The organism is Achromobacter sp. GD03932, from assembly GCF_029839485.1.
In the GTDB taxonomy this organism is placed as follows: Bacteria; Pseudomonadota; Gammaproteobacteria; order Burkholderiales; family Burkholderiaceae_B; genus Achromobacter; species Achromobacter bronchisepticus_A.
In genome coordinates this window covers 1-48,985 of the sequence record NZ_JAOCAT010000043.1, presented here as the reverse complement: position 1 = coordinate 48,985, position 48,985 = coordinate 1, and the positions used below count along the sequence as shown (strand labels likewise).

The 48,985-nt window shown below is 63.8% G+C and carries 42 protein-coding genes; 11 read left to right on the top strand and 31 right to left on the bottom strand.

Features of this window, described 5'->3' with window-relative positions:
* From N5C88_RS28665 to flgB, 12 genes are all read right to left on the bottom strand, one after another.
* A partial coding sequence (locus N5C88_RS28665) for a Tar ligand binding domain-containing protein (RefSeq protein ID WP_280016705.1) occupies window positions 1-880 on the bottom strand: 880 nt, incomplete at its 3' end.
* Window positions 881-1,021: 141 nt separating this feature from the next.
* Complete coding sequence (flgL, locus tag N5C88_RS28660) at window positions 1,022-2,281, bottom strand: flagellar hook-associated protein FlgL (RefSeq protein WP_118934111.1); 1,260 nt, start codon at window positions 2,279-2,281, stop codon at window positions 1,022-1,024.
* Window positions 2,282-2,328: 47 nt separating this feature from the next.
* A complete protein-coding gene (flgK, locus tag N5C88_RS28655; RefSeq protein ID WP_118934109.1) occupies window positions 2,329-4,002 on the bottom strand; it encodes a flagellar hook-associated protein FlgK in 1,674 nt (557 codons plus the stop codon).
* Window positions 4,003-4,072: 70 nt separating this feature from the next.
* Complete coding sequence (flgJ, locus tag N5C88_RS28650; protein ID WP_280016704.1) at window positions 4,073-5,050, bottom strand: flagellar assembly peptidoglycan hydrolase FlgJ; 978 nt, start codon at window positions 5,048-5,050, stop codon at window positions 4,073-4,075.
* A gap of 5 nt (window positions 5,051-5,055) precedes the next feature.
* Complete coding sequence (locus N5C88_RS28645; RefSeq protein WP_059374452.1) at window positions 5,056-6,192, bottom strand: flagellar basal body P-ring protein FlgI; 1,137 nt, start codon at window positions 6,190-6,192, stop codon at window positions 5,056-5,058.
* 2 nt (window positions 6,193-6,194) lie between these two features.
* Complete coding sequence (locus N5C88_RS28640) at window positions 6,195-6,884, bottom strand: flagellar basal body L-ring protein FlgH (RefSeq protein WP_280016703.1); 690 nt, start codon at window positions 6,882-6,884, stop codon at window positions 6,195-6,197.
* Entirely contained in the window at window positions 6,884-7,669 is a 786-nt protein-coding gene (gene flgG, locus N5C88_RS28635) for a flagellar basal-body rod protein FlgG (RefSeq protein ID WP_054456673.1), read from the bottom strand. The genes N5C88_RS28640 and flgG overlap by 1 nt, the downstream gene beginning before the upstream one ends.
* A gap of 65 nt (window positions 7,670-7,734) precedes the next feature.
* Window positions 7,735-8,499: a flagellar basal body rod protein FlgF gene (locus N5C88_RS28630; RefSeq protein WP_059374449.1), complete on the bottom strand. Its 765-nt coding sequence runs from the start codon at window positions 8,497-8,499 to the stop codon at window positions 7,735-7,737.
* 37 nt (window positions 8,500-8,536) lie between these two features.
* Window positions 8,537-10,030, bottom strand: coding sequence for a flagellar hook-basal body complex protein (locus N5C88_RS28625; protein WP_280016702.1), 1,494 nt, complete (start codon window positions 10,028-10,030; stop codon window positions 8,537-8,539).
* 71 nt (window positions 10,031-10,101) lie between these two features.
* Entirely contained in the window at window positions 10,102-10,800 is a 699-nt protein-coding gene (locus N5C88_RS28620) for a flagellar hook capping FlgD N-terminal domain-containing protein (RefSeq protein ID WP_118934101.1), read from the bottom strand.
* Between the two features lie 20 nt (window positions 10,801-10,820).
* Window positions 10,821-11,240: a flagellar basal body rod protein FlgC gene (gene flgC / locus N5C88_RS28615; RefSeq protein WP_054456669.1), complete on the bottom strand. Its 420-nt coding sequence runs from the start codon at window positions 11,238-11,240 to the stop codon at window positions 10,821-10,823.
* A 23-nt stretch (window positions 11,241-11,263) separates the two neighbouring features.
* On the bottom strand, window positions 11,264-11,671 hold the full coding sequence (flgB, locus tag N5C88_RS28610) for a flagellar basal body rod protein FlgB (protein ID WP_118934099.1): 408 nt from the start codon (window positions 11,669-11,671) through the stop codon (window positions 11,264-11,266).
* 175 nt (window positions 11,672-11,846) lie between these two features.
* On the opposite strand from flgB, the gene flgA reads away from it, so the two are divergent.
* The 3 genes from flgA to N5C88_RS28595 all read left to right on the top strand — a co-directional run bounded on the left by flgA (window position 11,847) and on the right by N5C88_RS28595 (window position 13,494).
* A complete protein-coding gene (gene flgA, locus N5C88_RS28605) occupies window positions 11,847-12,560 on the top strand; it encodes a flagellar basal body P-ring formation chaperone FlgA (RefSeq protein WP_118934117.1) in 714 nt (237 codons plus the stop codon).
* Between the two features lie 129 nt (window positions 12,561-12,689).
* A complete protein-coding gene (gene flgM / locus N5C88_RS28600; protein ID WP_280016701.1) occupies window positions 12,690-12,983 on the top strand; it encodes a flagellar biosynthesis anti-sigma factor FlgM in 294 nt (97 codons plus the stop codon).
* A 31-nt stretch (window positions 12,984-13,014) separates the two neighbouring features.
* On the top strand, window positions 13,015-13,494 hold the full coding sequence (locus N5C88_RS28595; RefSeq protein WP_165867943.1) for a flagellar protein FlgN: 480 nt from the start codon (window positions 13,015-13,017) through the stop codon (window positions 13,492-13,494).
* A gap of 123 nt (window positions 13,495-13,617) precedes the next feature.
* On the opposite strand, the gene flhF is transcribed toward N5C88_RS28595, so the two are convergent.
* The 16 genes from flhF to flhD all read right to left on the bottom strand — a co-directional run bounded on the left by flhF (window position 13,618) and on the right by flhD (window position 32,529).
* The gene (gene flhF, locus N5C88_RS28590; protein WP_280016700.1) at window positions 13,618-16,479 is read right to left on the bottom strand and encodes a flagellar biosynthesis protein FlhF; all 2,862 of its coding nucleotides are present in this window, start codon (window positions 16,477-16,479) and stop codon (window positions 13,618-13,620) included.
* A complete protein-coding gene (gene flhA / locus N5C88_RS28585) occupies window positions 16,476-18,596 on the bottom strand; it encodes a flagellar biosynthesis protein FlhA (protein WP_280016699.1) in 2,121 nt (706 codons plus the stop codon). Before flhA ends, flhF begins: the two co-directional genes overlap by 4 nt.
* 3 nt (window positions 18,597-18,599) lie before the next feature.
* Complete coding sequence (gene flhB, locus N5C88_RS28580) at window positions 18,600-19,754, bottom strand: flagellar biosynthesis protein FlhB (RefSeq protein WP_059374432.1); 1,155 nt, start codon at window positions 19,752-19,754, stop codon at window positions 18,600-18,602.
* 186 nt (window positions 19,755-19,940) lie between these two features.
* Window positions 19,941-21,488 carry a methyl-accepting chemotaxis protein gene (locus tag N5C88_RS28575; RefSeq protein WP_223283474.1) on the bottom strand — a complete coding sequence of 516 codons (1,548 nt, stop codon included), beginning with the start codon at window positions 21,486-21,488 and terminating at the stop codon, window positions 19,941-19,943.
* A gap of 234 nt (window positions 21,489-21,722) precedes the next feature.
* Window positions 21,723-22,355 carry a protein phosphatase CheZ gene (cheZ, locus tag N5C88_RS28570; RefSeq protein ID WP_054456663.1) on the bottom strand — a complete coding sequence of 211 codons (633 nt, stop codon included), beginning with the start codon at window positions 22,353-22,355 and terminating at the stop codon, window positions 21,723-21,725.
* A gap of 8 nt (window positions 22,356-22,363) precedes the next feature.
* Window positions 22,364-22,753: a chemotaxis response regulator CheY gene (gene cheY / locus N5C88_RS28565; protein ID WP_013393379.1), complete on the bottom strand. Its 390-nt coding sequence runs from the start codon at window positions 22,751-22,753 to the stop codon at window positions 22,364-22,366.
* A 50-nt stretch (window positions 22,754-22,803) separates the two neighbouring features.
* Window positions 22,804-23,862 (bottom strand): chemotaxis response regulator protein-glutamate methylesterase, encoded by a 1,059-nt coding sequence (locus N5C88_RS28560; RefSeq protein ID WP_059374430.1) that lies wholly within the window; start codon window positions 23,860-23,862, stop codon window positions 22,804-22,806.
* 20 nt (window positions 23,863-23,882) lie between these two features.
* Entirely contained in the window at window positions 23,883-24,740 is an 858-nt protein-coding gene (locus tag N5C88_RS28555; protein WP_118934090.1) for a CheR family methyltransferase, read from the bottom strand.
* Between the two features lie 8 nt (window positions 24,741-24,748).
* Window positions 24,749-26,452, bottom strand: a complete 1,704-nt coding sequence (locus tag N5C88_RS28550) for a methyl-accepting chemotaxis protein (protein WP_118934113.1) — start codon at window positions 26,450-26,452, stop codon at window positions 24,749-24,751.
* 91 nt (window positions 26,453-26,543) lie between these two features.
* Window positions 26,544-27,044 (bottom strand): chemotaxis protein CheW, encoded by a 501-nt coding sequence (gene cheW / locus N5C88_RS28545; protein ID WP_059374423.1) that lies wholly within the window; start codon window positions 27,042-27,044, stop codon window positions 26,544-26,546.
* Window positions 27,045-27,060: 16 nt separating this feature from the next.
* Window positions 27,061-29,181, bottom strand: coding sequence for a chemotaxis protein CheA (gene cheA, locus N5C88_RS28540; protein ID WP_280016697.1), 2,121 nt, complete (start codon window positions 29,179-29,181; stop codon window positions 27,061-27,063).
* A gap of 29 nt (window positions 29,182-29,210) precedes the next feature.
* Complete coding sequence (locus N5C88_RS28535; protein WP_054456659.1) at window positions 29,211-29,591, bottom strand: response regulator; 381 nt, start codon at window positions 29,589-29,591, stop codon at window positions 29,211-29,213.
* A gap of 2 nt (window positions 29,592-29,593) precedes the next feature.
* A complete protein-coding gene (motB, locus tag N5C88_RS28530) occupies window positions 29,594-30,586 on the bottom strand; it encodes a flagellar motor protein MotB (protein ID WP_059374417.1) in 993 nt (330 codons plus the stop codon).
* An 11-nt stretch (window positions 30,587-30,597) separates the two neighbouring features.
* The gene (gene motA, locus N5C88_RS28525; RefSeq protein WP_059374415.1) at window positions 30,598-31,473 is read right to left on the bottom strand and encodes a flagellar motor stator protein MotA; all 876 of its coding nucleotides are present in this window, start codon (window positions 31,471-31,473) and stop codon (window positions 30,598-30,600) included.
* A gap of 118 nt (window positions 31,474-31,591) precedes the next feature.
* The gene (flhC, locus tag N5C88_RS28520) at window positions 31,592-32,173 is read right to left on the bottom strand and encodes a flagellar transcriptional regulator FlhC (RefSeq protein ID WP_118934083.1); all 582 of its coding nucleotides are present in this window, start codon (window positions 32,171-32,173) and stop codon (window positions 31,592-31,594) included.
* A gap of 32 nt (window positions 32,174-32,205) precedes the next feature.
* On the bottom strand, window positions 32,206-32,529 hold the full coding sequence (gene flhD, locus N5C88_RS28515) for a flagellar transcriptional regulator FlhD (protein ID WP_013393369.1): 324 nt from the start codon (window positions 32,527-32,529) through the stop codon (window positions 32,206-32,208).
* Window positions 32,530-32,960: 431 nt separating this feature from the next.
* Here flhD and N5C88_RS28510 point away from each other — a divergent pair, with 431 nt between their 5' ends.
* The 5 genes from N5C88_RS28510 to N5C88_RS28490 all read left to right on the top strand — a co-directional run bounded on the left by N5C88_RS28510 (window position 32,961) and on the right by N5C88_RS28490 (window position 39,114).
* A complete protein-coding gene (locus N5C88_RS28510; RefSeq protein WP_280016696.1) occupies window positions 32,961-33,716 on the top strand; it encodes an RNA polymerase sigma factor FliA in 756 nt (251 codons plus the stop codon).
* A gap of 168 nt (window positions 33,717-33,884) precedes the next feature.
* On the top strand, window positions 33,885-35,489 hold the full coding sequence (locus N5C88_RS28505; RefSeq protein ID WP_280016695.1) for a class I SAM-dependent methyltransferase: 1,605 nt from the start codon (window positions 33,885-33,887) through the stop codon (window positions 35,487-35,489).
* Window positions 35,490-35,742: 253 nt separating this feature from the next.
* Entirely contained in the window at window positions 35,743-37,485 is a 1,743-nt protein-coding gene (locus N5C88_RS28500) for a FliC/FljB family flagellin (RefSeq protein ID WP_280016694.1), read from the top strand.
* Between the two features lie 338 nt (window positions 37,486-37,823).
* On the top strand, window positions 37,824-38,699 hold the full coding sequence (locus tag N5C88_RS28495) for a hypothetical protein (protein ID WP_280016693.1): 876 nt from the start codon (window positions 37,824-37,826) through the stop codon (window positions 38,697-38,699).
* Window positions 38,700-38,919: 220 nt separating this feature from the next.
* On the top strand, window positions 38,920-39,114 hold the full coding sequence (locus N5C88_RS28490; protein WP_118934073.1) for a YjfB family protein: 195 nt from the start codon (window positions 38,920-38,922) through the stop codon (window positions 39,112-39,114).
* Window positions 39,115-39,204: 90 nt separating this feature from the next.
* Here the strand turns inward: N5C88_RS28490 and lpdA are convergent, their stop codons facing one another.
* Genes lpdA through aceE form a run of 3 tightly spaced genes read right to left on the bottom strand, consistent with a single transcriptional unit; the run spans window position 39,205 to window position 45,369 of the window.
* Entirely contained in the window at window positions 39,205-40,980 is a 1,776-nt protein-coding gene (lpdA, locus tag N5C88_RS28485) for a dihydrolipoyl dehydrogenase (protein WP_280016692.1), read from the bottom strand.
* A gap of 12 nt (window positions 40,981-40,992) precedes the next feature.
* The gene (gene aceF, locus N5C88_RS28480; RefSeq protein ID WP_059374400.1) at window positions 40,993-42,648 is read right to left on the bottom strand and encodes a dihydrolipoyllysine-residue acetyltransferase; all 1,656 of its coding nucleotides are present in this window, start codon (window positions 42,646-42,648) and stop codon (window positions 40,993-40,995) included.
* 12 nt (window positions 42,649-42,660) lie between these two features.
* Complete coding sequence (aceE, locus tag N5C88_RS28475) at window positions 42,661-45,369, bottom strand: pyruvate dehydrogenase (acetyl-transferring), homodimeric type (protein ID WP_059374398.1); 2,709 nt, start codon at window positions 45,367-45,369, stop codon at window positions 42,661-42,663.
* A 350-nt stretch (window positions 45,370-45,719) separates the two neighbouring features.
* Between aceE and N5C88_RS28470 the strand changes: the two genes are divergently transcribed.
* From N5C88_RS28470 to folD, 3 genes are all read left to right on the top strand, one after another.
* Window positions 45,720-47,474, top strand: coding sequence for a PAS domain S-box protein (locus N5C88_RS28470; RefSeq protein ID WP_059374396.1), 1,755 nt, complete (start codon window positions 45,720-45,722; stop codon window positions 47,472-47,474).
* The gene (locus N5C88_RS28465; RefSeq protein ID WP_054456641.1) at window positions 47,471-48,097 is read left to right on the top strand and encodes a response regulator transcription factor; all 627 of its coding nucleotides are present in this window, start codon (window positions 47,471-47,473) and stop codon (window positions 48,095-48,097) included. The genes N5C88_RS28470 and N5C88_RS28465 overlap by 4 nt, the downstream gene beginning before the upstream one ends.
* A gap of 55 nt (window positions 48,098-48,152) precedes the next feature.
* Window positions 48,153-48,985 (top strand): bifunctional methylenetetrahydrofolate dehydrogenase/methenyltetrahydrofolate cyclohydrolase FolD (folD, locus tag N5C88_RS28460; protein WP_280016691.1); only part of this gene is annotated, 833 nt, incomplete at its 3' end.

Here is a 48,985-nt window from a genome sequence, read left to right as displayed (position 1 = left end):
GCTCAGTGCGGCTGGAGAGGTCCGTGTTGCCCGCCGAGATCTCGCGCGAGCCCACGTTGATCTCGTCCACGCCACGGCGCACCAGCGCCACGGTGCGGGTCAGGCTTTCCTGCATACGCTTGATCGCGCCAAACAACTGGCCGATCTCGTTGGTGCTGCGCACATCGATGCGACCGGTGAAATCGCCGGCCGAAATCTTTTCAAAATGATCCCCTGCTTCACGCAGCGGGCGCAGCACGGTCCGGCTGATGAACAGCCAGCACCCAACTGCCAGGGCCAGAGCGATCGCCAGCATCACGATCGTGACCGTGCGCGACACGCCGTGGGCCGTCTCGGCCTGCACCACCAGCTCGTCGGTGGTGGAGTCGATATGCGCCAGCACACCGCCCACCGCTTCCCTCAGCGCGGTGTTCGCTGCGCTGCCGGCATCGTTCAGATCCAGGTAATCCTGCACGGCCATGGTCGACAACGCGGCCGCCTGACGCTTGACCACGCCGTCGAACTGTTTGTAGGCGCTTTCCAGCTTTTGATTCAGAGCATCCGAGCCTTCCAGACGCGGTGCCTTGCGGTACGCATCCAGCGCCTGGGCGCCCTCCTGCATCAAGCCTTCCGCACGCTTGGCCTGCGAGATTGCCTGTTCGGTCTTTCCTTGCTGCAGATCCATCAGGGAAGTCGCCAGCAACAAGCGCCCGCGCAGGAACAGGATGTAAGCACGGTTCAGTTGCGAGGCTTGCGTGGAGTAGGCGTCGTTGACCCGCTCCAGCTTCTCATTGCTCGAGTTCAGCCCCATCCACGCCACGCCATTGGATATGAACATGGCGCCCGTGAAGAGCAGCAACACCAGAACGAGACAGGTGCGGACTTTCAAGTTGACAAGCATGGAATATCCGAGCGTTAAGCAATGTGAGACGACAATTTCCTACCCTGCACGCACACACGGACGCCCCGGCCCCTGGCCAGTAGCGTCCGCAAAGGCGCAACTCTACGCACCCGAGGGCGCGCTTTTGGACCTACCGCATTGCTACTTGCGGCTGAACAGGCTCGATCCCTGGATGGTCATGAACGCAGCCGAGGCCGCTTGCAACGCCACCTGGCGCAGCGCAAGCTGGCTAGCGCCCGCGTAGTAATCCAGGTCTTCGAGATCGGACAGCGATTTGCTATAGGACAGGCCCTTGTTCGTGCCGGTCGCGTCCAGCGCTTCAATTTCATTCACGCGGGCGCCGACAGACGCCGCCACGGTCTGCACATTGTCGAAATTGCTCGCCAGTTTCTTATTGGCGGTCGCCAATTCGTTGTTCAGCCTCGCAAGCGCAACCTCGTCGCCCGCGATGGGGGAATCGAGCACCTTGATCAGGCTGTCAAGCGTATTGAACAGGTCCACGTCGGCCGACTGGATGCTCTCCACGTTGATCACGTCACCGTTCTGGGGAGCCCCCTTGATTACCACCGAGATTCCGCCAAGATCGATCGCGGAGCCCTCGGTATAAGCCGTGGGAGCTGCAGGCGGCATCGGCGTGATCACAGGCGGAACCGGCGGATTCGCGTTCGGATCCGTCGTCGTCACCCGATAGCCCATGGTGCCCGTGGCCGGGTCCGCTTCAAACTGCAAGCTGAAATTCTTGCCGATGTTGGCGCTGCCGGGCGTCACCGATACGGTGCTGAACTGGGCGGTGCCGGTGTTCGCCGCCGCAGCGGTGCTGACGTAGGCTTGCGAACCAGGGTTAGCCCGGCTGAACACGTCGCTGCCAATGTCGCTGGAGGAAACCTGGCGCGACTGGTCGATCTGCACGGTGCGTTCGCCGGTGGCTCCGCTATACACGATCTTGCCCGTGGCGTCTTGCGCGTAAGGAATCTGTCCGCCCTGGTAGCCTGAGAACAGGTACTGACCGTTGCCGTCCGTACTGTTCGCCAGGCCGAGCAAGGCGTCGCGCGCACTCTTCAGGGCCGTCGACAGGGATTGACGGTCGCTGTCCGCGAACGTGCCGTTGCCTGCATTGATCACCCGGGTGCGCACATCAGTCAGCGCGGTCGTGACCGAATCCAGGATGTTGTTTTCCTGGGACAGGTTGGTCTTGGCAGTATTGCGGTTCAGCTGGTAGGTGGAGTTCATTGCCTGCGTCTGGGCGACGTTGATCGCCAGCGACGCCGACAGCGGATCATCCGCCGGACTCAGGAACTTGCGGCCGCTGCCCACCTGTTCGACCAGGCGGTTCATGTCGGATTCCTGAGAGAGAACGCCCTTCAGGCCATTCGAGTACATCATCGAGGTGCTCAGGCGCATGGTGAAGCTCCGGATTTATCTTTATTGGTCACGAGTCAATGATTCGATCAGCCGCGCAGACCCAGCAACGTGTCGAACATGGTGCTGGCCACATCAATGATGCGGGCGCTGGCTTGATACTGTTCCTGGTACAGCGACAGGCTGACGTATTCTTCGTTCAAGTTGACACCCGACACGGCCTGCTGCGCTGCGGTCTTCTGCGCGATCAGATTCCCCTGCGCGATGGCAGCAGTCTTGATTTGCGCGGTCTGCACGCCAACGGTATTGACCACCTGGGAGAACATCTCGGTAATGTTCATCGTGCCGCGGCCCAACACCTTTGCAGTTTGCAGTTGCGCCAGCTTCAGGGCGTTCTTGCCGTTGCTGTCGCCGCCGGCGGCGTCAGCCGCGGCAATCTTGTCGGGATCCGTGATCAGCACTTGCAGGTCGCGGGCCGCGTCGCGCGTGGGGGACAAGGACCACTTGTCACCCGCCTGAGGCGGTGCATCGATCGTCAAGGTCACGCCCATTTCGGACCGCAGGTCGAGCGTCGCCGAGGGCGGCGTGCCGGTGGCCGGGCCGTTGTAGACTTGCGTGCCTTCCGGCATGCGCAACACCCGGTAAGAACTGCCATCGAACGAGATTTCGTAGTCTTTGGCGTTGATGTTGTTCAGATCGGTGAACTGACCGGAAATCTGCGCGTTGCCCTTGTTGTTCGCGTTCGGCACGCCCTGCGGGTTGCTGATGCCGAAGAAGTCCGTGCCGGGCTTGCCGCTTTGGTCGAGCCCTTGCTTATGCTGTTCGTTGAAGGACAAAGCCAGGCCTACCGCCATCTGGCCCAATTGGCTCTGCATGACGTCCAGGGACGATGCCCGGAACTGGAGCAGGCCGCCGAGCTTGCCGCCGGTCACTTCCGCATCATTCAATTCCACCGCAACCGTCTTGCCGGCGCCAGCAGGCAAGGTGTAGGCGATGACAGTACGGCTAGTATCCTGGGACGAAGACACCGCCTGCAAGGGGTAGATCGTATTGCCCGACAGCAGCGCCTGGCCACCGTTGGCCAGCGAAATGCTGATCTTGTCGCCTTGTTCGTAGGTGGTGACGCCCACCAACTGGTTCAGTTCCATCACCGCCTGGTCGCGCTGATCCAGGAGATCGTTCGGGGGGCTGCCGCCAGCCTTGCCCGTCGCCAGCGAAATCTGCTGATTCAAGTCGTCGATACGCGACAGATAGCTGTTGACCTGGTCGACCGTGGTCGTGATCTGCGCATTCAAACCCATGCGCTGGTTCTGCATTTCCGAATAAGCCGAACGGATCTGCGTGGCCAGGCTATTGGCTTTTCCCAACAGATCCTGGCGTGCGGCCGGGTCAGCCGGCTTGCTGGCGACCGTGTTCATGCTGGTAAAGAAATTGGTCAGGCCGGGAGCGATGCCCACCGTGCGGTCGGCAAACAGATTATTGATCTGCGAGACCTGGTCGAACTGGGTCTGAAGCTGGGCGCCGCTACCCTGCGCGCCGACCAGTTGCTTGTACAGGAAACTGTCGTAGCTGCGCACGACGGTGTCGACCTGCACGCCACGGCCGATGAAGCCGTTGCTGGTGGCCTGAGCGCCGGCGGTCGAAACCATGACGCGCTGGCGGTTGTACCCGGCCGTGGTGGCATTGTTGATATTGTGGCTGGTGGTGGCCAAGCCTGCCTGAGCGGCGTTCAGCCCGCCCAGTGCCAATTTATACATGTTCATGCTGACAATGCCCCGTATTTAACCGCTGATATGCCTGGATATCCAATTAACGGCAGGAGGTGATCGGAATTTAGAGTCCTTCCAGCATCTGGCGAGAAATTTCCACCTTGGATGCCGCGCCTCGCAGCTGGCTCATCACGCCGATCAATTTTTGCGCGTACTGCGGATCCGTCGCATAGCCCGCATCCTGGATCCGGCGCGCCGCCTCGATCTCGTTTCGCGCCTGCGTGACGCCCTCGTAGCGCGGGCTGTTGCCGATCAGCCGGGCGTAATCCGCGAACGATTCCTCGTAGGACGCGTAGGCGCGGAAAGGTTGCGTCACCTTTTTCGCGACGCCATCTTCGTATTCGGTGGTCAGCACGTTGACGACCTGACCCTTCCAGCTGGAACCCGCCTTGATGCCGAACAGGTTGTAGCTGGTGCTGCCGTCCTGGTGCTTAATCTCGCGCTTGCCCCAGCCCGACTCCAGCGCCGCCTGGCCCATGATCAGGCGGGCCGGCACGCCGCTTTGCTGGGAAGCGAGATTGGCGGCGCGCGACATTTTGGACACGAAAGCGACCACGTGGTCGGGCGCGCCTTCCGCGGCGGCCAGCGCCCGGTTCTGCGCGCTGTTGTTGCGCATCACATTCAACAGGGCCGAGACTTCGCGCGAGCCGGCCGAGCGGAAATCGAGATCCGAACCCTCTCCCAGGCGCTTGACGGCATCCGCGCCCAGCTCGCCAGGCGTGCCCTGCTGCATCTGCGCCAAGATGGCACCAGACAATCCGATGCCGGGCGACGCCAGATGCAAGGCCAGTTGCTCGTCCGCCATGGACTGCAGCATCTGCGTCTGCTGCGAGTCGAACAGCCCCTCCTTGGGCGTCGCCTCGCGCATGCGCTTGACCATCATCTGCAGGAACAGGGCCTCGAACTGCTTGGCGACCTGCTTCTGCTGCTCGGTCCCCTCAGGATCTTTCTTGACGTCGCGCTTCAAGTCCGACAGGCGGCCCATGTCGAAGACCGAATCCTGCCGGCTGGCGCCGCGCGCCGCATCATTGGTGTAGGCCATGGCCGTCAGATGATTTCCAGTTCGGCGCGCAAGGCGCCGGCGGTCTTCATGGCCTGCAGAATCGCCAGCAGGTCCTGCGGCGTGGCGCCCAAGGCGTTCAAGCCCTTGACCACGTCCGCCAGATTGGCGCTGGTGCTCACGCGCTGCAGGGAGCCGTTTTCCTGGCGCACCTCGATCTGGGTATTGGGCACCACTACGGTCTGCCCTTCCGTGAACGGCGTGTCAGGCTGAGACACCTGGTTCTGGCGATTGATGATGACCGACAGATTGCCGTGAGCCACGGCGGCCTCTTCGATCATGACGGTACGATTCATGACGACCGAACCCGTCCGGGCGTTGATGATGACCTTGGCCACGGTGGGCGCGCGCGTCACCTGCAAATCTTCGAGCTGCGACAGGAAACGCGCCTGCGACGCCTGGTCCATCGGCGTACGGACCTGCACCACGCGCCCGTCCAGGGCGGTGGCGGTGCCTTGGCCGAACTTGCGGTTCAACGCCATGGACACATTCTGCGCCGTGCCGAAATCGGTGTTGTTCAGTTCCACGTAAACGTAGCCGTCGCGCGAGAACGTGGTGGGCACGCCGCGCTCGACAATGGCGCCGGCGCTGATGCGTCCGCCGTTCAACTGGTTGATCTGCACGCTGGAACCGCCGGCGGAGGCGCCCGCGCCGCCCACCAGGATATTGCCCTGGGCGATGGCGTAGACCTGGCTGTCGGCGCCTTTGAGCGGAGTCATCAGCAACGTGCCGCCGCGCAGGCTCTTGGCGTTACCCATGGACGACACCACCACGTCCAGCGTCTGCCCCGGGCGGGCGAAAGCCGGCAGCGTGGTCGTGACCATGACCGCGGCCACGTTCTTCAACTGCATATTGCTGCCGGGCGGAACGGTGATGCCCAGCTGCGACAGCATATTGGTCAGACTTTGCTGCGTGAACGGCGTCTGCCGCACTTGGTCACCGCTGCCGTCCAGGCCCACGACCAGGCCATAGCCGATCAGCTGGTTGCCCCGCACGCCCTGGATTGAAGCCAGATCCTTGAGCCGTTCGGCGTGCGCCGCGCCCGCGCCGGCCACCAGCCCGACCGAAATGCAGACGCGCGCCAACAAGGACACCAAGGCGGATATCGGATTCGGTTGTTTCATGTTCAGAACGGCGAAGCGATCAGGAAGAAGCGTTGCAGCCAGCCCATGGTCTGGACTTCGTCCATGACGCCTTTGCTGCGGTACTCGATGCGGGCGTCGGCCACCTGCGTGGACGACACGGTGTTGGTGCCGGTGATGGAGCGCGGATCGACCACGCCGGAGAAGCGCACGAATTCGCTGCCCCGGTTGATGGCGATCTGCTTTTCGCCCGCGACCTGCAGGTTGCCATTGGACATCACCCCCACCACCGTGGTGGTGATGGTGCCGGTAAAGGCATTGTTCGCCGTGCTGTCACCCTTGCCCTGCGACACATTGCCGCCCTTGGCGTCGGTGTTCAAGTTGGCGTTGGCCCAACTGTCCATGAAGGACGGCGCAGCCGCGATGCCCAGGGAGGCGCTGCCGCTACGGTTGGTGTTGGTGGCGACGTTCTTGGAAGCGTTGGTCTTCTCGTTCAGGACGATGGTGACGATGTCGCCCACGTTGCGCGGCCGGCGGTCCTCGAACAAGGGATAGTTGCCGTATGTCGTAGGCTGATAGATCGAGCCCGTGGGCTGCGCCATGGCCGTAGGCGGAGGCGGCGGCGCCGCCGTCGTCGGCCCGGTCACGATGGGCTCGGGCGGGATCATGGCGCAACCGGCCACCAGCATAGCCAGGGCCGCACTCGATACCAGGCGCAGAACAGACATAAGCATCACAGTTGAGTCAAGCGAGCCAGCATTTCGTCCGAGGTCTTGACGGCCTTGCTGTTCATTTCGTACGCGCGCTGCGTGGTGATCATGTTGACCAGTTCTTCGGCGACGTTGACGTTGGAGGTTTCAACGTACTTCTGCATGATCGAACCGGCGCCATCCACGCCAGGCTGCAACAGGTTGGCGGGTCCCGAAGCGTCGGTTTCCAGATACAGGTTTTCACCTACGCTCTGCAACCCGGTGGGGTTGATGAACGTGGCGATCTGCAGCTGGCCGATCTGTACGTTGATGCCAGCGGCGCCGGGCTGCGTAACCGAAACGATGCCGTCGTTGCCGATGGAGATCGACAGCGCATTGTCGGGGATGTTCATCGGCGGCTGGATCACGTAGCCGCTGACGGTCGTCAATTGGCCGTTCTGGTCGCGTTGCAACGCGCCGTCACGGGTGTAGGCCTGGGTGCCGTCAGGCAGTTCGACCTGCAGGAAACCACGCCCATTGATGGCGATGTCCATCTCGCTGCCGGTGTTGTTCAGGTTGCCCGCAGTGTGGATGCGCTCGGTCGCGGCAACGCGCGCACCAGTACCCAGTTGCAGGCCCGACGGCAGCTGGGTGGCGTCGCCGACCTGGGCGCCGGGCTGACGCAGCGTCTGGTACATCAGGTCCTGGAACACGGCGCGGCCGCGCTTGAAGCCATTGGTCGAAACGTTGGCCAAGTTGTTCGAAATCACGTCCATGGAGGTCTGCTGACCTTCCAGACCCGTCTTGGCGATCCACAACGAACGCATCATGATGAAGTACTCCTGGTGTCGCGGCCCGGCCGCGCGCAAAAATTGTTTCTAGTTCAGTTGCCGTATCAGGCGCTTACCGACAGGATGCCGTTGGCGCGTTCGGCGTTGCGGTCGGACTGCTGGATCACCTGCATCTGCTGCTCGAAGCGGCGGGCGTTGGCGATCATGCCCACCATCGCCGCCATCGGATTGGTATTGCTGCCTTCCAGCACGCCCGACAACAGCCGCAGGCTGGGGTCGGCGGGTACCGGAGGCGCAGGCTGGCCATTGACGGGCGCCATGCGGAACACGCCGTCGTCGCCGTGCACCAGCTGCTCGTTCTGCGGGTTGGCCAGTTTGATCCGGCCCAGGTTCAGAATGTTGTTCGGCGCGTCACCGGCGCCGATGGCGGTAATGGTGCCGTCCGCGGTGATCGTCAGCGCAGCCTGGTCGGGTACGTCGATGGGACCGCCCTGGTCCGACAGCACGGGTTGACCGAGAGAGGTCTGCAACAGGCCATTGATGCCGACCTGCAGGCTGCCGGCGCGGGTGTAGGCCTCGCCTTGCGGCGTCTGCACGGCGATCCAGCCGCGCTCGCTGGACAACGCCACGTCCAGATCCCGGCCCGTGGTCTGCATATTGCCCATCTGGAAGCTGTTGCGCGGCGTGGACGCCACCGTCGAAACACGCGTGGGCAGACTCGTCCCGTCCGTGACGGGCACGGAACGGTACAGCGCGATCTGCTCGCGGAAGCCCGCCGTGTTCACGTTGGCCATATTGTTGGAAAGCGCGGCCTGATGCTCGGTGATGCGCGCCGCGCCATTCATGGCGGTGTAGATGATACGGTCCATTGCCTATTCCGTCGGTGTCGTCTCGTGCCTGCCGGGCTTACTTCAGGTTCATCAGGACTTGCATGATTTCGTCCTGGGTCTTGATGGTCTGCGAGTTGGCCTGGTAGGTGCGCTGGGCAATGATCATGTTGACCAGTTCCTTGCTCATGTCGACGTTGGACGCTTCGGTAGCCTGGCCCACGACCCGGGACAGGCCGTTGGTGCCGGGCTGGCCCAGGATGGGCTGACCCGAAGCGGCCGTCTCAGTCCAGGCGTTGTTGCCCACAGGCTGCAGGCCCTGCAGGTTGGAAAAGTCCGCCAGCACGATAGTGCCAACGACCTGGGTCTCGCCGTTGGTGTAGCTGGCTACCAGGCTGCCGTCGGCACCGATGTTGATGCCGCTGAATTCACCCGAGGTGTAGCCGTCAGGTTTGGCCACCAGCTTGTAGGCGCTGCCGTATTGGGTGGTGCCTGCGTAGTTCATCGCGATGTTGATCGGATCGGCGGGCGTGGCGCCGCCCCCCGGGGCGGCGAACGACAGGTTCACCACCGGCGCGCTGGTCATCACGCCGGCTTTGTTGAACGTGAACTTCTGGGGATTGCCCCAAACGCCCGCTGCTTCAGTGGTAGGCGCCATGGCCTGGCCGTCCATTGTGTAATAGACGTCGTAGATGCTGTTGCCCGCCGCGTCCGCCGGACGCTTCACGAAGTACTGCATGACCTGGTGGGAATTGCCCAACGAGTCGAACACGGTCATCGGCGACGCGTTCGTGTAGGTGCTGGACAGCTTGGGGTCGAACGGCTTGCCGGTTTCGACCACGGCCGCCACGTACTCGGTGAACGATGCCATTTTCGACAGATCGCCGGTGACAACGCCCGTGGCGCTCACCGTCACACTATCCGCACCATTCGTAAAAGTACCGGCGGGGGGCAACCCACCACCCGGGGGAACCGTATCCACCAGCGTGGCGACGCCGGTAGCGTCGCGAGTGAAGGAATACACGGTGCCGGGGGCCGCGCCCAACGTGACCGTTCCAGGGACTGGAGCCTTGGTTTGCGTATCCACCTCGTAGATGACCTTCGCATTGGCATCCAGGTTCGCCACGGTCGTTCCCGTCGACGTCGCCTTGGGCGCCACGTTGGCCGTCGGAAGCTGCAATTCCACCGGATTCGCCCCGATCGCGCCCGCCGGATAGCCCGTCATGCGATAGCCCTGCGCGTTCACGATGAAGTTGTTCTTGTCGACCATGAACTCGCCGTTGCGGGTGTACATCACGGCGCCGCTTTGGTCGGTGACGCGGAACATGCCTTTGGCGCCATCGATCGCGATGTCGTACTCGCCGCCACCGCCGTTCACCGCCCCTACCGTGAAGCGCTGGCTGATGCCGGCAACCTTCACGCCCAGGCCAACGCGCGAACTGGCATAGACGTCAGCAAACGACGCAGTCGACGACTTGAAGCCGACCGTGCCGGAGTTGGCGATGTTGTTGCCGATGACGTCCAGGTTCTGCGCTGCGGCGTTCAAGCCGCTCAATCCTTGTCCGAAACCCATGTTTGTTCTCGCTAATCTTTAACTAGGGGAAGCCGCCGCCCATGCGCCGGCACCAATGCATTGCGCCAGCTTCAGGCGCCGATCACCTTGCGCACGTCCAGCATGCTGGTCTGGCCTTCCAGGCCCAGATCCAGCCTCAGGCCTTCAGTGGAGTACGCGACGCTCTTGACCTGGCCGTAGCTCAGGACTTCCGCATTCACTTTCTTGCCGTCGGCATCCGTGGCCAGGACGGACACGGTGTACGCGCCCGGTTCCAGCACCACGCCGTTATCGTTCTTGCCATCCCACGACAACGTGTACACGCCGGGCTTCTGGTCCTTCGTTTCGATCGTGCGCACGACCGCGCCGTTCGAGTCGGAAATGCGGATCTGCACCTTCTGGGCATCGCCCTGCAGGTCCAGACCATAAGGCGTGACGACACGGGCCTCGGGATGTTCCGCATCCACGCCGGACTTGATCTTGGAACCAGGGATCAGCACGCCCTTGCCTATCATGGCCACGGCGTTCATCGACTGAGACACGTCGATCTGGCCGCTGATGGCGAGCATGGTGTTCTTCAGGTTGGTGATGCCTTCCACCGTGGAGATCTGGGCCAGCTGGGAGGTCAGCTCGGCGTTTTGCATCGGATTCAGGGGATCCTGGTTCTGCAGCTGCGTGACCAGCAGTTTCAGGAACTGGTCCTGCAGGCCTTGCGCCGTGCTGCTGCTATTGGCGCCAGTTTGAGCCAGGCCCAAGCCGGTTTTGCTCGTCGATTGGTCGATAGTGGTCATGGATTAACTGGTTCCGGAAATTAGGACTGGCCGATGGTCAGGGTCTTCTGCATCAACGCCTTGGCGGTGTTGAGCACTTCCACGTTTGCCTGGTAAGAGCGCGAGGCCGCGATCATGTTCACGGTTTCGGCCACCGGGTCGACGTTGGGCATGCTGACGTAGCCCTGGGCGTCGGCCATGGGGTGCTGCGGGTCATAGACCTGCTTCAAGGGAGACTGGTCTTCGACCACGCCAGCCACGCGCACTCCGCCGATCTCCTGGCCCAGCGCCTGACCGGCCGGGGGATTCACCTGGAATACCACCTGGCGGGCGCGGTAGGGTTTGCCGTCGGGGCCGACCACGCTGTCGGCGTTGGCCATGTTGCTGGCCGCCACGTTCATGCGCTGCGATTGCGCGCTGAGCGCCGAACCAGCGATATCGAAAATGCTCAACAAGGACATTGCCTGCCGCTCCCTTTAAAGAATCATTCCTGAATTGCGGCCATCATGGTCCGGATACGGCCAGACAGCATCTGCATCGTGCTTTGGTAATGCAGGGTGTTATCCGCGAACTGCACCCGTTCGATGTCCATGTCCACCGTGTTTCCATCCATGCTGGGCTGGTACGGCAAGCGGTACAGGAGGTCGGTCGGCCCCTGGGATACGGCCTTGGCCGGAATATGGCGCGCGGACGTCAGCGTGAGCGAGGTATCGGGCAAGCGTTTGGTGCCTTCCATGGCGTTGGCCATGGCCGTCTTGAAGTCGAAATCGCGCGCCTTGTAGTTGGGGGTATCGGCGTTGGCGATGTTCGACGACAGCACTTCCTGGCGTTGCGCGCGCAGCCCCAGGGCCTGCTGGTAAAACCGGAAATCTTCATTGAGCCTGTCTAGCATCGGGGCGCCTTGGTGCGTTGCAATTCGGACAAAACAAGGGACCGGACAGACCGTTATCCCATTGGATGACGGCATCATAGGGGCCGGGGAGGCGACACAATCAGCCAAATAACCCGCCATTTCTCATCCAATTCACGTATTGCCGAATGCCGCGGACTTCTACAATTCCTCCATCATGAAAATATCCGCACCCCGACTCCGCGCGCGCGCCATCTGCCTGGCCGCCCTGCTGCTGCCCCTGGCTGCCGCGCAGGGACAGGAAGCGGCGACTCAGGCTCCCGAGGCCATCGCCCTTGCGGCGCAGACCTATCTACTGGACCAACTGGCTGGCCTGCCCGGGCAGCCTTCGGTAGCGATCGATCCTCCGCGCGCAGAACGCCTGACGCCTTGCGACGCCATGTCCCCGTTCATGCCATCTGGCATGAAGCTGCGCTCGCGCATGACGGTCGGGATACGTTGCAACGCGCCCAAACCATGGACGGCTTATGTCCAGGCGACAGTCAGCGTCCCGGGCCACTATTACGTCGCCGCTCGCATGATTGCCGCCGGACAGGCCCTGACACCGGACGACCTCGCCCCTAGGGACGGCGATCTGGTCACCCTGCCCCCGGGCGCGATCACGGATCCACAGACCGTGGTAGGCATGACCGCCGTTCACCGGATCAACGCCGGGCAAGCGGTGCGGGGCTCCGGGTTGCGCAACGCACAATCGGTGATCCGGGGCGCCAATGTCCGCATCAACGCTCGCGGCAAAGGTTTCGTAGTCAGCAGCGAAGGCCAGGCGTTGGACAACGCTGCGCCGGGCGCCACCGTACAGGTGCGGACCGCGGGCGGCCAAGTGGTCAGCGGCGTGGTGCGCAATGCCGGCCTGGTCGAAATACAACTGTAATTATTGTTACATATTGCATTGCACCAGGAAACCGCCCTCCCCTAAAGTTCCGTCCGGCCCTGCCGTTACAGAGGCATAAGTAGGCGAATCCGTCGCACAACCGACCCAGGACGCCCTGCGGAGATAATCTTGAAGATCAATTCCACCACCAACCGCCCCCTTTCGGCTGACGCCGTCGCGCCCCGCGCTGACTCGGCGGTTGCCCAGGCCTATGGCGCCGGCAGCGCCAGCGGCTCCAGCAGCTCGCAGGTGGCGCTGAGTTCGGCATCGCGCAAGCTGTTGGCGCTGCAGAACGGATCCAATGACATCAACGTCGAACGCGTGGCCGCCATCCGCGCCGCCATCGCTTCGGGTCAGCTCAAGATCGACACGGGCCGCATCGCGGACAGCCTGATCGCCAGCGCCCGAGACCTGTTGAAGTAACCCGCAACCTTCCGATCCGAGCAGCATGACCATGAGCACCGTAGACGCCCTGCAATCCTGCATGCAGCAGGAAGACACTCTGATCACCGAGTTCTCGACCGTTCTGGAAGAAGAGACTGAAGTGCTGGTGGGGCTGGGAACCGTCGGTGTGCTGCAGGAAATTACGGAGCGCAAGGGCGGCCTCGCCCGCAAGCTCGTGGATCTGAGTCAGGTCCGTGATTCCCTGCTCGCAGAAATTGGGTTGCCGGCTGGGCACACCGGCACCGAACAAGCAGCCGTTCTGCACCCGCAACTGTCGGGCGTGTGGCAATCCCTGCTAAGCAAATCGGCGGCCGCCAACGAAATCAACCTGCGCAACGGCGCCCTCATCGACGTTCACCTGCGCTATACGCAGCAATCGCTGGACGCCCTGCGCAATGTGGGTGCGGCTGGCGGAGCTCCGTCCACGTACGATGCACGCGGCCGCGGCGCCCGTGGCACCCCTGGCCGCAAGCCTATCGTTGCCGGCTGAACTGCGGTACGGGCCGAATCAGCGCTGATTGATCGGCTACTGGACGGACGCCGCGCACGCGCCGTCCTTCCGCCAGAATCCCAGCCCTGAGCTCCTGCAATCGGACTACGGCGGCCATTGTCACTACGCCGCCGTCATCTCCAGCATCGCGTACATCTTCAACAAGGCCACCGGCAGCACACGGCCGGACAGCTTGCGGTCCGTTCCCATGATGCCTGACAGAGGGGCGCGCACCATATCCGCCCCAGCTGTATGCGCCAACTGCCAGCAGGCCGCGCCCATCTGGCCCGCCATCAGCGATTGGCGTGCCAACGCGTCAGCGCCATCCACGGCGGGCAAGGCCTGCCATGCGCTCGCCATATAGCGAAAGCCCGCCTTGGCCTCATCCTGCAACACCAGCCAGCGCGCCACGGTAGCGGCGTCTGCCTGAGACGCAGGAAGATTGGTCATGCCGAACAATTGTCCCGCCACCTCGCCGCTGACCGTATCGATCAAGCGTGCACAGACCAGCCTCACAGGTTCGCCGCCGCTGCGGCCCGGCAACGTCACTTCCGTGCCGGAGGCCCACAACGCCAGCGGCACACGCTTGCCACCCTGCACGGTGTGCAGCCCCGGCATATCCCCGGGCTGACCGACCGGCAGATAGCCCACGCTCTTGCCCACGGCATTCAGATTGGTCGGGCAGTCATCCTGGATGACACGCTGGCCGCCGGCGCTACGCGCCACCCAGGCGACGCCTTGTTCGCTCAGGGTCGGCCACAAGGCGGCGGTGCCGGCTTCCAGCATGTGCACGACGGGCACGCGCGCCAGTTTTTCGGCCAGCCAGGTCACGCGCGTCTGCAACGCCAGGGCCGCATCCGGCTGGACGGGCGCCGCCGGCGCGAATGAGGACAGCATGCCGTGCGGCAACACTAGCTGCTGCGCGGGTGCCGCCAGGGCGGTCCCGCGATCGCTCATCAGCAGCGCGCCCAGCAGTGCACCTCCCGGCAACCCCTCGCCCGTCAAGGAGGCTTTGCCGTGCACGGCAAGCAGATGCCGCCCGCAGACGGAGGAAAATTCGCGGCGCGCCATCGCCAAAGGCTCGTCACCCAGCGCGGCGAGGCCTGCGCCAGAACCATCCCCGACATAGCCACGCCAGGATGCGCGAGCCTGCACGCAGGCCGGGTCGCTTTCAAGCCAGGCAATGGCATCGTCCAGATTCTGCGCGGCCTCGATGGAGCCTGCGCCGCCTTGCGGCCGCAAGATGGCCGATGCCAGCAATTGCCGCTTGCGGACAGGATCCGCACTTTCGGGTTCCCGCGACGCGGACACCAGTGTCGCCAGGTCGGCCTCGCTAGGGGTGTATAGCGCGCGGGCGCGCTCGACCATCGAGAAAGCGCGGTCGATCAGCACGTCGGCGCGAGCCAGCTCCATGTGTTCAGGCACCTTTTGCCCGACCGACATGTAATGGATCGGCAAACGATGACGGATGGCCGTATCCAGCGCGGCGCCCAGGCGGGTGGCCTCGTCCAGCTTGGTAATGATGCAGCCGGCGACATCCTCGCCCACGCCATTGCGATACGCATGCGCCACTTCATCCAGCGTGTCGCCCTGGCTGGCCGCGTTGAGCACCAGCAGCCGGCGCACCGGCTTGCCCGCATTGCACAGCATGGCCGCCTGCTCCGCCACCTGGCGGTCGCGCTGGCTGATGCCGGTGGTATCGATCAGCACGATCTTGCGGCTGCCCAACTCAGCCAGGATGCGGCGCAGCTCGCCTGCATCGCGCACCGAATGGGCGGGCACGCCCATCAGGCGTCCGTAAATCTGCAACTGTTCCAGCGCGCCGATCCGGAAATTGTCGGTGGTCAGCATCGCGACCTGCTCGCGGCCCTCGCGCGCCACGCAACGCGCGGCCAGCTTGGCCAGCGTGGTCGTCTTGCCCACCCCGGTCGGGCCGACCAGGGCGTATACGCCGCCGGCCAGGAACTCATCTTCGGAACGCAGCACCGGGAGGTGGGTCACCAGCTCGTTGCGGGCCCAGCTCAGCGCCGCTTCCGGCGTCATTCCTTCCGGGAGGCGCTCCACCAGGGTGCGCACCAGCTTGGTGCTGAACCCCGCGTCCAGCAGGCTGCGGAACAGCGCCGCGCCCGCGGGTTCTCGGCCCGGTCCTTGGCGGCCACCCCAGAGCAGGCCGTCCATGCGGCTTTCCAGAGCGCCACGCAGTGCGCTGATGGCGTCCTGCAATCCCGCTGCGGCGTCAGCCGGCATCGCCGCAGGCGGCAAAACCGGCGGTTGGCGCAACGGCGCATCCGGCATGCGGGCCATCGTAGGCGCGGGTGCCGGTTGAGGGGCGGCCGGCGTGTAAGGCGCCGGTGCCGGTTGGGGCGTGGCTGGCGTATAAGCCGCAGGCGCCGGAGCCGCGCTTGCAGGCACGCCCGAATAGGCAGCGGCAGCCGCCGGAGCCTGCCCCGCGGGCGCAACAGCATACGCGGATGATGCCGCAGGAGCGCCAGGCGCGGCAGCGGATGCGGCGGACTGATCAGCGGGGACCTGGCGCAACGGCGGCAGGGATGGCAATTCAACCCGCACGGGCGCCGCCCGCTGGGGCGCTATAGGAGCAGCCTGGGGCGCTTCATCTTCAGGCTGTGTCGAAGATGCGTAAGCGGTCTGGTATGCGGCGATCGAACGCGACGGCGCCGCGTATCCGCCCTGGGGCATCACGGGCGCGGGCGCACGTCCTGCCTGCTCAGACGCATCGAAGCGCATGCCTGCCGGCGCGCCCGCAGGTGGCAGCGGCCGCGCTTCGAGCGGCCGGACGGGCGCAGCTTCCTGGCGCGGCGCGGGCTCGTGGGCGGCATCGTCAAAAGCGCCTTCGACGGTAGCCAGCACCTCGACGCCGCCATCGACGCTACGGTTCGACACGATCAGCGCGTCCGGTCCCAGCACCTGCCGGACCTGGCGCATCACATCGCGGCTGTTCGCCCCGAAAAATCGGCTTATCTTCATGCCCCATTACCTCCGCCGATCAGCGCGGTAACACGCACCATGCGCTCATCGGGTATTTCCGTATTCGACAACACGCCCAGCTGCGGCAGATGGTGCCGCAGGAAGCGCGACAAAGGCGCACGCAAGACCGGAGGCACCAGCAACACCGGCGCATTGCCTTGCGATTCCTGGCGCTCGACCGCGGCCTGCGCTTCGCGCAACAACGTATCGGCCAACCCGGGTTCCAGGCCGCCGCTGGTTGTCATCGCCTGCGAAAGCACACGCTCGAGTTTCACGTCCAGGCCGATTACCCGCAGCTCGCCCTCTCCCGGGAACCATTGCTGGGTAATGGCGCGGCCCAGCGAACGGCGCGTCAGCGCGATCAGTTCGTTGATGTCGGGCTGGCTGCCGGTGCCGGCGGCCAGCGCCGCCAGGCGCGGACCATGTTCGGACAAGGTATCGATGATGGTGCGCATGTCGCGGATCGGCACTTCTTCCGACAGCAGGCCCTGCAGCACCTTCTGCAGCGCCGTCAGCGACAGGGTCTTGGGCACCAGGTCCTCGACCAGCTTGGGCGCGTCGCGTCCAATGCGGTCCAGCAATTGCTGCACTTCCTGGCGGCCCAGCAGATTGGAACCGTGACGGTGCATCAGGTGATTCAGGTGCGTCGCGACCACGGTGCCGGCATCCACCACCGTATAGCCCGCCACCTGCGCCTGATCGCGCAGGCTGCCGTCGATCCACAGCGCCGGCAAGCCGAAGGCGGGATCGGTCGTGGGCGTGCCCTTGATCTGCACGGTCACGCCGCCCGGGTCGATGGCCAGCCACTGGCCCGGCATGGCGACGCCGTGGCCGACCTCCACGCCGGACAGCAGGATGCGGTAATCGTTGGGCTTGAGTTCCAGGTTGTCGCGGATATGCACGACCGGCGGCAAAAAGCCCACGTCCTGAGCGAATTTCTTGCGCAGGCTGCGGATCCGGTGCAGCAGCTCCCCGTTTTGGGCATGATCCACCAGCGGGATCAGGCGGTAGCCGACCTCGAGGCCCAGCTGGTCCACCATGGACACGTCGTCCCAACTGGCCTCGGCCGCCGCGGCCTGAGCCTGCGTAACGGCCTGTGGCGGCACCTCGGCCGCCGCGGCCGCCGCCGCAGTTTGCCGCTTGTACAGCATCCAACCGCCCCAGCCCAGCGCGCCGGCCAGGGTCAGGAACGCAACGTGCGGCATGTTGGGGATCAGGCCCATGATGCCGACGATGCCGGCCGTCAGGAACAGCACGCTGGGGTTGGAGAACAGCTGGCTGAGAATCTGCTGGCCGATGTCCTGGTCGGTCGATACGCGCGATACCACCACGCCCGCGGCGGTGGAGATCACCAGCGCCGGGATCTGCGCCACCAGGCCGTCGCCGATGGTCAGCAGCGTGTAGACGCGCGCCGAATCACCCATCGACATGTCATGCTGGGCCACGCCCACGATCAGGCCGCCGATGATGTTGATCGCCATGATCAGCAGGCCGGCGATGGCGTCGCCCCGCACGAACTTGCTGGCGCCGTCCATCGAGCCGAAGAAGTCGGATTCCTGAGAGACTTCCGCGCGGCGCTTGCGCGCCTCGTCTTCGCCGATCAGGCCGGCATTCAGGTCCGCATCGATCGCCATCTGCTTGCCCGGCATCGCGTCCAGGGTGAAGCGCGCGCCCACCTCGGCGATACGGCCCGCGCCCTTGGTGATGACGATGAAGTTGATGATGGTCAGGATCACGAAGACGATGATCCCCACGGCGAAGTTGCCGCCGACCAGGAAGTGGCCGAAGGCCTCAATGACCTTGCCCGCAGCGTCGGGCCCGGTATGGCCATGGAGCAGCACCACGCGGGTGGAGGCGACGTTCAACGACAGGCGCAGCAGCGTGGCGAACAGCAGCACGGCCGGGAATGCCGCAAAATCCAGCGGCTTGCGCGTGAACATGGCCACCAGCAGGATCATCACCGACAACGCGATGTTGAAGGTGAACAGCAGGTCGAGCAGGAACGTGGGCAGGGGCAAGACCATCATGCCCAGCACCATCACGATCAGGATCGGCCCTGCCAGCAGCCGCGCATGCGTGGCCCCGTTACTCTTCAACATGGTGAGCAAAGCGCTCATTCCTTAAGCTCCTTGTGCTGCGGTTTTGGCTTGCGGGTCCAGCTCGACCGGCACGGGCAACCGGGTCGGGGCCGTCGGTTCGGCGCCCCAACCGGCCCGCCAGGAGCGCAGCTGGAAGACCCACGCCAGCACTTCTGCCACCGCGGTGTAGAGTTCGGACGGAATTTCCTGCCCAATCTCCACGTGTTGATGCAATGCGCGCGCCAGGGGCGGCGCTTCCAATGTCGGGATGCGGTTCTCGGCGGCAAGCTCGCGGATCTTGGCCGCGATCAGGCCCGTACCCTTGGCCAGCACGCGCGGCGCGCCGCTCTTTTCCTCGTCGTACTTGAGAGCCACGGCGTAGTGCGTGGGGTTGGTCACCACCACGTCCGCCTTGGGCACTTCCGCCATCATGCGGCGGCGCGCCGCCTGGCGCTGCTGCTGCCGGATGCGCGCCTTCACGTGGGGGTCGCCTTCGCTTTCCTTGTGCTCCTGGCGCACGTCTTCCTTGGACATGCGCAGCTTCTTCAGGTGGCTCCAGATCTGCCACGGCACGTCCAGCATGACGATGACCATCAGCGAAGCCACGATGAAGGCGCAGCACATCGCCACCAGCGTCAGCGCCTTGATCAGCGCCGCCGACGGCGCCACGTGCATCAGGCTGAGCATGTCGTCGTGGTAGCGCCAGATGACCCAGACCGCCACCCCGCCGACCAGCGCGGCCTTGGCCAGCGCCTTGATCAGCTCCACCACCGTCTGCGACGAGAACATCCGCTTCACGCCCGCAATGGGGCTGAGCTTGGAGAAATTGAACTGCAGGGGCTTGCCCGAGATGACGATGCCGCCCAAAAGCACGCTGGACAGCACCGCGATGACAGCCAGCAGCCCGAAAATCGGCAGCAGCACCAGCAAGGCCTCGCCGAAACCTTCGACCGCGCGTTCGACCATCACGCCGGGATCGAGGACGATACGCTGATCAAACGCCAGGCCGTTTCGCAACACGCCGCTCAGGGTCTGGTAGAGCGAACTGCCGCCCACCCAGATGGCGCCCACGCCCGCCGCCAGCATCATGAACGTTCCCAATTCGCGGGAACGCGCAATCTGCCCCTCCTCGCGCGCCTTTTCCAGGCGCCTGGGAGAGGCGGCTTCGGTTTTTTCGAGGTCGCTTTCTTCGGCCATGCTCTGCGGTATTGTCGCGGCTCGCGGATTATGGAATGACGAGCTGCCCGCCGAGATTCTAGGAGGCCCAGGGGCTCGGCGATAAGCCAAGAAACGGGGGGAAAGCGGCGCTATTCCCGGATGCGTTTCAGGCAGCGCGTTCCAGGCCCGCCCGGAACGCGCCCGGCCCCGGGCGGGCCAGCGGCGTCAGCCGCCCGTGGCGACCGCCAGCCGGTCTGCCTCGCCCTCTCCGGCCGCCGCTTGGAAGCGGCCGAAATCCAGGCCAATCCGCACCGCACCCCAATGTTCCGACCCCAGATAGACCGGAATGGATATGTCATTGACGATTTCGCCCGTATCGCGGGAATAGGTCTGCAGCAGCATTCCGCCGGTATTGGTCGCCAGGCGCAAGCCCACCGGATCATCGAAGATGCGCTTATTGCGCACCCGCAGGATGTCCTGCTTCGGATCGCCGGTAGGCGCCTGGGAAAAGCGGCGATTGTGGGCCGGCGCGTAACCCCGGCCGTCCACCAGGATCGTGTAGATCCCGCCCGGCACGCCATCCAGCACGCTATCCAGCAGCTGCGTCACCGTCTCGTCGATCTGCCGGTCGTAACTGGTGTGGTAGCGCGCGGGTTCGCTGCCGGGAATGCGCCGGTAGTGGCGGTCGAACACGTCCGCTCCGCGGCTCCTGGCGTCTTCCAGCAGGTTGACGGCGGCATCCCGGAAGGCTTCGAGAGCCTGGGACAGGCCGTCAAAAGCGGTATTGCCGGTGCGCATGTCGGCCAGCACCTCCTGCACGCTTTCCGTCTGGCGGCGGATGCGGTCGATTTCGCCGGACATATGGCCCACGCGTTTCAGCACGTCGGCGCTCAGCGCGGCAATCCGCCCCACCTCTTCGCTCATGCCGTGGTTGGTCGAGTCCACCTCGCCGATGGCCTGAACGACGTCGCCGACCTGGCGGTTCATGCTGTCGAAGTCGCGCACGAAACGCTCAAAGCCTGAGCATGTCCGATCCAGCACTACGCCGGAAGCGTTGACGTCCTCGCGCAGCGTGCCGGTCTGATGCTGGGTCGTCTCCACCAGCTCCAACATCTCGGCGGTATGTCGGCCGATATCGCTGGTGGCCGAGTTCACGCGTTCGGCCAGCCGCCCGACCTCGCTGGCGACCACCGCGAACCCCCTTCCCGCGTCCCCTGCCCGGGCCGCCTCGACCCCGGCGTTCAAGGCCAGGAGCTGAGTCTGCAGGGCGATCTCCTTGATCAGCTTGCTGATGTCGCCGACCGACTGGGCGCGGTCCGTCAGTTGCCCGACCACCTCGGTGAATGAAGCCATCTCCCGCGTCATGCGCTCTACCCGCGCCTTGACGTCCGACAGTTCGGCCAGCGCCTGCTGCGCCGCGTGCAGATTCTGCCCCGACACCTCGGCAATCTCGCGCGCATGGGTGGATGTTGATGTCGACAAGGCGGCGATTTGCGCGCCGCTGGCGGCGAGCGCCTCAGCAGCCCGCGCCTGCTCCTGCGCCAGGATCGAGCAATGGCCCGCCTGGAACTGCGTGCGCGCGGCATTCAGCGCGATTTCTATGCTGGACTGGCGTACGGTCATGATGCGGCTGCGTATGCGCGTCATGAAACCGTACAGCGGCCAAACAGCCGGACTGATGGATAGCGTGCGTTCCGACAGTGTCGCGTCGCCGCGATTGAGCCGCCGCAACAACCGCCACATGCCGCCCAGGCGGAATACGGATCTGGCCATGATCAACCTCCTTGTGCCGGCCCGGATCGCCTTCTATGGGCATCCGTTGCCTGGCGCGCATTGCGCGCCATGATTCACGCTGCACAGCCCCTGATTATTGTTCTGGAGGGGAGTCTATCCATGAGGCGCTCTTTGCGCCCTTAGGGACTACCTTCATGCGGACTACCTTCATGCGCGGCGGCACCACCAGGAAAACGCGCCGCCGGAGACCCTGTCCGGCGGCGCGGCTCCCGGCTAGAAGCCCAGGCTGGCCAGCAGGTCGTCGACCTGATCCTGGCTGGTCACCACGTCGGTCTTGCCTTGCGGACTGATCTGCGGCCCGTTGAGCAGGCTGTTCGCTTCGTCGCGACGTTCTTGCGGGACGTTGTCCAGCAGCACCTGCAGCAGTTCGCGCTCGATCGCGCCCACCACGTCCATCATGCGCATGATGACCTGGCCCGTGAGGTCCTGGAAATCCTGCGCCATGATGATTTCCATCAGCTGGGATTGCGTCTGCTGCGCCTGTTTCGGCACATCCTGCAGGTAGGCGCGGGTGTCCTTCACCAGTTCGCGCGCCTCGGGCAGTTCCAGGGGTTGGTCGTACCACTGCTGCCAGCGCGCATCCAGCGCCTGCGCCGAACGCGACAGGCCGTCCTGGATGGGACCGGCTTGCTCGGTGGCGTTCAAGACGCGGTTGGCGGCCTGCTCCGTCATCTGCGCCACGTAGCGCAGACGATCGCGGGCGTCGGGAATGGCGTTGGCGGCGTCCTTGATGGCCTGATCCAGCCCCAGCTCGCGCATGCTGTCGCGCAGCATGCGCGTCAGCGACGCGATGCGATGGATCAGGTCGGGGGATTCGCCCGGGCTCTCATGTTCCGTCGTGCTCATGGCTCACCTCAACCGGCGATTTTCTCGAAGATCTTGTTGAGCTTCTCTTCCAGCGTCGCCGCCGTGAAAGGCTTGACCACATAACCGTTGGCGCCGGCCTGGGCCGCGGCAACGATGTTTTCCTTCTTGGCCTCGGCCGTCACCATCAGCACGGGCAGCGAAGCCAGCGCTGCGTCGGCGCGGATCTGCTTGAGCATCTCCAGGCCGTCGAGATTGGGCATGTTCCAGTCGGACACCACGAACTGGAAACCGCCGTTGCGCAGCTTTTCCAGGCCGATGGCGCCGTCTTCGGCTTCATCCACGTTCTCGAAACCCAGCTCCTTGAGCAGGTTGCGGATGATCCGCCGCATGGTGGGGAAGTCATCCACCACCAGAATCTTCAGGCCCTTGTCTACCATCTTCTACTCCAGAAAAAATTTAGCTTGGACCGATCGGGGAGCCTTGCGCGTCAGACGCGGTGCCCGCGATCGCCCAGGCGAGTCAGAATGCGTTCGCTTATCGCCGACAACGAAACCACTTCATCCGCGGCGCCCAAGGCGATCGCTTCGCGGGGCATGCCGAAGACGACGCAACTGGCCTCGTCCTGCGCAATCGTGTGGGCGCCCGCGCGGTGCATGGCCAACATGCCGGCAGCGCCGTCCTTGCCCATGCCGGTCAGGATGACGCCGATGGCGTTCTTGCCGGCGGCGACGGCGGCCGAATTGAACAGCACGTCCACCGACGGACGGTGGCGGTTGACGGGTTCGCTGGCTTCAAGTTCGATCACGTAGTTGGCGCCGCTGCGGCCCAAACGCATGTGCATGTCGCCGCCCGGCGCCAGATAAACGTGCCCGGGCAGTACGCGGTCGCCATGCACGGCTTCGCGGACGGTCACGGCGCACAGGGCGTCCAGGCGCTGCGCGAAGGAACGCGTGAAACCCGCCGGCATGTGTTGCGTAATCAGGATGGCCGGGCTGTCGGGCGGCAGCGGCTGCAGCACCTCGCGGATCGCCTCCGTGCCCCCCGTGGACGCGCCGACGATCACCAGTTTTTCCGAGCTGGCCAGCGGGCGGCGCAACATGGGTGCGGGTGCGGCGGGCGCGGCATGCGCCGTGGGCGCGCGCAGCTTGGCGCGCGAGGCGGCGCGTATCTTGTCGGCGATGATCTCGGTGTACTCGAGCAGGCCGTCGCGGATGCCCAGCTTGGGTTTGGTGACGAAGTCGATCGCGCCCAGTTCCAAGGCCCGCAGCGTGATTTCGCCGCCGCGTTCGGTCAGCGACGACACCATCACCACCGGCATGGGACGCAGGCGCATCAGTTTTTCAAGGAAATCCAGCCCGTCCATGCGGGGCATTTCCACGTCCAGCGTCAGCACGTCGGGGTTGTGGCGCTTGATGAGTTCGCGCGCCACCAGTGGATCGGGCGCGGTTGCGACCACCTCCATGTCCGGCTGGCTGTTGATGATCTCGGTCATCAGGCCACGCACCAATGCCGAATCGTCCACACACAAAACGCTAATTTTCTTCATTTTTTGCTGCCTCGTCCCGCTCAGGACCTGCCCGCGCATTCATAGACGGTCTGCCCGCGCAGACGAAAATCCCGGCTGATGTAGGTGAAGTTTTCGGAATGGCCGGCAAACAGCAAGCCACCCGGCTTGAGCAGCGGCACAAACCGCTCCAGGATCCTGGCCTGGGTGGGTTTGTCGAAATAGATCATGACGTTGCGGCAGAAGATCACATCGAACTGTTCATTGATCTGCCAAGCCGGCGCCAAGAGATTCAGGGTCTCGTAGCGGACCATGTCAGCGATTTCCGGGCGCACCCGCACCTGCCCTTCGTTGGCGCCGCGGCCCTTCAGAAAGAAACGCCGCAGACGCTCGCCGTCCATTTTGTCCACGCGCTCGGCCGGATAGACTCCAGCCCGCGCGCGGTTGAGCACATTGGTGTCGATATCGGTGGCCAGCACCGAACTTGCGCTGGCCCTGGGGCCCAGCGCTTCCACCAGCGTCATGGCGATCGAATACGGCTCTTCCCCGGTGGAGGCCGCACAGCACCACACCGACACCGGACCGCCACGCCGCTTGGCGAAGTCGGCCAGGATGGGAAAGTGATGGGCTTCGCGGAAGAAAGCGGTCAGGTTGGTCGTCAATGCGTTGACGAAATCTTCCCACTCGGCCGCATTCGGCTCATTTTCCAGCTGGTCCAGATAGCTGCCGAAATCCTGCATGCCCAGCGCACGCAGGCGCCGGGCCAAGCGGCTGTAGACCATTTCGCGCTTGTGCGTGCCCAACGAAATGCCCGCGTAGGCGTGGATCATCTTGCGCACGCGCGAAAAGTCCGCATCGCGAAAATCGAATTGGCGTTCCACCGAAATGGACGGCGCCTGGGTTGCCGCTGCTGTAGCCACTGCTATCCTCAGTGCCCAAGCGCAAGCGCGTCAGGCGCCTGCAAACGTGTATCGTCGCCGGAAGAACGCGCCGACGACAGGCGCTGGGCCGGAACTTCGATGACCTCGCCCGCATTGATCTTGAACACGGATACCGCTTCGGCTAGGCGTTGTGCCTGTTCCTGCAGGGAACCCGCGGCAGCCGCCGCCTCTTCCACCAGCGCCGCGTTCTGCTGGGTCACCTCGTCCATCTGCGACACGGCGCGGTTCACCTGATCGATGCCGCTGGACTGTTCTTCCGACGCCGCCGAGATCTCGCCCATGATGTCCGTCACACGCTTCACCGAAGCCACGATTTCCTGCATCGTCGAGCCAGCGCGCTCCACCTGCTGCGAACCCGCGCCGACCTTGGTCACGGAGTCTTCGATCAAACCCTTGATTTCCTTGGCTGCCTGGGCGCTACGTTGCGCCAGCGAGCGCACTTCGCCCGCCACTACTGCGAAACCCTTGCCTTGCTCACCGGCGCGCGCCGCTTCCACCGCCGCGTTCAGCGCCAGAATATTGGTCTGGAAGGCGATGCCGTCGATCACCGATACGATCTCGGAGATCTTGCGCGAGCTGGCCGAGATTTCCTGCATGGTGCTGACCACTTCCGACACCGCCGAACCGCCGCGCTCAGCCACGTCCGAGGCGCTGGCCGCCAGCTGGTTGGCCTGGCGCGCATTGTCTGCGTTCTGCTTGACGGTCGACGCCAGCTCTTCCATCGAGGCCGCGGTTTCTTCCAACGAGGCTGCCTGCTGCTCGGTGCGGCTGGACAGGTCCGTATTACCCGCCGCGATCTCGTGCGAGCCGACGTTGATCTCATCCACCCCGCGGCGCACCGACGCCACGGTGCGCGTCAGGCTTTCCTGCATGCGCTTCAACGCGGCGAACAACTGGCCGATTTCGTTGGTATTGCGCACGTCCACGCGGGCGGTGAGGTCGCCACCGGCGATGCGGTCGAAATGATGACCGGCTTCCTTCAACGGCAGCAGCACGCGGCGGCGCAGGAACACGTAGGTGGCAAACACCAGCAACGCGGCGATCACGCCGCCAGCCGCTACCGCCATCAGGACGAACTGGTAACGCACCTGCGCCACCTCGTGGGCATCCAGCGTCTTGCTGGCGCGCCAGAAGTCAAAGCCTTCGATGGCTCGCGCGTAGCGTCCCTCGAGCGCGTCCTGTACCGTCTGGACCTGCTTCTGGTAGGCGGGCATGTCCGCCTTTTCCAGGGCGGCCACCAGCGGCGCCAGTCCTTGCCGGACCAGCGCGTCATAAGATTCGTCGATTTCCTTCAGGGCGTCGGCCGCTTCGGCCGGCCGGGCCAGGCTCTTGTAATACTCGTACTCGGCCTGCCCCTTGTTCATGGAGGCCTTGGCGCGCTCCAGCAAGCCGGCCGCCTCGGATGACAGACCCTGGGTCAGCAAGGTCGGCTGCCCCACGCTCTTCACGATGTCAGCATAGTTGGCCGCAGCCGCGCGGCCCAGGCCGGTCATGGAGTCCTTGTAGCTGGAAACCACACGGCCGACCGCATCATCCAGCTCTTGCGATTGCTTGATCTGCGCCAGAGTGCCATTGCTGATGCGCAGGGACAGCACGCCCAGCGCGGCCCCTATCACCAACATGAATGAGAAAAACGCCAGCACCCACAACAGGCTGCTGCGTATCGTCATGTTTGCGAAGAACTTGCGCATCACAAGAACCACTCCCAGATTGAAGTCGTTAAAGGAAAGCGCCACATTGGGTTCAATATGGCGCTTCTACCTCCCAAGCAGGCCGTTCCGATCAGGACGCGGCCTTCTCCACCAGCGCCATTTCGTCGCTGGTCATCATTTTTTCAATATCCACCAGGATCAGCATGCGCTCGTCCACCGTGCCCAGACCCGTCAGGTACTCGGTGGACAGGGTTGCGCCAAACTCCGGCGCCGGGCGGATCTGCCCCAAATTGAGCATCAACACATCAGACACGCCATCCACCACGATGCCGACGACGCGGCGATCGAGGTTGAGAATGATGACCACGGTCTGTTCGTTGTACTCGACGCGCCCCAGATTGAACTTGATGCGCAGGTCGACGATAGGCACGATGATGCCGCGCAGATTTGTCACGCCCTTGATGAACGGCGGCACATTCGCGATGCGCGTGACCGAATCGGCGTCGTAGCCGCGGATCTCCTGCACCTTCAGGATATCGATGCCGTACTCTTCGTCGCCCAGCGTAAAGACCAGGAACTCGCTGCCGACATCTTCCTTGCGTCGGGCTTGCGTTTGCGGGTTAGCTGCCATGAGGTTTATTTCTCCGTCAATTCAGAATGGCTTCGGGCTGCGACCAACGCTCGCGGTTGGCGCGCGCAAGCGCAAATACGTCGACAATCAAGGCCACGCTGCCATCGCCCAGGATGGTGGCGGCGGAAATGCCCGGCACCTTGCGGTAATTCGATTCCAGATTCTTCACCACGACCTGGTGCTGGCCGATCAGGTGATCCACCAGCAGCGCAAAACGGCGGTCTTCAGCCTGCATGATGACCGCGATGGCCTGCGTGGGATCGGTCTGGGCGTCACCGACCGAAAACACCCGGTGCATCTCGACCAGCGGCAGATACTCGCCGCGCACGTGCATCACGCGCTCATTGCCCGCCACCGAGTAGATCTGGTCATTGGTGGGCTGCAGCGATTCGGTTACGTGATTCAGCGGCAGGATGAAGGTCTCCTCGCCGACGCGCACCGACATGCCGTCCAGAATGGCCAGCGTCAGCGGCAGGACGATGCGCGTCGTGGTGCCGTTGCCCGGCTCGCACGACAGCTGCACGTGGCCGCCCATGTCCTGGATGTTCCGGCGCACCACGTCCATGCCCACGCCGCGGCCGGAGATATCCGTCACCTTTTCGGCGGTGGAGAAGCCCGGCGCGAAGATCAGTTGCCAGATTTCGTCGTCCGGCGAATTCTCGTTGACCGGCAGGCCCTGGGCGATCGCCTTTTTCAGAATTTTGTCGCGGTTCAGCCCGCCGCCGTCGTCGCTGACTTCAATGACGATGTTGCCGCCGTTATGCTGGGCGGACAGCACCAGTTGCCCGACGGGGTCCTTGCCAGCGGCAACGCGCTTTTCGGGCGTCTCGATGCCATGGTCCAGGCTGTTGCGCACCAGGTGAGTCAGCGGATCGATGATGCGTTCGATCAGGCTCTTGTCCAGTTCCGTCGCGCGGCCGTGGGTCTGCAGTTCGATCTGCTTGCCCATCTTGCTGGCGATGTCGCGCACCAGGCGCGGGAAGCGGCTGAACACGTAGTCCATCGGCATCATCCGGATGGACATGACCGCTTCCTGCAGGTCGCGGGCATTGCGTTCAAGCTGTTCCATGCCATTGAGCAGGCGGTCGTGCAGCACCGGATCCAGGGTGGAAGCGGTCTGCGCCAGCATGGCTTGGGTAATGACCAGTTCGCCCACCAGGTTGATGACCTGGTCGACCTTCTCGACGCCGACGCGGATCGAGGTGGATTCCTTGTCCGCGTGCGCCGGAGCCGCCGCGGCAGGCCGCGCCACGCGGGCGGATTGTGTGATGGCCTCGGCGGCCGCGGCCGACTCGGCCACGGCGGGCGCTTCGGCTACCTTAGGCGCAGGGGCCGGCGCAGGCGTCGCGGCCGCAACCGGCGCTGCAGCCTGCGTCACGCCCGCCGGAGCGGCTTCGCGGCTGATTTCCAGCTGGTCGCCGTCGACGATGAAGCAGCATACGGCCTCGATATCGTCCGGCGTGCAGGTGCTGTCCATCCATACGGTCAGGGCGCCGTCGGCGCGTTCGCTGGCCTTGACGTTGCCGAGATTGCCCATTTCCTCGAGCAGGGAGGCGGCGTCCTTGTCCGAAACCTTGGTGATCCGCACACGCAGAGGCAGGCTGCCCGCTTCCGCGGCCGGCGCTTGCGCTGCGGGCTCGGGGGCAGGCGCCGGGGCAACCACCGGTGCGGGGGCCGGAGCCGGCGCTGCCACGGCTGCAGGGGCCTCGGCCGGCGCGGCTGCCGCGGCGGGATCCTTATGCTCCAGCGCAAGCTGCCTCAGTACGGCGCAGATACGCTCAAACACGGCTTCATCGGGCTCTTCGGAGGCCCGATAGGCATCCAGTTGGCTTTTGAGCACGTCTTTTGTTTCCAAGAAAATATCGATCATGTCCGTGCGCAGCGCCATTTCGCCGCGACGGATCGCATCCAGGAGGTTTTCCAGCAAATGGGTCGTGCCCGCCAGCTGCGTGAAACAGCCGAACGTGGCCGCCCCGCCCTTGATCGAGTGGGCGGCGCGGAAGATCGCGTTGAGCTGTTCGATGTCGGGCGCGCCCACATCCAGCTCGAGCAGCAGTTGCTCCATTTGCGCGAGCAGCTCGTCCGCCTCGTCGAAAAAGGTCTCGTAAAACTGACTGAGGTCCAAACCAGAACTCATGACCCGTACGCCTTCAAAAATGAACTTGCTTACGCGCCGGCCTGCTCGTCGAGCAGTTCAGACGCCAATTCCACCAGCACATCAGGATCGACCGGCTTGGAGAGCCAGCCACAGACCCCCAGATCCCGGGCGGCCATCTTGCTGTCCACGTCGTCCTCGGTGGTCAACACCAGCACCGGCACGTCCAGGTACTCGTCTTCCTGGCGCAGTCCCTGGATCAGCTCCAGGCCGCCCATGACCGGCATGTTCCAGTCGCTGACCACCAGATCCACCGGGTGGCTCTTGGCCAATTCCAGCGCTTCCTGGCCATTGCCGGCCGTCAGGACTTTCCATCCCGCGCCCGTCAACGTCGCCTGGACGATCATCCGCATCGTCGCCGAGTCGTCCGCCACAAGAATCGTTGCAGCCATTGCTATCGAACCCCTTCCGCGGGCGGGTTGCTCTCCGCCTCGCCTGGTTTGGTTGCCGTCGTGGCCTGGGCCGCGGCTTGCGCCGCTTCCACTGCCGTTCCTACCTCGCGGGCATCCTTGGCGCTGACGTCCGCAGCCGCGGCGTTCTCGCTTTCGATGCGCCGCTGGGTGCTCTGATTGAGCACCACAAGGCTGATACGTCTATTAACGGCCGCATACGGGTCATCTTTAACCAGACTCATGCTGGACGACAGTCCCTGGATGCGCAGGACCTTGCTTTCGTTCATGCCGCCCGCCACCAACTCCTGGCGCGACGCGTTGGCGCGGTCGGCCGACAGCTCCCAGTTGCTGTAGGCGCGCTCTCCGCGGGCGTACTGCGAGGCGTCGGTGTGACCGGAGATACTGACCTTGTTGGGCAATTCGTTCAGGACCGGGCCCAGTTCCCTGAGGATGTCGCGCATGTAGGGCTGCACTTCCGCGCGGCCGGTGGCGAACATCGGACGGTTCTGGTTGTCGATGATCTGGATACGCAGGCCTTCGGTGGTCAGGTCGATCAGCAGTTGCGGCCTGAACGTTTTCAGCACCGGACTGGTCTCTATGACGTTTTCAATGCGCTTCTTCAGGTTTTCCAAGCGATGCTGTTCGCGACGCTCGGCGTCGCCCATGGGCTGGGCCTCCACGCGATTGCCCTGCGCGCGGCGCACATCGCCCTCGCTGCGCAAGGGGTCGCGACCGCCTCCCGGCACCGCGCTGGTTTCGGCCGAGCTGCTGGGCCCGCCGGTGATGGCGACGCGCAGCGGCATGCGGAAATACTCCGCAATGCCCTTGAGTTCTTCGCGCGGGACCACGCTGATCAGCCACATCACCAGAAAGAACGCCATCATCGCGGTGATGAAGTCGGCGTACGCAATCTTCCAGCTGCCCCCATGGTGCCCCCCGCCATGCCCCCCCTTCTTGCGGCGGATCACCACGCGGTGATTGTTTACCGTACTCATGGCCTGCTCCGTCAGGCCTTGCCGGTCGTGGCGGACTTGGCTTGCCGGACGTGTTCTTCCAGCTCACCGAAGGTCGGGCGCACAGCCGAGAACAGCACCTTGCGGCCGAATTCCACCGCCAACTGGGGCGGGTAGCCATTCATGCTGGCCAACAGCGTGGTCTTGATGCACTCCAGGACCTTGGTGGCCTCGTCGCTTCGGCGATCGATGCGCGAGGCCAGAGGACCGACAAAGCCGTAAGCCAGCAGAATGCCCAGGAACGTGCCCACCATGGCCTTGGAAATCAGGTCGCCCAGGATCGCCGGAGGCTGGTCCACGGCGGCCAGCGCCTTGATCACGCCCAGCACGGCGGCCACGATACCGAAGGCCGGCAGGCCATCGGCCATTTGCTGCAGGGCGCGCACGGGAACTTCGCGCTCATGGCGGTAGGTTTCGATTTCCTCGTCCATGAGCGTCTCGATTTCAAACGAGCTCATGTTGCCGCTGATCATGATGCGCAGGTAGTCCGTAATGAACTCCATCAGCTTGGCGTCTTTGGCGATACGGGGATATTCGCTGAAGATCGGACTGGATTCCGGGTCTTCGATATGCGATTCGATGGCCATGAGGCCCTCGCGGCGCGCCTTATTCAGCAACACATACAGGAGCGCCATCAGCTCCATGTACACGTCCTTGCCGTAGCGCGAGCTTTTCAAGGCGTCGGGCAAGGCGGCCTTGACCAGCATCAGCGACTTTTTGCTGTTGCTGGCGAGGAAGGCGCCGAAAGCCGCCCCAAAAATCAGCGTGAGCTCGAACGGCTGGTATAGCGCGCCCAAATGGCCGCCCAGCGCTATGAAGCTGCCGACGACCGACACGGCCACCACGAGAAAACCGATAACAATCAACACATCAGGCCCCTGCCAACGAAGTCTAAAACTGGCGTCAATGATCCCCTGTTCCCCTCGACCCAAAAAGGCGGGTTACGGGGGGTTTTCCAGGGCTTTTGATGTATTTGAATACCGCCGGTCAGAGCCGGGCGGCATTCGCAACGGGTGCGGGGCGGGTGCCGGAGCGCGCCTTGGCCGCAGCGCGCGTCTTGCCGGCGCGGGGTGGCGGCCGGCAGATCGCGCACACGAAATCCGACTGGGGATCGTGGGCATGGGCGATGAAATGCCCCCCGCACTGGCGGCAGGCGGACATTTGCAGCATGCCGCTATCGAAAAAACGCACCAGCATCCAGGCGCGCGTGAAGCTCAGGACGGGCTCTGCGCCTTCAGCGGCATCGGTGCCGGCGTTTTCAAGATAGAGACGATAGGCGTCGATGGTGGCGCGTATGCCTTTGCTGCTGGTACGCGTATTCAGGAACGAATACACGTTGTAGAAGAGCGAGGAATGGATGTTCGGCAGCCAGGTCATGAACCAGTCAACCGAAAAGGGCAGCATGCCCTTGGGTGGCGAGCAGCCGCGGATTTCGCGGTACAGGCGTGCCAGGCGGTCGTGGCTGAGGCTGGTTTCAGCCTCCAGCACCTGGAGCCGGGCTCCCAAAGTGATCATGGAGCTGGCTAGCAGAATGTCATCCGCTTCCTGCGAAACGCTCTTGGTGGCCATTACACGTGCTTCCGGATGGAATGATCAGGCCGTCAGGCCAATTCTTCGACAGGCTGCTTGGCCAGCAGGATGGTGGCGTGCGCTTGCTGCAACGCACCGCCCAGAACGTCATGGGTCAGCGCGGACAGCAGGCTGTAATCGTCAAAGCGGAACCGGCACAGCAGCGAGCTGGAGCTGGCCAGCTTGACCAGCTGAGCGGGCGAAAGACGCATCAGGATATCGGCAACTTCGTTGCTGAATCCAAGGCGGAACATCGATGCCGCGTAATCGTCCCGCAACATACGTTGCGCCAGTAACAAATATGACAGATTCACTTCGCGAATGTCTGTCAGCAATGAATTTTCGACTTGTTGCACGCCCAACTCCCTATTCCCTATCCCGCCGACGGGGGCTTGTGTAAGCAAAAGCACCGGAACTCCGTTGCCATTGCGTTCGATGCATTCCGCTTTGATGCGAAATGTATCATTTGTTCGCAATTTAAGTAAAATTTACCACAGCTAATGTCATTTTCTATGACTTATATGACAAAACTTTGTTGATGTTGCGCAACTTACCTTTTTCGATACACCTTGACATATAAATTTCAGCCAACTTTACGTCAATTTGGCAAATAAGCATTCAAAACATTGCGTACTTTGAGGAATGAAACGGTGTTGTTTGCCGACAATGGCAACTTGCAGATCACTAAATCCACCTAGCTTTAGCACCGCCGCGCGTTTGTCGACAATGTCGCAAATTGACAACAACAGACAGCGCGCCACGATGGACACCGCCCGACACTCCCGCAATGCCTCACGCAGATGACAGCCTGGTCGAATATGCCCCGCTAGTGCGGAAGCTGGCCCTGCAATTGCTCGCCCGGCTACCCGCCAGCGTAGAACTCGACGACCTGATTCAGGCCGGCATGATCGGCCTGCTCGATGCCGTGCGCCGCTACCAGGAAACGGCCGACGCCCAATTCGAGACCTACGCCACCACCCGCATCCGCGGCGCGATGCTGGACGAACTCCGCGGCCAGGATTGGCTGCCGCGCAGCGTCCGCGCCAAGGCGCGCAAGATCGAACAGGCCATCCAGCAGCTCGAACAACGTTTGATGCGCGCCCCGAGCGAAGCCGAGATCGCGCAACAATTGGCCATGCCGCTGGACGAATACCAGACGCTGCTGCACGACGCCCAGGGCGTGCAGATCGTGCATTACGAAGATTTCGCCACCGAGCCCGACGCCGCCGGCGGCCAATCGGACTGGGCCGCCACCCTGAACCATGGGGCGGCCGGCGGCAATCCGCTGGATTCGCTCCTGGCCGGCGACTTCCGTCAGGCGTTGATCCACGCCATTGACGCCCTACCCGAGCGCGAAAAATTGCTGCTGTCGCTGTGTTACGAGCAGGGACTGAACCTGAAGGAAATCGGCGCGATCCTGAATGTGACCGAGGCGCGGGTGTGTCAGCTGAGGTCGCAGGCGACGGCGCGGATACGCGCGAAGCTGAAGGAACAGGCGTGGCAGGAGTTGCCCCAGGAGGGGCAAATTGCGCAGGTAATTTAGTCCGAGAGCTGGACAGCGGCGCCATGCCTTGCCTGGCGGATATCCGACCGAATTTCCGCCCTATTCCTCCCATTTCCCGCGAACCATTGCGGGTAGCCTGCAACATTCATGACTTGAACCGCCCATGATGAAGACGTCGGTTCAGCCCCATCAAGCCCAGGAATTCCCATGTCCGACACCGATGTGCTCAACCAGGCTCTCTCTGACGCCTACGACGAGACCCCCTATCAATCGAACGCTTTCTCGATCAGTGCACCGGGACGCTTGCGTGCGATCGCAGCGTTGTATGGACTGAGCGCCCCTCCGGTGGAGAACGCTCGCGTGCTGGAGTTGGGATGTGCCGCCGGGGGCAATCTGCTGCCCTTCGCAGTCGCCCACCCGGACGCCCGCATCGTCGGCATAGACCTGTCGCCCCAGCAGGTCGAGGCGGGACAATCCATCGTCAAGGCGATGGGGCTGCAGAATCTCGAACTACGGGCCATGAGCATCACCGACATCACCCCGGAATTCGGCCAGTTCGACTACATCATCGTCCACGGCGTCTTCAGTTGGGTGCCTCCCGAAGTACGGCAGGCCATTATGCGCGTATGCCGCGAAAATCTGACGCCCGAGGGCGTCGCGTACATCAGCTACAACACGTACCCGGGCTGGAAGGCATCGGACATCGTCCGGGATGCGATGATCCTGAATAGCTTTGGCGCCAATGGCCCGCAGGAACGCCTTAAGCGGGCCAAGGATGTGCTTAGCATGCTGGAACATGGGCTATCCAGCGGCAATCCCATGGGCTCCGCCTTGCAACAGGCGGTACGCCAACTGCGCAAGCAGTCCGACTATTACCTGATGCACGAACACCTGGAAGCCGTCAACGCGCCGTGCTACTTCCTGGAATTTGTTGCCGCAGCACAGGAAGCGGGTCTGGCATATCTGGCCGACGCCGAACCCCAGTCCTCGATTGCATCAAACTACGGCGACAACGTCGCCATACTGCAAAACGCCCTGTCTGCTGATGCGGCTCGGGAAATGCGCGAACAATATCTGGACTTTGCTATTGGCCGTCAATTTCGAAAGAGCCTTCTGGTCCATGCAGACAGGGCCGGCGCCATACTGGAACGCCCGGAAGCCAACGCATTCGAAAGCATGCATCTGGCGGCACGCCTTTTTGCACAAAAGTCTCCCGCCAATGCTCGCCAGAAAGAGCGCCACTACCGCACCACGGCAGGCACTGGCATAGGCTCGATCGAACCGACCTTCGTCGCGGTCGCCGATGCGCTCCGTGACGCCTGGCCCCAACCCCTTGCGTACGGCGACCTCCTGGAAGCCGCCCGAGCAAAGGTGAAAAAGGCCACGCCGCCCGACCAACTGAGCGAACTCGTCCTCAACCACCTGATAACCTTGTTGAACGTCAACGCGCTTGAGTATCGATTCGAGCGCGTCGCCTATGATGCCTCCGCGCCCAAGCCCGAGTGGATCCCAGGACTGGAACATCTGCGCGATCGCGCCGCAAAGGGCAATCTGCCCGTAGGCCTGTACAACCTCTGGCATCAAAACGCGCAGCTACCCAGCGACGAGGCCGCTCAGTTCATCATCCGCCACATCGACGGGAAACACTCCACTTCCGATCTGCGCACGCTGGTTCGCGATGCCTTGGCGGCAGGCGATATTGCCCATCCTTCCGGCAAGTCGATGAAACGGGTTCGCAACCTTGAACCAGTGGCTCAAACCTTGTTGAACGACGTGCTGGCGGGTTTGCGTGGCCAAGGGCTGCTGCGATAAGCGCAGCCCTACCCAGCTCCATCCTGTAACACGCTGACGGAGGCCTTGAGCCTCCGTTTCGCTGAAAGCCCGCACAAAAAGGCAAAAACAATAAATCGTGCGGCCTTCGCAAATTTGGCCTAAAGATTGGTTTGAGGCTGTCGTTATCCTGGCAACGGAAGAGTTTCAGCAACAACGTCGATACCTTCTCGTTACAGTTGGGCGGCCTAGCTGCCCGGTTTGAAGAAGCCTTTCTCTCCTTGGGAGCCTAAACATGGCTGCAGTCATCAATACCAACTACCTGTCGCTGGTTGCTCAAAACAACCTGAACAAGTCCCAGTCCGCCCTGGGTACCGCCATCGAACGCCTGTCGTCGGGCCTGCGCATCAACAGCGCCAAGGACGACGCCGCCGGTATGGCCATTGCCAACCGCTTCACCGCGAACGTCAAGGGCCTGACCCAAGCCGCTCGTAACGCCAATGACGGTATCTCGCTGGCTCAGACGACCGAAGGCGCCGCTGGCGAAGTCAACACCCACCTGCAGCGTATCCGCGAACTGGCCGTGCAAGCCGGTAACGGCAGCTATTCGCAGGAACAGCTGAACTCGATGCAAGACGAAATCAACCAGCGCATGGCTGACATCGACCGCATCTCGGAACAAACCGACTTCAACGGCGTGAAGGTCCTGTCGGGCTCGGCCAAGCCGCTGACGCTGCAAGTCGGCGCCAACGACGGCGAAACGATCACCCTGAATCTGTCGGAAATCAGCGTCAAGACGCTGGGCCTGAACGGCTTCAATCTGAATGGCTCTGGCACGATTGACAATCGCTCGGCAACGATCAACGACATCACCAGCGCTGGCGGCTCGTTGGTGTCGGGTACCACCTACAAGATCACCACCGACTTCGACGCTGCGACGACGGCGGATGCCTTCAAGAAGCTTGGAACTGGCAACACGGTGCGCATCGGTACCGGCGCCGCCGCTGAAACCTACACCTATGACGCCGCGTCCGGCTCGTTCACGCACGGCACCAAAGCTACTGCAGCCCAGGTCACTACCGACAACACCCCCGGAGCAGGCAAGACGCAAGCCGGCACCTACACGACGAAGAACGGTTCCACCAACTTTGAAGTCGCCAGCGACGGCAAGCTCACCGTCGGTGGTGCCAAGGCGTACCTGACGAGCGACGGCAACCTGACCACCAACGATTCGGACGGTGCTGGTGGTCAGCTTACTCAAGCGACGCTCACCAACCTCACCGATGAAGTGCTGGCAGAAAATGCCGGCAACACGGCTTACAAGAATGCGGGCACGACATTGAAGCTGGGCGATACCGTCTACTCGCAAAGCACCTTCGCTACCGGTGCCAATAACCTGACCTACACGGAAACGGTATCTAAGGACGTTGTTCTTGCAATGACGACGGCCGCCGCCGCCGACAGCCGCATCACGCTCGGCTCCGGCTTGCTTTCGGCAACTGTCGGCTTCACCGCTGGCAACTCCGCCGCCTTGGCCGCGGACGGCGCAATCGCCGCTACGACGTTGACGTACGTCGACGGGAAGGGCGAGTTCACGAAGGTTGATAAGTACACCACCAACTATTCCCTGAACCAAGCTGACGGCACGATTACTGTCGCCAGCGGCGGCACCACCACCGGTTACGAGGCTGCAGTGGGCTCGAAGGTGTATGTCGACTCCAAGGGCAAGCTGACCACGGAAACCACCAGCAAGGGCGACAAGACTACCGACCCGCTGAAGACCCTGGACGCTGCCTTCACCAAGCTGGACAAGCTGACGGGTGAACTGGGTGCCGTGCAGAACCGTCTGGAATCGACGATCGCCAACCTGAACAACGTCGTGAACAACCTGTCGTCGGCTCGCTCGCGTATTCAAGACGCGGACTACGCCACGGAAGTGTCGAACATGTCGAAGGCTCAGATCCTCCAGCAAGCTGGTACCTCGGTTCTGGCGCAAGCCAACCAAGTGCCGCAAACCGTTCTGTCGCTGCTGCGTTAATCACGCCGCAACGCCTGACGGTCGGGCAGACGCAGGGCCGCAAGGCCCTGCCCTCCCGATACCGACCGAGGGCCCTCACGCCCTCGTCGAGACCAACAAGCCGGCATACGCCGGCTTGTTTCTTTTCGGGGGATGCGTGACTTACTCCTCCCGCCAGCCCCGCCGTCCCTTACCGGCATGGCGGCGAAACCGCGCAAGGCGGTTGCGGGCGTGTCGCTGATCCTCTCGTCGTCCGAGTCCCAATCAAGCCCATTTTTTTCAGACTATTCCCCTTTTTCACTTCTTCCGATTGCCTCATACTCGCGCTTGCACGTTTTTGTATCTATATTTTTCACAAAATGACCGCGACGCCTCCCGATCCACTCGCTACGCAGCACGGCAGCACCACGGATCCCGATACCCAGGCGCCGATGGACGAGCAGACCTTGCGTCTGCGCGAAGAGAACCGCGCTCTGCGTGAATTGCTGGTTGCGCAGGCGCAGGCCACGCCCCCACCACAGGAACCCGGTCCGCTGCGGCGGCTGTTCTGGTGGCTGATTTCCGCGCCTGGCGCCGCGCTGGTCAGCTGGCGCGCCCTGGTGGGACGCGAAGACGCGCGGCCGATTACCGGCAAACGTGTCGGCTATGCCACATTGACCGTGCTCTACACGCTGGCGATCTACGGCGCGCTGGTGCTGTTGGTGGTTTCGTGGAGTTCACCGAACACGACCGTTTCCGGCGCCACGGCTGCCGGTCCGGTACGAGTCCCCCTGACGCCCGCTCCACCTCCGCACACAGAACCCGCGCTCAGCCAGCAACAACTGACGCCTGCGGCGGCGCCAGTGCCCGTCCCGGGTTCCGATCCCGGTCCAGGTTCGAATTCGGGTTCGGGCTCGGACTCGGCGGAACGCCAGTCTAGATCCCACTCCGCCTCAGAGCCCACGTCTGCCGAATCTCAATCTGCCCCCCCTGCGCAGCCCGAGCACGCAACGGCGCCGCGCGCGGCAGCAAGCACGACGGACGAGGCGGACGCCACTCCCAGGTCCACCCTGCGTGTAACCGAGATACCCGCAGAAGACCCCATGGCCTGGGTCGGCGAGCTGAAGAACGAGCTGGCGCGTTGTGCAACGCTCGGTTTCTTTGAACGCCCCGACTGTTCCTGGGCCGCGCGCACGCAATTCTGCGAGCCTAATCGCGCCTGGGGCACCGTCAAGGAATGTCCTACCCGGCCGTGAGGCGCCAGGACTTGCGTATTGGGCCAGTACGAGTCCGGCAGAAGCACGCAATGACAAGGAACATCCCCCAGGCAGGGCTAACGTGTTGCTGGATCCGGGTATCGCCGTCGCTGCATGAATATCAGGTTACGCAGCCACGAATTCCGTGCATTGCGCCGCCGTCCACGCGATAATCCACTGTCGGCCTGAATCACCATCCACACACTAGGACACCCCGAGCATGGACGCATCGATCAGCAACACCGTCAATAACGCCCTGGCTTTGCAGGACGCGAATGTCATGCAGGAAGTGCAGGCCCGCGTGCTGAAGAAAGCCATCAATGCGCAAGCGGATACCGCATTGACGCTGATGCAATCCCTGCCCGCGCTGGCCGTGGACGCGACGCTGGGTTCGCGCATCGATACGCACGCCTGAACGTCACACCCAAGCGCACAAGAAAAAGCGCCGGTCCCTGTCCAGGGCCGGCGCTTTTGCTTTGCACGGGCGGCATGGCCGCCGCGCCTCTTACTTCTTCTTCATCGGCGGCAAGTCGGTGCAGACGCCCTCTGCGACTTCGGCAGCCATGCCCACCGATTCACCCAGGGTCGGGTGCGGGTGGATGGTCTTGGCGATGTCGACGACGTCGGCGCCCATCTCCACGGCCAGGGCCAGTTCGCTGATCAGGTCGCCGGCGTGGGTGCCGACGATGCTGCCGCCCAGGATGCGATGCGTTTCAGCGTCAAAGATGAGCTTGGTGAAGCCTTCGTCGCGGCCATTGGCGATGGCGCGGCCGGAGGCGGCCCAGGGGAACACGCCCTTCTCGATCTTGATGCCCTGCTTCTTGGCCTCGTCTTCGGTCAAGCCGACCCAGGCCACTTCCGGATCGGTGTAGGCCACCGACGGAATGACGCGGGCGTCGAAGAAGGACTTCTGGCCTGCGGCGGCTTCGGCGGCGACGTGGCCTTCATGCACGGCCTTGTGCGCCAGCATGGGCTGGCCGACGATGTCGCCGATGGCGTAGATGTGCGGCACGTTGGTGCGCATCTGGCGATCGACCCCGATGAAGCCGCGGTCGGTCACGGCAATGCCAGCCTTGTCAGCGCCGATTTTCTTGCCGTTGGGGCTGCGGCCCACTGCCTGGAGAACCAGGTCGTAGCGCTGCGGCTCCTTGGGCGCGCCTTCGCCTTCGAAGCTGACGTAGATGCCATCCTTCTTGGCTTCGGCGCCCACGGTCTTGGTCTTCAACATGATGTTGTCGAAGCGGTAGGCGTTCTTCTTCTGCCATACCTTGACCAGGTCGCGGTCGGCGCCCTGCATCAGGCCGTCCAGCATTTCGACCACGTCCAGGCGCGCGCCCAGCGTGGAGTACACCGTGCCCATTTCCAGGCCGATGATGCCGCCGCCGATGATGAGCATCTTCTTGGGGACTTCACGCAGCAGCAAGGCGCCGGTGGAGTCGACGATGCGGTCGTCCTGGGGCAGGAACGGCAGCTTCACCGACTGGCTGCCGGCGGCGATGATGGCTTGCTTGAAGCGCAGGGTCTGGGTCTTGCCGTCGGCGGCCTTGACGGTCAGGTGGTTGGCGTCGGCGAACTCGCCCACGCCATGCACCACGGTGACCTTGCGCGCCTTGGCCATGCCGGCCAGGCCACCGGTCAGCTTGGCGACCACGCTGTCCTTGTAGCCGCGCAGCTTGTCCAGGTCGATCTTGGGCTCGCCGAAGCTGATGCCGTGGGCGGCCAGTTCGCGGGCTTCGTCGATGACGGCGGCGTTGTGCAGCAGCGCCTTGGACGGAATGCAGCCGACGTTCAGGCAGACGCCGCCCAGCGTGTCGTAGCGTTCCACCAGGACCACGGACAGGCCCAGGTCGGCGGCGCGGAAGGCGGCGGAGTAGCCGCCGGGGCCGGCGCCCAGCACCAGCATGTCGTACTCGCCGTCGGCCGAGCCCTTGAAGCTGGCCGCGGCGGGCGCGGCGGCGGGCGCCGTGGCAGCCTGCTTGGGCGCATCGGCGGCCTTGGGCGCTTCCTTGGCGGCAGGCGCGGCGGCGGCTGCGGCACCCGCTGCAGCTTCCACTTCCAGCACGACCGTGCCTTCGGCGACCTTGTCGCCGACCTTCACGTTGATGGACTTCACCACGCCGCCCTGCGACGCGGGGATTTCCATGGAGGCCTTGTCGGACTCGACGGTGATCAGGCTTTGTTCAGCCTTGATCGTGTCGCCCACCGCCACCAGCACTTCGATGACTTCCACTTCCTTGAAGTCGCCGATGTCCGGCACTTTGATTTGAACGGTATTGCTCATGGGGCTCCCCGTTTACAGCGCGATGCGGCGGAAGTCGGCCAGCAAGGCGCCCAGATAGGCGTTGAAGCGCGCGGCGGAGGCGCCGTCGATGACGCGGTGGTCGTACGACAGCGACAGCGGCACGATCAGGCGCGGCACGAACTGCTTGCCGTCCCACACGGGCTTGTGCGCGGAGCGCGACACGCCCAGGATCGCCACTTCAGGGGCGTTGATGATGGGCGTGAACGAGGTGCCGCCGATGCCGCCCAGGGACGAGATCGAGAAGCAGCCGCCTTGCATTTCGGCGGGCGAGATCTTGCCGTCGCGCGCCTTCTTGGACAGGTCGGTCATTTCCTGGGCGATCTGCAGGATGCCCTTCTTGTCGGCATCGCGGATCACCGGCACTACCAGCCCGTTGGGCGTGTCGGCGGCGAAGCCGATGTGGTAGTACTGCTTGAGCACCAGGTTGTCGCCGTCCAGCGAGGCGTTGAACTCGGGGAACTTCTTCAGGGCCGCGACCACGGCCTTGATCAGGAAGGCCAGCATCGTGACCTTGATGCCCGACTTCTCGTTTTCCTTGTTCAGCGTGACGCGCAGCGCTTCCAGGTCGGTGATGTCCGCTTCGTCGTTGTTGGTGACGTGCGGGATCATGACCCAGTTGCGGTGCAGGTTCGCGCCGGAGATCTTCTTGATGCGCGACAGCGGCTTGGCTTCGATCGGGCCGAACTTGGTGAAGTCGATCTTGGGCCACGGCAACAGGCCCAGCGCGGCGCCATCGGCCGAACCGCCCGTAGCGGCCACCGGACCGGCGGCGAGCGCCTGCTTGACGAAGCCGCGCACGTCGTCGGCGGTGATGCGGTCCTTGGGACCGGAGCCCTTGACCTTGCTCAGGTTGACGCCCAGTTCGCGCGCGAACTTGCGCACCGAGGGCGACGCGTGCGGCAGCTGGCCCGGCTTGAGGTTGGCGTCTTCGAGCGCGGCGGCCGGAGCCGGACGCTGCGCGGCGGGCGCCGGCGCTTCGGTCTTGGCGGCGGGCGCGGCAGCGGCTTCCGCCTTGGCGGCAGGAGCCGGGGCCGCGGCGGCAGCGGCGGCGGGCGCGGCGCCCTCCACCACGACCACGACCGAGCCCTTGGCGACCTTGTCGCCGACCTTGACCTTCACTTCCTTGACCACGCCGCCTTGCGAGGCGGGGATTTCCATCGAGGCCTTGTCGGACTCGACGGTGATCAGGCTTTGCTCGGCCTTGATGGTGTCGCCCACCGCGACCATGACTTCGATGACTTCGACTTCCTTGAAGTCGCCGATGTCGGGCACTTCGATGTTCACCGGACCGCTGGAGGCGGCCGGCGCAGCGGCGGCAGCGGCCGGCTGCGCGGCAGCCTTGGCTTCGGCCTTGGGAGCCTCTTCCTTGGCCGGCGCGGCCGCGGGGGCCGCAGCTTCGCCCGCGCCCGACGCTTCCACTTCCAGCACGACCGTGCCTTCGGCAACCTTGTCGCCCACCTTGACGCTGATCGACTTCACCACGCCGCCTTGCGACGCGGGGATCTCCATCGAGGCCTTGTCGGATTCGACGGTGATCAGGCTTTGTTCGGCCTTGATCGTGTCGCCCACCGCCACCAGCACTTCGATGACTTCCACTTCCTTGAAGTCGCCGATGTCGGGAACCTTGATTTGCACGATGTTGCTCATGTCTCTTTACCCTCAGGCGTATTGCGGGTTGGCTTTGTTCGGATTGATGCCGTACTTCTTGATGGCTTCAGCCACCTTGGCAACCGGCACCTTGCCTTCGTCGGCAAGCGCGCGCAGCGCGGCGACCACGACGAAGTGGCGGTCCACTTCGAAGTGCTCGCGCAGCTTCGAGCGGAAATCCGAGCGGCCGAAACCGTCGGTGCCCAGCACCTTGTATTCGCGGCCCTTGGGCACGAACGGGCGGATCTGGTCGGCGAAGAGCTTCATGTAGTCGGTCGACGCGATGATCGGGCCTTCCGTCTTGGCCAGCTGTTCCGTGACGTAAGCCACCTGCGGCTTCTTTTCGTCGGGGTGCAGCATGTTGTGGCGTTCGGCGTCCAGGCCGTTGCGGCGCAGTTCCGTGAAGCTGGTGACGCTCCAGAGGTCCGAAGCCACGCCCCAGTCGGCTTCCAGCAGTTCTTGCGCGGCCATGACTTCGCGCAGGATGGTGCCCGAGCCCATCAGCTGCACGCGGTTCTTGCCCTTGCCGTGCGACTTGAGCTTGTACATGCCCTTGATGATGCCTTCCTCGTCGCCCTGGGTCAGACCGGGCTGCGGGTAGTTTTCGTTCATCACCGTCAGGTAGTAGTAGACGTTTTCCTGGTCTTCCACCATGCGCTTCAAGCCATGCTGGATGATCACGGCCAGTTCGTGGCCGAAGGTCGGGTCGTACGAGACGCAGTTCGGGATGGTGGACGCCAGGATGTGGCTGTGGCCGTCTTCGTGCTGCAGGCCTTCGCCGTTGAGCGTGGTGCGCCCGGCGGTGCCGCCCAGGAGGAAGCCGCGCGCCTGCATGTCGCCGGCCGCCCAGGCCAGGTCGCCGATGCGCTGGAACCCGAACATCGAGTAGTAGATGAAGAACGGGATCATGATGCGGTTGTTCGAGGAGTACGACGTGGCCGCCGCAATCCAGGAGCTCATCGCGCCCGCTTCGTTGATGCCTTCCTGCAGGAGCTGGCCGTCGGCCGCTTCCTTGTAGTACATGACCTGGTCCTTGTCGACCGGGGTGTACTTCTGGCCTTCCGGCGCGTAGATGCCGATCTGGCGGAACAGGCCTTCCATGCCGAAGGTGCGCGATTCGTCGGCCAGGATCGGCACGACGCGCGGACCCAGTTCCTTGTCGCGCAGCACCTGGTTCAGGATGCGCACGAAGGCTTGGGTGGTGGAGATTTCACGGCCTTCGGCGGTGGGTTCCAGCACGGCCTTGAAGGCGTCCAGGGCGGGAGCCTTGAGGTGCTCGTCGGCCTTGGCGCGGCGGCGCGGCAGATAGCCGCCCAACGCGGCGCGGCGCTCGTGCAGGTACTTCATTTCGGGCGAGTCTTCGGCCGGCTTGAAGTACGGCAGGTCGGCCAGCTGGTCGTCCGGAATGGGGATGCCGAAACGGTCGCGGAATTCGCGGATCGAGTCCAGTTCCAGCTTCTTCTGCTGGTGGGTCGGGTTCTTGGCCTGGCCGACGTGGCCCATGCCGTAGCCCTTGATGGTCTTGGCCAGGATGACGGTGGGCTGGCCCTCGTGGGTGGCGGCGGCGTTGAACGCGGCGTACACCTTGTGCGGGTCATGGCCGCCGCGGTTCAGGCGCCAGATGTCTTCGTCGCTCATGCGCGACACGGCTTCCAGCAGCTTCGGATGCTTGCCGAAGAAGTGTTCGCGCACGAACTTGCCGTCGTTGGCCTTGTACGCCTGGTACTCGCCGTCGACGGTGTCTTCCATGATCTTGCGCAGGATGCCTTCCTTGTCGTGCGCCAGCAGCGGATCCCAGTAGCCGCCCCAGATCAGCTTGATCACGTTCCAGCCCGAGCCGCGGAAGTCGCCTTCGAGTTCCTGGATGATCTTGCCGTTGCCGCGCACCGGACCGTCCAGGCGCTGCAGGTTGCAGTTGATGACGAAGATCAGGTTGTCCAGCTTTTCGCGGGCAGCCAGGGCGATGGCGCCCAGCGATTCGGGTTCGTCCATTTCGCCGTCGCCGCAGAACACCCAGACCTTGCGCTTGCTGGTGTCGGCGATGCCGCGGGCGTGCAGGTACTTCAGGAAGCGGGCCTGGTAGATGGCCATCAGCGGGCCCAGGCCCATCGACACCGTCGGGAACTGCCAGAAGTCCGGCATCAGCTTCGGATGCGGGTACGAGGACAGGCCCTTGCCGTCCACTTCCTGGCGGAAGTGGTTCAGCTGGTCTTCGGTCAGGCGGCCTTCGAGGTAGGCGCGGCCGTACATGCCGGGCGAGGTGTGGCCCTGGAAGTAGACCAGGTCGCCGCCGTGGTTTTCGTCTTCGGCGTGCCAGAAATGGTTCTGGCCGCAGCCGATCATGGTGGCCAGCGAGGCGAAGGAGGCGATGTGGCCGCCCAGGTCGCCGCCGTCCGGCGGGTTGTGCTTGTTGGCCTTGACCACCATGGCCATGGCGTTCCAGCGCACGTACGAGCGGATGCGCGATTCCAGCTCCAGGTTGCCCGGGTGGGCCGGCTCCAGGCCGGGGGGAATCGTGTTGACGTAGGCGGTGTTGGGCGAGAACGGGATATGCGCGCCGGAACGGCGGGCTTCGTCGATCAGGCGTTCGAGCAGATAGTGGGCGCGCTGCGGTCCTTCACGATCAAGGACAGCCGCCAGGGCTTCGAGCCACTCCTGGGTTTCAAGGGTGTCTTCGTCGTTGGCAGCCTGTACGGCGCCAGCCTGGGCGTAAGAGGACATCGTGTGTCTCCTGTTGGATTGTTCGTGACCGCACCCGCTTACTTATCTACTCGCGGACCTTGCATGGTAGCCGGGATCATCCGGGCTACCATGCAAGGCATGGGGTCGGGTTGTTCTAGAGACCTGCTACTGGGTCGGTTCCCTATCAGCGGGCATTCTAAGAAAGAAGGTTAACCGGTCGCAAGCAAAATTTCATGTTGCGGTACGGCATTTCATAATACGAAAAATTTAAAGCAAGCTGAACGCTTTGGCGTCATACTTTTACCCAGGGACTCCAAAAGGACGAGTCGATTCCCGGCAAATCCCTGCCAACACGCACTAAAATGCGCGGTCTATCCGGCCCGAATTCCATGTCCAGCGCGCCCAAGTCCAATATTCCTACGCCGTTCCACGATCACGCCCGCACTCGCCGACGCGGGGTGTACTGGGTCACGCCAGCCATGGTGCTGATCCTCTATATCTGTGTGATGGCGGTGTTCTTCTGGCTGCAACGCATCCATGACGACAGCGTCATGTTTGTCACCATCGACCAGGAAATGCGCCAACAGCGCCTGATCTGGGTGGTGCTGGCCCTGTCCTGTGTGATCGTCATCAGCCTGCTGATGCTGTGGCGCTATACCCGTTTCCGCTCGGCGGCCGAAGCCGCCCTGATCGCCGAGACGGGCTTCCGCCGCGCCATGGAGAACTCCATGTCCACCGGCATGCGGGTGCTGGACATGGAAGGCCGCATCGCCTACGTGAATCCGGCCTTCTGCCGCATGATCGGCTGGAACGAGGCCGACCTGATCGGCCGCAGCCCGCCCTTCCCTTATTGGGTGCCGGGTCGCCACGAACAGCATCAGCACACCCTGGACGTGCTGATGTCCGGCAAGACGCCCAGCAGCGGCCTGGAGGTCGAGGCGCAGCGCCGCGACGGTTCGCGTTTCACGGCGCGGATGTACGTGTCCCCGCTGCTGGACCCGAACGGCAACCAGATCGGCTGGATGACCTCCATGACCGACATCACCGAGCCCAAGCGCATCCGCGAGGCCCTGACCGCCGCGCACGAACGCTTCATGACGGTGCTGGAAGGCCTGGACGACGCCATCTCGGTCACCGCCGACACCCACGACGGCCTGGAGCTGCTGTTCGCCAACCGCACCTACCGCCGCGTGTTCGGCGCGCAGACCGGCGGCCACGACGAGCTGCTGGCCGGCCGCCGCGGCCGCTTCACCGACGAATCCGTCGAAGTCTTCGCGCCCTCGGTTCAGCGCTGGTTCGAAGTGCACCACCGCATGCTGGCCTGGACCGACGGCCGCCGCGTGCGCATGCAGGTGGCGCGCGACATCACCGAGCGCCGCGTGCACGAGGAAGCCTCGCGCGTGCAGCAGGAAAAGATCCAGCTCACCAGCCGCCTGACCACCATGGGCGAGATGGCCTCCTCGCTGGCGCATGAACTGAACCAGCCGCTGACCGCCATCGCCAACTACAGCATGGGCGCGGTCGCCCTGGTCAAGGCCGGCCACACCAGCCCCAACATGCTGCTGCCGGCCCTGGAAAAGGCCGCCTCGCAGGCCGAGCGCGCCGGCAAGATCATCAGCCGCATCCGCGAATTCGTGAAGCGCAGCGAGCCCCGCCGCCAGCGCGTGACCATCAGCCGGATCGTCGACAATGCCATCGGCTTCGCCGAGATCGACGCCCGCAAGCGCCGCATCCGCATCGACCGCTTTGTGCCGTCGAACGCGCCGGACGTGCTGGCCGACCCCATCCTGATCGAGCAGGTGCTGTTGAACCTGCTGAAGAACGGGCTGGAGGCCATGGAAAACAGCGAATCCGACGAACTCAAGGTCGCCGTGATCCTGCACGAACAGCACATCGAGGTCGCGGTCGTGGACCGCGGCCACGGCCTGGCCGAACCCGAACGCCTGTTCGAACCCTTCTTCAGCACCAAGACCCAGGGCCTGGGCATGGGGCTGAACATCTGCCGTACCATTATTGAATCGCACCATGGCCGCTTGTGGGCGGATCCCAATCCCGCCGGCGGCACCATTTTCCGCTTTACCCTGCCCTGCGCTGCACCCCAGTCGCAGGCCCAGAACGATCAGTCCGAGGAGTTGCACGCATGAACACGCCCCACCTGTCGAGCACGGTTTTCATTGTTGACGACGACGAAGCGGTCCGCGATTCGCTGCGCTGGCTATTGGAGGCCAATGGCTATCGCGTTCGCGCCTACGCCAGCGGCGAGTCCTTCCTGGAAGACTACGACGCCAGCCAGATCGGCGTGCTGATCGCCGACGTGCGCATGCCCGGCATGAGCGGCCTGGAACTGCAGGAACAGTTGATCGCCCGCAATGCCCCGCTGCCCATCGTGTTCATCACCGGCCACGGCGACGTGCCGATGGCCGTGTCCACCATGAAGAAAGGCGCGGTCGACTTCCTGGAAAAGCCCTTCAATGAATCCGATTTGCGCGAGATCGTGGCGCGCATGCTGGAGCAGGCCACGCAGCGCGTGAGCAAGCACCAGGCCCAGAAAGACCACGAAGCCATGCTGGCGCGCCTGACCGCGCGCGAGCAGCAGGTGCTGGAGCGCATCGTCGCGGGCCGCTTGAACAAGCAGATCGCCGACGACCTGGGCATCAGCATCAAGACCGTAGAGGCGCACCGCGCCAACATCATGGAAAAACTTGAAGTGACCACCGTAGCTGATTTGATGAAAGTGGCCTTGGCCAAACCCGAGGCGACGGCATGAGCCGCCGGGCCGATCCCAAGGCGAATACCGCAGCGCGTAGCGCGGAGGCCGCCGAATGACTGCAAGGATTATCGACGGCGCGGCCCTGTCGGCGCGCATTCGCGAAGAAGCTGCCCAACGCGTTGCGGCCCTGGCCGCCAAGGGTACCCGCCCCGGCCTGGCCGTGGTGCTGGTGGGTGAAGACCCCGCTTCCCAGGTGTACGTCCGCAATAAGGTGGCGGCCTGCGAAAAGGCCGGCCTGCATTCCGTCAAGGAACAGTACCCCGCGGACATGACCGAGGCCGAGCTGCTGGCCCGCATCGCCATCCTGAACCAGGACCCGACCATCCACGGCATCCTGGTGCAGTTGCCGCTGCCCAAGCACATGGACTCCCACAAGGTCATCGAGGCCATCGCGGCCGAGAAGGACGTGGACGGCTTCCATATCAGCAACGCCGGCCTGCTCATGACCGGCCAGCCCCTGTTCCGCCCCTGCACGCCCTATGGCGTGATGAAGATGCTGGAATCGGAAGGCGTGACGCTGCGTGGCGCCGAAGCCGTGATCGTGGGCGCGAGCAACATCGTCGGCAAGCCCATGGCGATGCTGCTGCTGCAGGCCGGCGCCACCATCACCATCTGCAATTCCAAGACCCGCGACCTGGCGGCCCAGACCCGCCGCGCCGACGTGCTGGTGGTCGCCACCGGCAAGCCCGGCATGATCGACGGTTCGATGATCAAGCCCGGCGCGGTCGTCATCGACGTGGGCATCAACCGCGGCGCTGACGGCAAGCTGTGCGGCGACGTGGACTTCGCCTCGGCCAAGGAAGTGGCGGGCGCCATCACCCCCGTTCCGGGCGGCGTGGGTCCCATGACCATCGCCATGCTGCTGGTCAACACCATCGAAGCCGC

Excerpts from the sequence above, each read along its gene's own strand:
- flgL (WP_118934111.1), bottom strand. The coding sequence starts at position 2,281 with ATGCGCCTGAGCACCTCGATGATGTACTCGAATGGCCTGAAGGGCGTT.
- flgK (WP_118934109.1), bottom strand. The coding sequence starts at position 4,002 with ATGAACATGTATAAATTGGCACTGGGCGGGCTGAACGCCGCTCAGGCA.
- flgJ (WP_280016704.1), bottom strand. The coding sequence starts at position 5,050 with ATGGCCTACACCAATGATGCGGCGCGCGGCGCCAGCCGGCAGGATTCG.
- N5C88_RS28645 (WP_059374452.1), bottom strand. The coding sequence starts at position 6,192 with ATGAAACAACCGAATCCGATATCCGCCTTGGTGTCCTTGTTGGCGCGC.
- N5C88_RS28640 (WP_280016703.1), bottom strand. The coding sequence starts at position 6,884 with ATGCTTATGTCTGTTCTGCGCCTGGTATCGAGTGCGGCCCTGGCTATG.
- flgG (WP_054456673.1), bottom strand. The coding sequence starts at position 7,669 with ATGATGCGTTCGTTGTGGATCGCCAAGACGGGTCTGGAAGGTCAGCAG.
- N5C88_RS28630 (WP_059374449.1), bottom strand. The coding sequence starts at position 8,499 with ATGGACCGTATCATCTACACCGCCATGAATGGCGCGGCGCGCATCACC.
- N5C88_RS28625 (WP_280016702.1), bottom strand. The coding sequence starts at position 10,030 with ATGGGTTTCGGACAAGGATTGAGCGGCTTGAACGCCGCAGCGCAGAAC.
- N5C88_RS28620 (WP_118934101.1), bottom strand. The coding sequence starts at position 10,800 with ATGACCACTATCGACCAATCGACGAGCAAAACCGGCTTGGGCCTGGCT.
- flgC (WP_054456669.1), bottom strand. The coding sequence starts at position 11,240 with ATGTCCTTGTTGAGCATTTTCGATATCGCTGGTTCGGCGCTCAGCGCG.
- flgB (WP_118934099.1), bottom strand. The coding sequence starts at position 11,671 with ATGCTAGACAGGCTCAATGAAGATTTCCGGTTTTACCAGCAGGCCCTG.
- flgA (WP_118934117.1), top strand. The coding sequence starts at position 11,847 with ATGAAAATATCCGCACCCCGACTCCGCGCGCGCGCCATCTGCCTGGCC.
- N5C88_RS28595 (WP_165867943.1), top strand. The coding sequence starts at position 13,015 with ATGAGCACCGTAGACGCCCTGCAATCCTGCATGCAGCAGGAAGACACT.
- flhF (WP_280016700.1), bottom strand. The coding sequence starts at position 16,479 with ATGAAGATAAGCCGATTTTTCGGGGCGAACAGCCGCGATGTGATGCGC.
- flhA (WP_280016699.1), bottom strand. The coding sequence starts at position 18,596 with ATGAGCGCTTTGCTCACCATGTTGAAGAGTAACGGGGCCACGCATGCG.
- flhB (WP_059374432.1), bottom strand. The coding sequence starts at position 19,754 with ATGGCCGAAGAAAGCGACCTCGAAAAAACCGAAGCCGCCTCTCCCAGG.
- N5C88_RS28575 (WP_223283474.1), bottom strand. The coding sequence starts at position 21,488 with ATGGCCAGATCCGTATTCCGCCTGGGCGGCATGTGGCGGTTGTTGCGG.
- cheZ (WP_054456663.1), bottom strand. The coding sequence starts at position 22,355 with ATGAGCACGACGGAACATGAGAGCCCGGGCGAATCCCCCGACCTGATC.
- cheY (WP_013393379.1), bottom strand. The coding sequence starts at position 22,753 with ATGGTAGACAAGGGCCTGAAGATTCTGGTGGTGGATGACTTCCCCACC.
- N5C88_RS28560 (WP_059374430.1), bottom strand. The coding sequence starts at position 23,862 with ATGAAGAAAATTAGCGTTTTGTGTGTGGACGATTCGGCATTGGTGCGT.
- N5C88_RS28550 (WP_118934113.1), bottom strand. The coding sequence starts at position 26,452 with ATGCGCAAGTTCTTCGCAAACATGACGATACGCAGCAGCCTGTTGTGG.
- cheW (WP_059374423.1), bottom strand. The coding sequence starts at position 27,044 with ATGGCAGCTAACCCGCAAACGCAAGCCCGACGCAAGGAAGATGTCGGC.
- cheA (WP_280016697.1), bottom strand. The coding sequence starts at position 29,181 with ATGAGTTCTGGTTTGGACCTCAGTCAGTTTTACGAGACCTTTTTCGAC.
- N5C88_RS28535 (WP_054456659.1), bottom strand. The coding sequence starts at position 29,591 with ATGGCTGCAACGATTCTTGTGGCGGACGACTCGGCGACGATGCGGATG.
- motB (WP_059374417.1), bottom strand. The coding sequence starts at position 30,586 with ATGAGTACGGTAAACAATCACCGCGTGGTGATCCGCCGCAAGAAGGGG.
- flhC (WP_118934083.1), bottom strand. The coding sequence starts at position 32,173 with ATGGCCACCAAGAGCGTTTCGCAGGAAGCGGATGACATTCTGCTAGCC.
- N5C88_RS28510 (WP_280016696.1), top strand. The coding sequence starts at position 32,961 with ATGCCTCACGCAGATGACAGCCTGGTCGAATATGCCCCGCTAGTGCGG.
- N5C88_RS28505 (WP_280016695.1), top strand. The coding sequence starts at position 33,885 with ATGTCCGACACCGATGTGCTCAACCAGGCTCTCTCTGACGCCTACGAC.
- N5C88_RS28500 (WP_280016694.1), top strand. The coding sequence starts at position 35,743 with ATGGCTGCAGTCATCAATACCAACTACCTGTCGCTGGTTGCTCAAAAC.
- N5C88_RS28495 (WP_280016693.1), top strand. The coding sequence starts at position 37,824 with ATGACCGCGACGCCTCCCGATCCACTCGCTACGCAGCACGGCAGCACC.
- N5C88_RS28490 (WP_118934073.1), top strand. The coding sequence starts at position 38,920 with ATGGACGCATCGATCAGCAACACCGTCAATAACGCCCTGGCTTTGCAG.
- lpdA (WP_280016692.1), bottom strand. The coding sequence starts at position 40,980 with ATGAGCAATACCGTTCAAATCAAAGTGCCGGACATCGGCGACTTCAAG.
- aceF (WP_059374400.1), bottom strand. The coding sequence starts at position 42,648 with ATGAGCAACATCGTGCAAATCAAGGTTCCCGACATCGGCGACTTCAAG.
- aceE (WP_059374398.1), bottom strand. The coding sequence starts at position 45,369 with ATGTCCTCTTACGCCCAGGCTGGCGCCGTACAGGCTGCCAACGACGAA.
- N5C88_RS28470 (WP_059374396.1), top strand. The coding sequence starts at position 45,720 with ATGTCCAGCGCGCCCAAGTCCAATATTCCTACGCCGTTCCACGATCAC.
- N5C88_RS28465 (WP_054456641.1), top strand. The coding sequence starts at position 47,471 with ATGAACACGCCCCACCTGTCGAGCACGGTTTTCATTGTTGACGACGAC.